Below are 57,671 nucleotides of genomic sequence, written 5' to 3'. Positions count from 1 at the left end.
CTCGCCCGAGGAAGTCACGGTCGTGGTGCCGCATTGCAACGACGCCGCCGGACTGCAGCGGCTGCTGTCGACCCTGCGCGGGCACAGTGTGGTGGTCGTGGACGACGGTTCCGACCGGCCGGTCCGGATTCCGCGCACCGGGGGACGTTGCCGTGTCACCGTGTTGCGCCACGATTCGCGGCAGGGCGTGGTCGCCGCGCGCAACGCCGGACTGCGGGCGGCGACAACGGAATTCGTCGCATTCCTGGATTCCGATGTGGTCCCGCGCGCGGGCTGGCTGGAGGTCATGCTCGGCCATTTCAGCGATCCCGAGGTCGCCTTGGTCGCTCCGCGCATCGTGGTGCGTGAGCCCGATGCCAGTGTGCTTGGCCGCTACGAGAGCGCGCGGTCGTCACTGGATTTCGGCCGCCGGGAAACCGCGGTCAGCTCGCGCGGCTCGGTGTCGTACGCGCCGGGCGCGGCGCTGCTGGTGCGGCGCCACGCTCTGCTGGCCGAGGGGGGATTCGACGAGCAGATGCGCTCGGCCGCCGATGTCGATCTGTGCTGGCGGCTCGAGCGCGCCGGCTGGCGGTTGCGGTACGAGCCGGCCGCGCACGTCGCCTGCGATCAACCGGCCTCGTTCGGTAAGTGGTTCGGCCGCAAGGTCTCTCACGGCGCCGGGGCGGCGCCGCTGGCCCGCCGCCATGCCGGGATGGTCGCTCCGCTGTCGGTGCCGTTCTGGACGATCGCCGCGACCGCGCTGCTGGCCACCGCGTCGCGCGCCGGAATCCTGGGCGGGCTCGCCACGCTGCTCGCCGCGCTGATCCGGCTGCGGCGGGTGTTCGCCGAACTCGACAATCCGACGCGGGTGGCGGCCATCCATCTGGCCCGGGGTTTCTCCGCCGGGGTGTGGCGGATCGTCTCGGCGCTGTGCCGGCACTACTGGCCGGTGACAGTACTGGCGATGATCGCCTCCCGGCGCATCCGCCGGCTGGCGGTGGCGCTGGCGGTCGCCGACGGACTGGCCGACTGGTTCACCCATCGCGATGCCGGCGGCCTGGATCCGGTGCGATATCTGATGTGCAAGCGGCTCGACGACCTCGCCTACGGCACCGGCCTCTGGTCGGGTGCGCTGCGTGCGCGCAATGTGGCCGCGCTGCGCCCGGCCGTTCCGCGGCATTGATGGCGGGGGTCACATGTGGCCCCGATATGCCGTCTACCTCACATTTCGCCGTGATCCGGTGCCGATGTGACCTGTCGGACAAACCGTATGCTTCGCCCATGCCCTTCCTGACCCGCCGGTACAGTGTGGGACGGGAAAGAAAGGCAAATGGTCAGCAATCTCACAGGCGATAACCGTCCCGAGGGCAGGGTCGAGCCCGGGACGCAGCTCGGTGCGCTGGAAGCCTATGCCGCTCAGGCCCACGGTTACCTCAGTGTCGGGGGTGATCAGCTCAATCAGCTGCCCGGATTGCTGCGGCCGCTGGTTCTGGAGTCCTGGCTGCGCAGTGTGCGCGGCGGGGTCGATCCCATGGACGTACTCGACGGCCGCGGTCTGCGCGGCGCCGATCTGCAGCGCTACCGCGACAACCATCCGATTGCCGCGGTGATGCCACTGGTCGACAAGTTGCTGCTGCAGGACGCCACCGGCATCGGGCTGATCGTGGTCGTCGCCGACCAGTTCGGCCGGGTGCTCTCGGTACACGGCAACCCCGACCGGGTCGAGGCCGCCGCCGAGGTCGGCCTGCGCGAGGGCGACGATCTGTCCGAACGCCGCATCGGGACGAATGCGGTCGGACTGGTGGTCCGAACCGGCCGCGCCACCTGGATCCACGGCCCGGAACATTTCCTGCACCGGATGCATCAGCTCACGGGAGCGGCCGCGCCCGTGCACGATCCGGACGGCCGGTTGGTCGGCGTGCTGATGATCGCCGGCGGCGTGCGCGTCGCCCGCCCGGAGATTCTGGCGCTGGTGAAGGCGGCCGCGACCGCGGCGGAGATGGACCTGGTGCTGGCGGCCGTGCGCACCGAACAGCGCGGCGCGGATCGTCGTGCGCCCGTGGATCATTCGTCGCCGCCGCGGACCGCCGGCCGGTTGGCGCTGGAGGTGCTGGGTCTGGGTCAGCCGCAGCTGTCGGTCGACGGGGAGCGCATCGCGTTGTCGCAGCGGCATGCCGAGATCCTGCTGTTGCTGGCCGAACACGGAGAGGGGCTGTCCGCCGATCATCTGGCGCTGCTGCTCGACGACACCGACCTCGACAACGCCACCATCCGGGCCGCCATGTCGCGGCTGCGCTCGGTGGTCGGCCCCGACGTCTTCGGCTCGCGGCCCTATCGGCTGCGGGTGCCGGTGTCCACGGATGTGGAGGCGCTGCGCGCGGCGCTGGATTCGGGGGACGTGCACAGTGCGGTCCGCCATTACACCGGACCGGTGCTGCCCCGTTCGACCGCTCCCGGAGTTATAGACATCCGCGATGAATTGCGGGTGCGGCTGCGGACCGCGGTGTTACGTTCCGGTGACGCCGCCGTGCTGAGCCGGTGGACCTCGGGCGCCGAGGGCCGTGACGATGCCGCCGCGTGGGTGGCCTATCGAGCCACGGCGGATCGCGATTCTGCCCTGTATGCCCAGATCGAGGCCAAAATTCGGGTGCTCGACCGGCGGATGGGCGCCGATGCAACGCAGATGCAACGTTTCGGCTCGTAGGCTCCGCGTCTGAAAGTGTCCTGACTCACACAAACAGGTCACAGTGTGGTTTCGGGCACATCTCTGCTCGGATATCGACCGAATTGGACGCTAGTCCGAGTTTTTTTGAAGGATCTCATTCCTTTTTATTAGTCTTCGGCCTAGTGTTCGCTGCATCGGTGGCGCGAGTCGCCACCGGCCGATGCAGGAGATGAGGCCGCGGGAGCTCGGGGCCGCGATGTTGGAGGAAGTCGAGTTCGAGGATGAGTTGGTGACCGCACCGGTTCACCGAAATTACTGAGACACAAACCATTTCGCTCTTTCACACCTTCGCGATCGCGTGAGGTGTATTCGCCGAACCAACCGTGGCAAAGCCAGGTCCGCGTCGTCGCGCGGTGCCCGGGGCTTATTTCGTGCTGCCCGAAAAGCGTTCGGACGCTGGGTATTTCGTCAATCGAGGAGGCTCTGGTGCAGGGTTCGGAGTTGAGCGGATTCGGTCCGGGGGACAGTCACGGTGCCGAGACCACGTCGGATCCGTCGCCGTTCCCGTTGACACCGGCGCAGCTCGGAGTCTGGTACGCCCAGCTGCTCGACCCCGGGACTCCCATCAATATCGCCCAGTACGTCGACGTGCACGGCGACCTCGATGTCGAAGTCCTGCAAAAGGTCTCGGTCGACGCGGCGCGGGAGTTCGGGTCCACGGTGGTGCGGCTCGGCGAAACCGACGGCGAGCCGTATCAGTGCGTGGACCCGCGGCTTCCCGTCGACATCGTGCCGGTCGATCTGCGCGATGCCTCCGATCCGGTCGCCGCCGCCCGCGACTGGATGCGCGCGGACTACACGCGGCCGGTGGATCTGCTGACGGACCGGCTGTTCGCCGGGGCCGTGCTGCGGGTCGGCGAGCGGCGATGGTTCTGGTATCTGCGCGCCCACCACATCGTTCTCGACGGATTCGGCGCCCTGACCAACACCATGCGCGTCGCCGAGCGCTACACCGCCGAGTTGGGCGGCGTCGAACCCGAACCGGCCAAGGCGGGCAGCCTCGAATCGCTGGTGGAGGGCGAACGCGGCTACCGCGACAGCACCCGATTCGGCTCGGACCGGCAGTACTGGGGTGAGCGGGTCCGCGACCTGGACGGCGCGACCACACTCAACGGCCGCACCGCACCCCGTGCGGCCGGGAATCTGGTGCACGGCCGCCGCCTGCCGGACAAGGTCGTCACCCGGATGAACGACCTTGCGGCAGCGCATGATTCGAGTGCCGCGGTGGTGCTGCTCGCTGCCTTCGCGGCCTATCTGGCCCGGCTGACCGGACGCGACGAGGCGGTGCTGAGCCTGCCGGTCACCGCTCGCACGACCGCCGTGATGCGGCGCTCGGCCGGCATGCTCTCCAATATCGTCCCGCTGCGACTGCAGGTCGGTGACGCCACCTGGGCGCAGTTGCTGCAGCAGACCCGGATCGAGGTCGCCGGGGCCTTGCGGCATCAGCGCTATCGGCACGAGGACATCCGCCGCGACGCCGGAATGGAAGGTCCGGCCACCCGGCGCTCGCTGTTCGGGCCGCTGGCCAACATCATGCTGTTCCGCAGCGATCTGACCCTGGGCGATACCGTCGGCCGCTATCACGTGCTCTCCACCGGGCCGGTCGAGGATATGAGCCTCAATGTCTACTACGGCGACAGTGACCGGGTGCATGTGGACTTCGAGGCCAACCCGAATCTGTACGGTGCCGACGACATCGCCCGCCATCACGCGCGCTTCGTCCGGTTCCTCGAGCGGCTGGTCGACCTCGATCCCGAGCGGCCGCTGTCGTCGGTGGCGGTCACCACCGATCTGGAGCGCGAGGTCAGCCTCCGGATCTGGAATGCCACCGAGGTGGATATCGCCGAGCTGGCGGGGGCCGACGCGACCCTGGTGTCGATGTTCGAGCGACAGGTCGCGCGGACCCCGGACGCCGTCGCGCTGCGCGGCGCGCGGACCCTCGGCTACGCCGGATTCGCGGCCGAGGTCAACCGGCTCGCGCGCCACCTGATCGCGCGCGGCGCCGGGCCGGAAACCACGGTGGCACTGCATATTCGGCGTTCACCGGAGCTCGTGGTCGCGATGTACGCGGTGCTGGCGGCCGGTGCGGCGTATGTGCCGCTGGACCCCGATCATCCCGCCGAACGCATCGGGTACGTGCTCGAGACCGCGAAGCCGGTCTGTGTGCTGACCACCGTCGCCGATCACGGTGACGGCGACACCCGATGGATCGATATCGACGAACTGGATCTGTCTTCGCTGTCCGATCGGCCGGTCACCGATGCCGAGCGCGTCTCGCCGCTGCGGCCGCGGCATCCCGCGTACGTCATCTTCACCTCGGGCTCCACCGGACGGCCGAAGGGCGTCGCGGTCACCCATGCCGCGATCGTCAACCGGCTGGTCTGGATGCAGAGCGCCTACCGGCTCACCGCCGCCGACGTCGTGTTGCAGAAGACCCCCGCCACCTTCGACGTGTCGGTGTGGGAGTTCTTCTGGCCGTTGCAGGCCGGCGCGAGCCTGGTGCTGGCCACGCCCGACGGGCATCGGGACCCGGCCTATCTGCGTGCGGTGATCGCCGAATTCGGTGTCACCATCGCGCATTTCGTGCCCTCGATGCTGGCTGCGTTCCTCGGCGGCGTGGTCGACAGCTCCGCGCTGGGTTCGCTGCGGGCGGTGTTCGCATCGGGTGAGGCGTTGCCCGGGCCGCTGGCACAGCGACTACTGGCGGTCGCGCCGCGGGCGCGGCTGCACAATCTGTACGGTCCCACCGAGGCGGCGGTCGATGTCACCGCCCATCAGGTAGGTCCGCTCGATACCACCGGTGTGCCGATCGGCGCACCGGTCTTCAACACCCGGCTGTACGTGCTCGACGCACGGTTGCGGCCGGTGCCCGTCGGTGTTCCGGGTGAGCTGTATCTGTCGGGGGTTCAGCTCGCCCGGGGCTACGTCGGGAGGCCGGAGCTGACCGCCGAACGGTTCGTCGCCGATCCGTTCGCGGACAGTGAGACGGAGGCCGGCCCCGGGGCGCGGATGTATCGCACCGGGGATCTGGTCCGCTGGACGGCCGACGGTGAGCTCGAGTATCTGGGCCGCACCGATTTCCAGGTCAAGCTGCGGGGACTGCGGATCGAACTCGGCGAGATCGAAGCGGTGCTCGGCGCGGTGCCCGGGGTCGCGCGCGCGGTGGTCGTGGTGCGCGACGATGCCGGGACCGGTGCGCAACTGGTCGCCTATCTGGTCGAAACCACCGCCGGCGCGGTCGACGTGGCGCGGGTGCGCAGCGCGGCCGCGCGGGAATTGCCCGGTTATATGGCGCCGGCGGCCTACGTGATGCTGGCGTCGCTGCCGGTCAACGCCTCCGGCAAACTCGATCGGGCCGCGCTGCCCGCGCCCGAGCGGACCGCCGGACGCTACCGCCGGCCGCAGTCGGTCTCGGAGCGTGCTGTCGCCGAGGTGTTCGGTGAGGTGCTCGGCCGTGAGCGCATCGGACTCGATGACGACTTCTTCGCCCTGGGTGGTAACTCGCTGGTCGCGACGCAGGTCGCGGCGCGACTGAACGCCGATCTCGGCTGCGCGCTGACCGTGCGGGAACTGTTCGAGGCCACCACGGTCGAGGCGCTGGCCGAGTTGATCGACCGCGCCTTCGAAACCGAGGACATGCACGAGAGCGCCGGTCCGGTCGCGGGGCCGCGTCCACTGGTGCTGCCGCTTTCGCCCGCGCAGCAGCGCATCTGGTTCCTCAACCGGTTCGAGCAGGACAGCGCCGGCTACAACATGCCGTTCGTGGTCCGGATGACCGGTGCGGTCCATATCGATGCCCTGCGCTCGGCCCTCGCCGATGTGGTGGCCCGGCACGAGGTGCTGCGCACGGTCTTTCCCGCGGACGACGACCTCGTGGCGCGGCAGCATATTCTTCCCGCCGAGCAGGTAGGTCCGGAAACCTTCGCGGTGGAAACCGTTGCCGCGGAGGGCCTCGACGCCGAGCTGGCCCGGCTGGCCGCGCGTGGCTTCGATCTGACCGCCGAAATCCCTGTGCGCGCGGTGATTTTCGAGCAGTCCGCAGACGATGTCGCGTTGGCGATCGTGCTGCACCACATCGCCGCGGACGGACTGTCGCTGCCGGTGCTGGCGCGGGATGTGGCCGCGGCCTACACTCTGCGCCGGTCGGGAGTCGACGCCGTCGAGGCGCCGCCTACGGTGCAGTACGCCGATTACGCGCTGTGGCAACGGGATCGGCTCGGTGATTCCGAAGATCCCGATTCTCTGGCCGCCCAGCAGCTCGGCTACTGGTCGCACACGCTGGCGGGAATTCCCGACCAGCTGGACCTGCCCGCCGATCGGCCACGGCCGGCGGTGGCCGGCGGCCGGGGCGCCACCTACCGCTTGGAACTTCCCGCGCACCTGCACACCGCGATCGCCGAACTAGCACGCGCCCAGGGGGTTTCGACCTTCATGGTGCTGCACGGCGCGCTGGCCGCGCTGCTCGCGCGCGTCTCGGGTGGGGAGGACATCGTGATCGGCACGCCGGTCGCCGGTCGCGGCCACCGCGAACTCGACGATCTGATCGGCATGTTCGTCAACACGCTGGTGCTGCGCACCCGAGTGGCGGCCGCCGAACCGTTCACCGCTCTGCTGCAACGGGTCCGGGCGGTGGACCTGGGCGCCTTCGCCCAGGCCGATCTGCCCTTCGAACAGTTGGTGGAGGCGCTCAACCCGGTCCGATCGCAGGCCCGGCACCCGTTGTTCCAGGTGATGCTGGGTGTGACCGACACTCAGGACATCGCCGTCGAGTTACCCGGATTGTCCGTGCGGACGAGTACCCTGGACACGGCGGTGACCAAGTTCGACCTTCAACTGACGGTCACCGAAAGCTTCGCCGGTGCCGGTCCCGGGGAAGGTCCGGCACCGGCGGGGATCACGGCGGAGTTCACCTACGCCACAGATCTTTTCGAGCCGGACACCATCGCGGGGTATGCGCGGTGGTGGCGGCAACTGCTCGCCCATGTGGTCGCCGAGCCCACCCGCGCGGTGGGGCAGCTGCCACTGCTCGATGCGGCCGAGCTGCGGCGTGCGATCGAATCCGGCCGTCGCGGCGCCGAGGGATCCGCCCCCGACGTGCTCACCGCATTCGAGCGGCAGGTGCTCCTGCGGCCCGGCGCGCTCGCCGTGGTCGACGGCGAGCGGCACTACACCTATGCCGAGCTGTCGGCCCGGATCAACCGCCTGGCGCGGCATCTCGTCGGCGCGGGCGTCGGCCCGGAATCGCTGGTCGTCCTGGGTATGCGCCGGTCCGCCGAGCTGGTGATCGGCGCCTACGCCGTACTCGCCGCCGGCGGTGCCTACGTGCCGGTCGACCCGGATCAGCCGACCGCCCGACTGCGGCAGATGGCTGAGATCGCCGCGCCGGTGTGCATGCTGACCGCCGGGGACGCGCCCGATCTCGACGTCCGGCAGATCGCGATCGATGCGCTCGAACCGGACGACCTGTCCGAACGCCCGCTCACCGACGCCGACCGGCTCGCGCCCGTGCGCTCGGCCGGCACCGCGTACGTCATATTCACCTCCGGGTCCACTGGAACGCCGAAAGGCGTTGCCGTCCAGCGTGGTTCGCTCGACAACCAGATCGCGTGGATCACCGGCGAGTACGGGATCGACGAGCGGGACGTGGTGCTGTTCAAGACCCCGGCCACCTTCGACGTCTCGGTATGGGAGCTGTTCGCGCCGTTGACCAGCGGAGCGCGGCTCGTGGTGGCCGCCCCGGACGGGCACCGCGACACCGCTTATCTGGCGGACACCATCGCCCGGCACGCCGTGACCATGACCTCGTTCGTGCCGTCGATGCTGGCGACCTTCGCGAGCACCGTGGCGCCGGCCGATATCCGCACGCTGCGTTGTGTTCTCGTCGCCGGGGAGGCGCTCAACGGTGCGGCGGTGCGCGCGTTCGCCGCGGTGAGCGATGCCGCGGTGCACAATCTGTACGGGCCCACGGAATTCACCGTGCACGCCACCCACGCGCCGATCGCGCCCGACCACGCCGGCCCGGCGCCGATCGGTACACCGGTGCGCGACAGCCGTGTTCTGGTGCTCGACCGGCATTTGCGGCCGGTCCCCGATCTGGTGATCGGCGAGCTGTACCTGTCCGGTGCGCAGATCGCCCGCGGTTACCAGGGGCGGACCGGCGCGACCGCCCAGCGATTCGTGGCCGATCCGTTCGGACCCGCCGGCGCGCGCATGTACCGCACCGGTGATCTCGTACGCCGCCTCCGCACCGGGGAGCTGGAATATCTGGGGCGCGGCGACTTCCAGGTGAAGGTGCGGGGCCAGCGCATCGAACTCGGTGAGATCGAGGCGGCCCTGCTGGCGACGCCGGGCATCGACGCCGCCGCGGTGCGGGTGTACCGGCATCGGGCCGGGGATCTGCTGGTGGCGTATGTCGTATGTGACGGCGATCCGCAGACCCTCGCCGAGAGCCGTCTGCGGGATCGGCTGCCCTCCTATATGGTGCCGAACGCGTATGTCGCGCTGGCGGCCATGCCGCTCACGGCCTCCGGCAAACTCGATCGCGCGGCCCTGCCCGATCCCGTGCTTGCCGCACAACGGTTCCGGACGCCGGAGAGCGCCGAGGAGAAGGCGGTCGCGGCGGTCTTCGCCGGCGTCCTGGGTGTCGAACAGGTCGGACTCGACGACGACTTCTTCGCCCTCGGCGGCAATTCGCTGGTGGCGACCCAGGTTTCGGCACGGCTGGCCGAGGCGCTGGACCGCGAGGTTCCGGTGCGCCTGCTGTTCGAGACCCCCGGCGTCGCGAATCTCGCTCGGCGACTGCGAGACTCGGCTCCGCGCCGCCACCGCGCCCTGATCGCCGGTCCGCGGCCGCGATCGCTGCCGCTGTCCTACGCGCAGCAGCGGATGTGGTTCCGCAACCAGTTCGACACCGCATCCGCGGTCGACAATCTGACCACCGCCATCCGGCTGCACGGGGCGCTGGACATCACCGCCCTCGCCGCGGCGGTGCGCGATGTGCTGGCCCGGCACGAGGCCCTGCGAACCCGCTATCCCGCCGTCGACGGGGTGCCCTTCCAGGACGTGCTCGATCCGGCGGACGTGGTGGTCGACCTGACGCCGCAGCCGGTGCACGAGGACGAATTGCCGCGGCGTCTGCGGGCCGAGGCGGCCGTCGCCTTCACAGTGCGCGACCAGGCGCCGATCCGGACAGCACTGCTGCGCTGCGCCGCCGACGTGCACGTACTCGTCGTCTCGATTCACCATATCGCGGCGGACGGCTGGTCGATCGCGCCGTTGACGCGGGATCTGATGCAGGCCTATGCCGCGCGCACGTCCGGTCGCGCACCGCAGTGGCTGCCGCTGCCGGTGCAGTACGCCGACTACGCGCTGTGGCAGCGGGCCGTGCTGGGCTCCGAAGACGATCCGAATTCGCCCATCGCCGAGCAGATCCGGTTCTGGGCAGGCGAACTGGCCGGCCTGCCCGACGTGCTGGCCCTGCCGGGCGATCGGCCGCGGCCGGCGACGGCGACGGGTCGCGGCGCCCGGTATCGCTTCACGCTGCCCACCGAGACCGTCTCCGCGCTGCGCACCCACGCCGAGCGGACCGGCGCCACCTTCTTCATGGCGCTGCACGCCGCCTTCGCGGTGGTACTGGCGAAACTGTCCGGGCAGCGCGATATCGCGATCGGTACGCCGATAGCCGGCCGGGGTGAGGCAGCGCTCGACGATCTGGTCGGCATGTTCGTCAATACGCTGGTGTTGCGCGCCGACGTCGCGCCCGAGTCCTCGTTCAGCGCACTGCTCGACACCGTGCGCGACGGCGACCTGCGTGCCTTCGCGCACCGTGACGTCCCCTTCGAGCGTCTGGTCGAGGTGCTGAATCCGATGCGCTCGGCGGCCCGGCATCCGCTGTTCCAGGTGATGCTGGATCTGCGCCAGGCCGCCGCCGCGCCACGGCTGCCCGGCCTGCGCGCGACGATGCTCGAACTCGATTCCGGCACAGCCAAATTCGACCTGCACCTGACGGCCGAGGAACGGGCCGACGGCAGTGTGGCCGCGGTCTTCGAATATGCGACGGACCTGTTCGACGAGCCCACGATCGCGGGATTCGCGCGCCGGTTCCGCCTGGTACTCGAAGCCCTGGTCGCGCAGCCGGAACGGCCGGTCGGCGATATCGAACCGATGTCGGCCGCCGAACGCGAACAGACCCTGGTGACGTGGAACGACACCGCGCACGAGGTGCCGGCGACCACGCTGGCCGACCTGTTCGCCGACCAGGCGCGGCGCAGCCCGAATGCCGTCGCCGTGCGCTTCGAGGACGCCGAATGGACCTATGCCGCTTTCTCCGCGCGCGTGAATCGGCTGGCGCGGCTGCTGGTGTCGATCGGCGTCGGCCCCGGGCGCACCGTGGCACTGGGTATCCGCCGCAGCGACGACCTGGTCGTCGCCCTGTACGCGGTGGTCGCCGCGGGCGCGGCCTACGTACCGCTCGATCCCGACCATCCGGCCCACCGCACCGGTGACGTGCTGCGCACCGCGCGGCCGGTGTGCGTCCTGACCCGCTCCACCGACGGACTCGACCTCGATACGAGCGGTCTGGTCAGTCATTGCGCCGTCCTCGATATCGACCTGTTCGACACCGGTGACTACTCGTCGGCGCCGCTCACCGACGCCGACCGGCTGCGACCGCTGCTGCCGGGCCATCCCGCCTATGTCCTGTTCACCTCCGGGTCGACGGGCCGGCCCAAGGGTGTGGCGGTGAGCCACCGGGCGATCGTGAACCGGCTGGTGTGGATGCAGTCGGAATACGAACTGGGCGCCGGCGATGTCGTCCTGCAGAAGACTCCGGCGACCTTCGACGTGTCGGTGTGGGAGTTCTTCTGGCCGTTGCAGGTCGGCGCCCGGCTCGTGGTCGCCCGGCCCGACGGCCATCGCGACCCCGCCTACCTCGCCGGCGTGATTCGCGCCGAACACGTTTCGGTGGCGCATTTCGTGCCCTCGATGCTCGCGGTGTTCCTCGCGCACGCGCGGCCGGGTTCGCTGCGCACGGTGTTCGCCTCCGGGGAGGCGCTGCCGGCGGAGGTCGCGCGGTGCGTGCGGGCGGCCACCGGTGCGCGACTGCACAACCTCTACGGGCCGACCGAGGCCGCGGTCGACGTCACTCACCACGAGGTCGTCGACGGCGACACCGCGACCGTGCCGATCGGCCGTCCGGTGTTCAACACGAGGCTGTACGTGCTGGACGGGCGGTTGCGTCCGGTGCCGGTCGGCGTCGCCGGTGAGCTGTACCTGGCCGGCGCGCAGCTGGCCGAAGGGTACGTCGGCCGCCCCGACATCACCGCCGAACGTTTCGTGGCCGATCCGTTCGGCACGGGGGAGCGGCTCTACCGCACCGGCGACCTGGTCGCGTGGAATCCTCGCGGTGAACTGGAGTACCTGGGCCGCACGGACTTTCAGGTCAAGGTGCGCGGTCTGCGCATCGAACTGGGTGAGATCGAAGCGGCGCTCACCGCCGTGCCCGAGATCGCTCAGGCCGTGGTCGTCGTCCGGCACGACCCGCAGACCGGCGACCGGCTGGTCGCCTACCTGCTGCCCGCCGAGGGCGCCGGCATCGATGTCGACGCGGTGAAAGCCGCACTGGCGCGCCGGCTTCCGGCCTATATGCTGCCGGCGGCGTACGTCGTCCTCGACGCGTTCCCGCTCAACGGCTCCGGCAAGCTGGACCGTGGCGCCCTGCCCGATCCGGTCTGGCAGGTGCGCGAATACCACGCGCCGGCGACGGCGGCCGAAGCCGTGGTCGCCGAGGTGTTCGCGGAGGTGCTCGGCGCCGAGCGCGTGGGCCGTGACGACGACTTCTTCGACCTCGGCGGCAATTCGCTGCTCGCCACCCAGGTGCTGGCCCGCATCGGCGCCGCCCTGGACACCCAACTGCCGGTTCGCCTGTTGTTCGAGGCCACCACGGTGGCCGGCCTGGCGGCGCGCGCCGAGCTGCGCGCCGGCACCGGGGCACGCGCCCCGCTGACCGCGCGCACCCTGCCGGAGCAGGTGCCGCTCTCGGCGGCGCAGCGGCGGATCTGGTTCCTCAACCGCTACCGCGCCGACGAACGGGCGGCGGCCGCGGTCGACGTCATCCCGCTGGCGCTGCGGTTGCGCGGAGATCTGGATGTCGACGCCCTGCACGCGGCCCTGGCCGATGTCGTCGAGCGGCACGAGACGCTGCGCACCCGCTACCCCGATACCGCGGACGGACCGGTGCAGGTCGTCGAGCCCGCCGCGGCGCAGATCCCGGCGTTGCGCGTGGCCGCGGTGAGCGAGCAGGCGCTGGCCGAGCGCATCGCCGGGATCTGCGCCACCGAATTCGACCTCACCGCCGAAACCGGCCTGCGCGCAGAGCTTTTCGCGCTGTCCGGCGATCATCACGTACTGCTGCTGGTCCTGCACCACATCTGCGCCGACGGCGTGTCACTGGCCCCGCTGGCCGCCGATGTGACGACCGCTTACGCCGCGCGCCGCTCCGGGCACGCACCCGGCTGGCAGGCGCTGCCGGTGCGGTACCGCGATTACACGCTGTGGCAGGCGGAGGTCCTCGGTGATCCGGCCGATCCGGAATCCGAACTGTCCCGCCAGCGTGAATTCTGGCGCACCCGCTTGGCCGGGCTGCCGGAACAGCTGGACCTGCCCACCGACCGTCCGCGTCCGGCGACGCCGTCGTATCGCGGCGGCAGCCACCGCTTCCAGATCGACTCCGACCTGCACAGCGAACTGGGCGAACTCGCCCGCAAACACGAGACCACCCTGTTCAGCACGGTCCATGCCGCGCTGGCGGTACTGCTGTCGCGCATGTCGGGCACCTCCGATATCGCGATCGGCACCCCCGTGGCGGGACGCGGCGAGGCCGCGCTGGACCCGATGGTCGGCATGTTCGTCAACACCATCGTGTTGCGCAGCGAGATCGACAGTCGCGACCACTTCCACACGGTGCTCGATACCACTCGCGCACAGGATATTTCGGCCCTGTCCCAGGTCGACGTGCCGTTCGAGCAGGTGGTGGAGATGCTGGCGCCGGCTCGCACCGCGAGCCGCCATCCGCTGTTCCAGGTGGCGCTGACCTTCCAGAACTTCACCCTGCCCGAGGTCGAGCTGCCGGGACTGCATGTCACGCCGGAGGCGGTCGACGCGGCAGCGGTCGCGTTCGACCTGCAGTTCACACTGGTCGAGTCCATCGACGAGGACGGCCGCGCGGGCGGGATGTCGGTCGAGATCACCTATGCCGCCGATCTTTTCGACGCGTCGACGATCGCGGAGCTGGCCCGCCGCTTCGAGCAGGTGCTGGCCGCGGTCAGCCACGATCACACCGTCGTGGTCGGCGACATCCAGTTGCTCAGTGCCGAGGAACAGCATCGCGCGCTGTACGAATGGTCCGTCAGCGGCGCCGACCGTGCCGAAACGACCACCATCGCCGCGCGTTTCGCGGCGGCCGCGCGCGCGGACCGCACGGCGGTCGCGGTGCGCGCCGGCGATGCCACCCTCACCTACGGCGAACTCGAGGATCGTGCCCACGGCCTCGCCCGGCGTCTGATCGCGGCTGGTGCGGGTCCGGAAACGCTGGTGGCCGTCGCGCTTCCGCGTTCGGCGGAGCTGATCGTCGCATTGCTCGCGGTCGTCGAATCCGGCGCCGGTTATCTGCCGATCGATCCGGATTACCCCGCCGACCGGATCGAGTACATCCTCGCCGACGCCCGGCCGGTGTGCGCGATCACCGATGCGGACGGTGCGGCCCGGCGCTGGTTCGACGGCCCGGTGATCGACCTGGACACCGTGTCCTGGCAGGAGCTGGACACCGCGCCGGTCACGGATGCCGACCGCCGCTCGCCGCTGCGCCCGGACAACACCGCCTACGTCATCTACACCTCCGGTTCCACCGGCCGTCCCAAGGGCGTGCAGGTGCCGCACGCCAATGTGATTCGGCTGCTGGACAATACCCGTAACCGATTCGACTTCGACCGCTCCGACGTGTGGACGCTGTTCCACTCCTACGCCTTCGACTTCTCGGTGTGGGAGCTGTGGGGCGCGCTGCTGCACGGCGGGCGGATCGTCGTCGTCGATTACTTCACCTCCCGGTCGCCGCAGCAGTTCCGGGATCTGCTGATCGACGAGGGCGTGACGGTCCTCAACCAGACCCCTTCGGCGTTCTACCAGCTGATGAGCGCGGATCTGGCCGAAGCTCCGGCCGACTATCGGCTGCGCTTCGTGATCTTCGGCGGCGAAGCGCTGGAGCCGGCGCGGCTGCGGGACTGGCTCGCGCGTTATCCGCGCACACCGCGGTTGATCAACATGTACGGCATCACCGAGACGACGGTGCACGTGTCGTTCCGGCCGATCGAGGCGCGCACCGGCACGGCCGGCGTGATCGGTGGCGCCCTGGCGGGTTTGACCGTGCGACTGCTCGATTCGCGGCTGCGGCCGGTCCCGGTGGGCGTGCCGGGCGAGATCTACGTCTCCGGCGGACAGCTCGCCCGCGGATATCTGCGGCGGCCCGGACTGACCGCCGGGCGATTCGTGGCCGACCCCTACGGGACGGCGGGCTCGCTCGCCTACCGCTCCGGCGACCTGGCGCGGTGGACCGCGACCGGTGACCTCGAATATCTGGGTCGCGCCGACCATCAGGTGAACCTGCGCGGCTTCCGGGTGGAACTCGGCGAGATCGAGGCCGCCCTGCTGGCGGTGGATTCGGTCGCCCAGGCCGCGGTCGTGGTGCGCGCGGACGACGGAGCCGAAACCCGGATCGTCGGGTATGTGGTCGGCGCCGGCCTCGACGTGCTGTCGGTGCGCCGCACGGTGGCCGAGCGGCTGCCCGAGCACATGGTTCCCGCCGCCGTGGTCGCGGTCGATCGGATTCCGTTGACCGTCAACGGAAAACTCGATGTGCGTGCCCTGCCGGCGCCGGTGTTCGAGACGGTGGGGTACCGCCGGCCGGCGAGCGCCGCCGAGCAGATCGTGGCCGATGTGTTCACCGAGGTGCTCGGCGATATCGATACCGAGCGCGCGGTGGGTGCCGACGACGACTTCTTCGCTCTCGGCGGTAGCTCGCTCTCGGCGGCCAAGGCCGTCGCCCGCATCGGCGCGGCGCTCGGTGTGAGCGTCCCGGTGCGCATGCTGTTCGAGAGTCCGCGGGTCGCCGACCTCGCGGTGGCGGCGCTGTCCGGCGGCGCGCGGCCCGCCCTGGTCGCCGGTGAGCGTCCGGCCCGGCTGCCGCTCTCGCCCGCCCAGCAGCGGATGTGGTTCCTCAACCGGTTCGACCGGACCTCGGCCGCCTACAACATTCCGCTGGCGCTGCGCCTGTCCGGCGACCTGGACCGGCAGGCGCTCGGCGCGGCGCTGCACGATGTGGTGGCACGGCACGAGTCGCTGCGTACGGTCTACCCCGAGATCGGTGGGCAACCGGCCCAGGTGATCCTGCCGGCCGACCGGGTCCACATCGACGCGACGGCCGAGACGGTCACCGAAGGCGCCCTGCCGCAACGCGTCCGGGAGTTGGTCGGCACCGGATTCGACGTCACCGCCGCCGTGCCCGTGCGGGTGCGGGTATTCGAACTCGCCCCGGACGAGCATGTGCTGGCGGCGGTGCTGCATCACATCTGCGCCGACGGATCCTCGATCGTGCCGTTCGTCGCCGATCTGATGCGCGCCTACGAGGCCCGGGTCCGCTCCGCCCGGCCCGACTGGTCGCCGCTGCCGGTGCAGTACGCCGACTACGCCCTGTGGCAGAAGCGCCTGCTGGGCGCCGAGGACGATGCCGAATCGGTGGCCGCCCGGCAGATCGCGTTCTGGCGCGAAACATTGGCCGGCCTGCCCGATCAGCTCGATCTGCCGACCGACCGCCCCCGTCCGGCCCGCCAGAGCCTGCGCGGCCGCCGCGTCGCCTTCACCGTCGACGCCGAATTGCACCGGCGGCTGGCCGGATTGGGCCGTGGCGCCGGCGCGACGGTGTTCATGGTCGTGCACGCGGCCTTCGCCGCGGTGCTGGCCCGGCTGTGCGACACCGGTGACATCGCGGTGGGCACGCCCGTCGCGGGACGCAACGACGCCGCGCTGGACGAGGTCATCGGCATGTTCGTCAATACCGTCGTGTTGCGGACCGCGGTCGATGTGGACGCCTCCTTCGACACACTGCTCGACGCCGTGCGGGCGGCCGATATCGCCGCCCTCTCGCATACCGATGTGCCGTTCGAACGCCTCGTCGAGGTGTTGAATCCGCGTCGCTCGACCGCCCGGCATCCGCTGGTGCAGGTGGGCCTGTCGTTCCAGAACCACGATCGCGCCACCCTGCGACTACCGGGCCTGACCGTTACCGAGGTCGAGTCTGACAGCGACACAGCGCAATTCGATCTGCACCTGTTCGCCGTCGACCACCACACCGAGACCGGCGCACCGGCGGGTATCGAGCTGGCACTCGGCTACGCGACCGATCTGTTCACCGCCGAGACCGCCGAGCGGATCGCCGCTCAGGTGAGCCGTGTCCTGCACACGGTGGCCGCCGCCCCCGCGACCCGGATCCGCGATCTGGATCTGCTCGGCGAACAGCAGTACCGGTTCGTCATCGAGGACTGCAACCGGACGGCGCGGGAAATTCCCGAGGCGACGCTGGTGGATCTGATCGACGCCCGGGTCGCCGCGAATCCCGCGGCGGTGGCGCTGATCGACGAGAGCGGCAGCGAACTGACCTATCGCGAATTCGACATCCGGGTCAACCGGCTGGCGCGCCACCTCATCGGCCTCGGTGTGCGTCCGGAGACGAATGTGGTGCTGGCACTGCGTCGTTCGGCCGAGCTGGTGATCGCCATGTTCGCGGTCGCCAAGGCCGGCGGCGCCTATGTGCCGATCGATCCCGACCATCCGGCCGACCGGATCGCGCATATCGTCGAGACCGCGCGGCCGGTGTGCGTGCTGGGCAGCGGTGCGGTGCCAGGGGTAGGCGACGACATCGCGGTGGTGGATCCCGGTACGGATCTGCCGGACCGTGCGGGAACGCCGATCACCGCTGCCGATCGGGTCGCGCCGCTGCGGCCGTCGAACACCGCGTATGTCGTGTTCACCTCCGGCTCCACCGGACGCCCCAAGGGCGTGGCGGTCTCACACGGCGCCATCGTCAACCAATTGCTCTGGCTGCGTGCCGAATTCGGTATCGACGGCGCCGATCGCACGCTGCTCAAGACGCCCGCGACCTTCGACCTCTCGGTGTGGGAGTTCTGGTCCGCGCTGGTCAGCGGCGGCGCCCTGGTGATCAGCGAACCGGGCAGCGAACGCGATCCCGACCACCTGGGCGAACTCATGCGGCGGCACCGGGTCAGCGTGCTGTTCACCGTGCCCTCGCTGCTGGGCATGCTGCTGGCCGACGAGACCGCCCTGCCGCAGACATTGCGAGCCGTCCTCGCGATCGGTGAGGCGCTGCCGCGGTCGACGGCGCGGCAGTTCGCAAGCCGCAGCGGTGCGACGCTGTTCAATCTGTACGGCCCCACCGAAACCGCCGTGTCGATCACCTCGCACCGGGTCGGCGCCGATCCGGAGCCGGTGGTGCCGATCGGCGCACCGGCGTGGAACAGCCGGGCCCATGTGCTCGATCGGCGGCTGCGGCCGGTGCCGCCGGGTGTGCCCGGCGAGCTGTATCTGGCCGGTGACCAGCTGGCCCGCGGCTATCAGGAACAACCGGCGCTCACCGCGGCGCGTTTCGTCGCCGACCCCTTCCACGGCGGCCGCATGTACCGCACGGGCGATATCGTGCGCCGCCGGACCGACGGGCTGCTCGAATATCTGGAGCGGGCCGACTTCCAGGTCAAGATCGGCGGCTTCCGGATCGAACTCGGCGACGTGGAGGCCGCTCTGCTGCGCCGGCCCGGCGTCGAGGCCGCGGTCGCGGTGGCCCGCACCGACGGCAATGCGGGACCCCGCCTGATCGCCTACGCCGCGGTGCCGGGTGCGGAGGTCGACGCGTGCACGTTGCGCGAGGCGCTCGGCAGCGAGCTGCCGAAGTACATGGTGCCGGCGGCCGTGGTGGTGCTGGACGCGCTGCCGCTCACGGCCAACGGCAAGGTCGACCGCGATCGGCTCCCCGCTCCGGTGCTGTCCGAGGGTGAATTCCGGGCACCGGGCACCGAGACCGAACGCCTGGTGGCGGCGGAATTCGCCGACATCGTCGGACTGCCCGCCGACGGTGAGTCGCCGATCGGCGCCGGCACCGACTTCTTCGAACTCGGCGGCAATTCGCTCGCGGCCGCCCGCCTGGCCGCCCGGCTGGGTGCGGCCTCGGGCGTGCGGGTGCCGGTGGCCGCGGTCTTCACCGCGCCGACCGTCGCGGCGCTGGCCGCCTGGATCGACGCGGCCGAGCGCGACGTCCGTCCGCCGCTGCGACCGCGGCCCGCCGGCGCAGCGGTGCCGCTGTCGCTCGCCCAGCAGCGGATGTGGGTGCTGAACCGGCTCGCCCCGGATTCGGCGGCGTATCACGTGCCGGTCGCGTTGCGCCTCACCGGTGCGCTGGACCTCGACGCCCTGCGGGCCGCGCTCGCGGATCTGGTGCGGCGGCACGAGATCCTGCGCACCCGGTATCCGGAAGTCCGCACCACCTCCACCGAACCGGAACCGGTGCAGGAGGTGCTGCCGGCCGCGGCGATCGACCTCGATCCGATTCCGGTGCGGCGCAGCGAGATCGACGAGCGGATCGCCGAGATCGTCGCCGTCGGCTTCGACGTCACGGCCGCCCCGCCGGTGCGGGTGCGTCTGCTGCGGGTGGCCGACGACGAGCACATCCTGGTCGTGGTGGTCCACCACATCGGTGCCGACGGCTACTCCATGGCGCCGCTGACCCGCGACCTGATCGCGGCCTACACCAGCCGCCTGACCGGAGCCGCGCCCCAGTGGAGTCCGCTGCCCGTCCAGTACGCCGACTACAGCGAATGGATGCGGACCGTGCTCGGCGCCGACACCGACCCGGGCAGTGTGCTGTCCGACCAGCTCGGTTACTGGCGCGACCGGCTGGCCGGTGCCCCCGAACAGCTCGCACTGCCGACCGACCGCCCGCGTCCCGCCCGACGTGAGATGGGCGGCGCGACAGTCGATTTCGCTTTCGAGCAGCCGTTGGTCACGCAGCTGTCCGGCGTCGCGCGAGCACACGGAACCACACTGTTCTCCACGCTGCACGCCGCGTTCGCGGTGCTGCTGGCGAAGCTGTCCGGACAGTCCGACATCGTCGTCGGCGCACCGGTGGCCGGACGCGGGGAACGCGAACTCGACGATCTGGTCGGGATGTTCGTCAACACCGTGGCGCTGCGCACCGAGATCGACGCCCGGACGAGTTTCGCCGAACTGCTGCGGACTGTGCGCGACGGCGACCTGGCGGCGCTCGGCCGCACCGAGGTGCCGTTCGAACGGGTGGTGGAGGCGCTGGGTCGCACCCGCACCAGCGCGTACACGCCGATCTTCCAGGTGCTGTTCACCTTCCAGAACCTGCCGGCCACGGCGGTCACGCTGCCCGGTCTGCGGGTCGAGACCCTCGAACCGGCATTGCCGGAGGCGAAATTCGATCTCCAGCTGACCGCACTGGAGGAATTCGGCGCGGACGGTGAACTGCAGCGGCTGCGGATGCAGTTCTGCTATCCCACCGACATCTTCGACGAGCGCACGGTGCGATTGTTCGCCGAACGACTACAGCTGATCGTGCGGGCGGTGACGGCGGACCCGTCGATCACCGTGCGCGCGATCGACATTCGCACCGCCGAAGAACGCGACCGCCGCACCGGTCGCGCGGCGTCCACCCGGCTGCCCGGCGATCTGGTCGATCTCATCGCCGCCGCGGCTGGAACCGCACCCGATTCGCTGGCCGTCGAATTCGGCGGCCGCGGCATCGGATTCGCGGAACTGCACCACAAGGTGGTCACCGTCGGACGGGCGATGGGCGCGAGCGCCACGCCCGACGCGCTGATCAATGTCGCGCTGGCCGGATTGCTGCCCGGCGTTCTCGCCGCCGGCGCCGGCGGACTCACCACGATGCTCGAGGCCCTGCATCTGCGCGCACAGGGCGTGATCACCACGGAAGGAACCCACTGATGACGCATGCAGAGTCGGTTACACCCGTCCGGTCCACCGAGCACCCCGCGCTGCGCGGCGCCTACGGCATCGCGGATCTGCCGTATCTGATCGAGGTCGTCGCCGACCTGGAACCGCGGCGCGTCGCGGTCCGCCATGAGGACACCGTGCTCACCTACGCCGAGCTGGGCGCGGAGTTGGCCACGCTGACCGCGGCGATGGGTGACGCGCTGACCCCCGATGCGCTCGTGCAGGTGGTCGTCTCGGGCCGGCTGCCGGCGCTGCTGGAAGCGGGGGAGGGCGCGCTGGCCGCCGCCGTCTCCGACCTGCTCGACGACGCGCTCACCGCGGCCGCGGATGTACTCGAACCCGGCCTGGCTCCCGCCGATACGCTCGCCACGCTGTTCGCCGAGCAGGTGGCGCGCACGCCCGGTCTGGTCGCGGTGGAATTCGACGGCCGGACGCTGACCTACGCCGAACTCGACGCCCGAGCGAACGCGCTGGCGTGGCAGCTCGTCCGGCTGGGAGTGGGCCCGGACGCGCGGGTGGGCCTGTCGATGCACCGGTCGCTGGAACTGGTGATCGGCATGTACGCCATCCACAAGGCCGGCGGCGCCTACGTGCCGATCGACCCGGAGCATCCGGCCGATCGCATCGCGTACGTGCTGGAGATCGCCGCGCCCGTCGTCGTTCTCACCCATGCCGGGAGTCCGGCGTTCGACAGTGTGCCCGTTGTCCGGGTGGACGAATTCGATTGGGAGGCAGGCGATCGGTCTTCCGTGCTGGAGTCCGAGGCGGTGGTGCCCGCTCGCCCGGACAACACCGCCTACGTCATCTTCACCTCCGGCTCGACCGGGCGGCCCAAGGGGGTCGCGGTCTCGCACCGCGCCATCGTGGCGAATCTGCGCTGGCGTCAGCGCCGCTACCGCATGCACGCCGCGGATGTGGTGCTGCAGAAGACGCCGTTCACCTTCGACGTGTCGGTGTGGGAGTTCTTCTGGCCCTTGCAGATCGGCGCCCGGCTCGTGCTCGCCGCACCGGACGGCCACCGCGATCCGGCATATCTGATCCGGACCGTCGCCGCCAAGCATGTCACCATCGCGCATTTCGTGCCGTCCATGCTGGCGGTGTTCGCCGCCGCGGTCGCGGATGCGCGGGCGATGACCGATATCGACTCCCTGCGCGCGGTATTCGCCTCCGGTGAGGCGCTGCCCGCCGCGACCGGCGCCGCCTTCCGCGATGTGAGCGGTGCGAGCCTGCACAATCTCTACGGCCCGACCGAGGCCGCGGTCGACGTGACCGCGCACGAGGTGACCGCGGCCGATACGGTTTCGGTCCCGATCGGCGCGGCGGCCGACGACACCGACCTGCACGTCCTGGACGACAACCTGCAACCCGTCCCGGACGGCGTGGTGGGTGAGCTGTATCTGTCCGGTGTGCAGCTGGCCCGCGGCTACCTCGGTCGCGCGGCGCTGACCGGCGAGAGGTTCGTCGCCAACCCGCACGGCGCCCCGGGCGACCGCATGTACCGCACCGGCGACCTGGTGCGCTGGAACAGCGGGATCGACGGCGGCCCGCGTGAACTGGAGTATCTGGGCCGCAGCGACTTCCAGGTGAAGCTGCGCGGTCTGCGGATCGAACTGGGTGAGGTCGAGGCGGCACTGCTGGCGCACGAATCGGTCGCCCAGGCCGCGGTGGTGCTGTACCGGCACAGCGCGGGCGACCACCTGATCGGCTACGTCGTGACGGCCGGCGGGTGCGAGCTCGATTCCGGCGCGATTCTCCGCGACGCCGCGCGGCGGCTGCCGGAATACATGGTGCCGACCCTGCTCGTCGGCATGGAGCGGATGCCGGTCAACGCCAACGGCAAGTTGGACCGCAAGGCCCTGCCCGAGCCCGAGTTCGCCGGCGCCGCAAGTGAATTCCGCACTCCGGAAACGCCGGGCGAGCGAGCGGTGGCGGAGATCTTCGCCGACCTGCTCGGCATCGACGCCGTGGGCGCCGAGGACGACTTCTTCGCCCGTGGTGGCAATTCGCTACTGGCCACCCGCGCGATCGCACGCATCAGCGCTGCCCTGGACATCGCGGTCGACGTGCGGGACTTCTTCGACCGCCCCACTCCGGCCGGCCTCGCCGCCCTGGCCGCCACCACCGCCCGCGTGCGGCCGCCGCTGGTCGCCGGCCCGCGCCCGGAGGCGGTCCCGCTGTCGGCGGCACAGCGCCGCATGTGGTTCCTGAATCGCCTGGCCAACAGCGACGCCACCGGGAATTCCGCGGCGGCGGTGGACAACATTCCCGTCGCGCTGCGCCTGCGAGACCGGCTCGACACCGCGGCATTGCGCGCGGCCGTCGCCGATGTGACCGCGCGCCACGAGGTGCTGCGCACGGTGTACCCGCAGACCGCCGCGGGCGCCGTGCAGGTCGTCCGGCCCGTCGCCGAGCCGGACCTGGCGCCGGTCGAGGTCGCCGAGACCGATCTGGTCGCCGCGGTGCGCGAGGTCGCCGCCACCGGTTTCGACGTCGCCGCCGAGATTCCGGTACGGGTCCGGTTGCTGCGTACCGGCGCCGACGATCACACCCTGGTGCTGGTGGTCCATCACATCGCCGCCGACGGGGTGTCGATGGGACCGCTGCTGCGCGACCTGATCCAGGCCTACACCGCCCGCAGCCGCGGCACCGCCCCGGACTGGACGCCGCTGCCGCTGCACTATGCCGACTACACGCTGTGGCAACAGCGAGTGCTCGGCGACGACACCGATCCGGACTCCGAGGCGGCCCGCCAGCTCACCTTCTGGCAGCGCGAATTGGCCGAGCTCCCGGCGCAATTGGATCTGCCCGCCGACCGGCCGCGCCCGGCCGCGGCCTCGTACCGGGGCGCGACCGTCGAATTCACCATCGACGCCGGCCTGCGCGCGGCGATCGACGAGCTGGCCGACCAACTGCGGGCCACGCCGTTCATGGTGCTGCACGCGGCGCTGTCGCTGCTGCTCGCCCGGTTGTCCGGAACGAGCGATATCGCGATCGGCACGCCCGTCGCCGGCCGCGGTGAGCGCGCACTCGACGATCTGGTCGGCATGTTCGTCAACACCCTGGTCCTTCGGACCCGGGTGGCCGCCGACGCCGATTTCGCCGACCTGGTCCGCCGCACCCGCGCCGTCGACCTCGATGCCTTCGCCCATGCCGAGATTCCGTTCGAACGCCTGGTGGAGGTGCTGAATCCGGCGCGTTCGCAGGCGCGCCATCCGCTGTTCCAGGTCGGCCTGTTCATGCAGAACATCGGGGTCGGGGCGCCGGAACTTCCGGGTCTCGACAGCGAGCTCGTGGATTTCGATCCCGGCTTCGCGAAATTCGATCTCCAGCTCACCATTTCCACCCCGCCCGCCGACGCGGGATACCGCGCTGAATTCACCTACGCCACCGACCTTTTCGATGAACCCACGGTCGAGGAATTCGCCGCCAAATTCCTGCGCCTGCTCGGCGGTGCCATCGCCGACCCGCAGCTGCCGGTCGGCGATCTGGAACTGCTCGACGCCGGCGAACTCGACTATGTGACCTCCAGCTGGAATGCCAGCGGCCACAAGGTGTTCGACCACTTCCTGCACGAGGGTTTCGATCGGCAGTCGCGCCGCACGCCGAACCACCGCGCACTCGTCTTCGAAGGCACCGAGCTCACCTACGGCGAGATGTCCGAGCGGGTGAACCGGCTGGCGCGCAAGCTGATCGAATCCGGTGTCGGGCCGGAGACGCTGGTCGTCCTGGCCATGCCGCGATCGATCGAACTGGTGCTCGGCATGTACGCGGTGCTGTACGCGGGCGGTGCCTACGTTCCGGTCGACCCGTCCCATCCGGCCGAGCGCATCGGCCACATCATCGCCACCGCGCGGCCGCATACCGTGCTGACCACGCGGGCCGCCGGCTTCGCCCTACCTCCGGCGACCGCCGATACGGTCGCCGTGCACCACCTCGACGAGCTGGACCTCGGCGAGTACTCCGCTGCCAAGATCGGCGACCGGGAACGCAACGGCACGCTGCATCCGGACCATCCGGCCTATGTGCTGTTCACCTCCGGCTCGACCGGGCGGCCCAAAGGGGTCGCGGTCAGTCACGGCGCCATCGCCAATCAGCTCGAATGGATGCACGCCGAGTACGGGGTGCGCGCCGGCGACATCTACCTGCAGAAGACCGCGACCACCTTCGACGTCTCGCTGTGGGGCTATTTCCTTCCGCTACGCGCGGGCGCCACCTTGATCGTGGCCACTCCCGACGGCCACCGCGACGCCCGCTATCTCGCCGAAACCATTGCCGCGCAGCGGGTTACGCTGACAGATTTCGTCCCCTCGATGCTCACCGTCTTCCTCAACCACGCCGAGGCGGACGAACTGACCACCCTGCGGGCCGCCTTCGTGGTGGGTGAGGCGCTGCCCGCGGAAACCGCGGCCCTGTTCGCCGAGAAGTGCGACGGCGCCCTGCACAATATGTACGGCCCGACCGAGGCGGCGGTGTCGATCACCTGCCACGAGGTCACCGCCGACGATGTGCGCAGTGTGCCGATCGGCGAGCCGGAATGGAATTCGCAGGTCTTCGTGCTGGACTCCCGGCTGCATCCGGTGCCGATCGGCGTGCCGGGCGAGCTGTACCTGGCCGGAACGCAGCTCGCGCGCGGGTACTGCGGCCGTGCCGATCTGACCGCGGACCGCTTCGTCGCGAATCCCTTCGCTGTGTCCACAAGGGGCGAACGGATGTATCGCACCGGCGACCTGGTGCGCTGGACGCCCGAGGGCGAGCTCGACTATCTGGGCCGCATCGACTTCCAGGTGAAGTTCCGCGGCCAGCGCATCGAATTGCCGGAGATCGAGACCGCGCTGCTGGCCGCGCCGGGCGTGGGCCAGGCCGCGGTGCGCCTGATCACCGGCGAGAGCGGCGACTACCTCGCCGGATACGTGATCCGCACGCCGGGAGCCGAACTCGATGTGCGGGCCGTGCGGGAGGGGCTCGGCGCGGTGCTGCCCGCGTACATGATCCCCACTGCGGTCGTCGAACTGGCGGAATTCCCGCTCAACAGCAGCGGCAAATTGGATCGCGCGGCATTACCGCTGCCCGTGCTGGCAGCCGCGGAATTCCACGCTCCGCGCACTCCGCTGGAGGAGCGGGTGGCCGAGGTGTTCGCCGACGTGCTCGGGCTGGAGCGGGTCGGCCGCGACGACGACTTCTTCGCCCTCGGCGGCAGCTCCCTCGACGCCACCCAGGTCAGTGCCCGCGTCGGCCGGATCGTGGATGCCCGGGTGCCGGTGCGCACCCTGTTCGAGGCCTCGACCGTGGCCGCGTTCGCGGCCGCCGCCGGCGGCGACGTGGCCGAGCGGCCGCGTCCGGCGCTGGTGAAACAAGAACGGCCGCAGCGTATTCCGCTCTCGCCCGCGCAGCAGCGGATGTGGTTTCTCAACCGGTTCGATCCGGAATCGGGCGTCCACAACATTCCGGTCGCGGTCCGGCTGAGCGGGGAACTGGACGTCGCGGCGCTGGCCGCCGCCGTCGCGGATGTGGTGGAACGCCACGAAACCCTGCGCACGCGCTATCCCGAATACGAGGACGGTCCCGCCCAGGAGGTGCTGCCCGCCGCCGACGTGCGCGTGGACCTGACACCGGTCGGCGTCCCGGCGGCGGAGATCGCGGGCCGGATCGCCGAGCTCACGGCGCGAGGCTTCGATGTAACCGCCGCACCGCCACTGCGAATCGCATTACTGCGCAGAGATTTCGACGACAGCAGCGGTGCCGGCTTCGAGGGCGTCGAGCCGGAGCACATCCTCGTCTTCGTGGCGCACCACATCGCGGCCGACGGCTGGTCGATCGCCCCGCTGACCCGCGACCTCATGACCGCCTACGCCCACCGCGCGGCCGGAACCGCACCGCAGTGGGAACCGCTGCCCGTGCAGTACGCCGACTTCAGCATCTGGCAGCACGCGGTGCTGGGCTCGGAATCCGATCCGGACAGCGTCCTCAGCGCCCAGGCCGCCTACTGGCGCGCGACCCTCGCCGGCCTGGCCGACGAGTTGAACCTGCCCACCGATCGGCCGCGCCCGATGCGTCCCTCCTACGCCGGTGGCCGGGTGCGATTCGCTGTCGGCGGCGATATCCGCGACGGGCTGCGCGAGCTCGCGCAGCGGCGACAGGCCACCACCTTCATGGCCGTGCACACCGCGCTGGCGGTCTTCGTGGCCCGCATGGCCGGCACCGACGATGTGGCGATCGGCTCGCCGATCGCCGGGCGCGGCGAGCGCGAACTCGACGGTCTGATCGGCATGTTCGTCAACACCGTGGTGTTGCGGACCGCGGTGCCGGGCGGCGCGAGCTTCACCGAACTCCTGGACCGCACCCGCGACGCCGACCTGCGTGCCTTCGCGCACGCCGACCTGCCGTTCGAGCGCCTGGTGGAACTGCTCGATCCGGAACGGTCGACCGCGCGGCATCCGCTATTCCAGGTGGCGCTGGCCTTCGAGAACCTGCCCACCGGTGAGCTGGAGCTACCGGGATTGCGGGCCGCAACGGTCGAGCAGGCCGCCGAGACCGCGAAATTCGATCTGGCCCTGAACATCCGGGAGGCGCCCGAGGGCATGGCCGCGGAGTTCGCCTATGCCCGCGACCTTTTCGATCACGCCACGATCGAGGGTTTCGCGAGCCGTTTCCTCGGCCTGCTGCGGCAACTGGTCGCCGATCCCGAGGCCGCGGTCGGTGATATGTCGCTGCTCAGCGCCGACGAATACGTCCGGCTGACCCGGGTACGGCCCGACGAGGCGATGGCGACCGCGCTGCTGCCGGAACTGCTCACCGCCGGGTCGAGTCTGGGCCGCGACCGGGTCGCGGTGCGCTACGAGGGGCGGTCGATCACCTACGGCGACCTCGACGACTACTCCTCCCGGCTGGCGCGCCGGCTGATCGCGGCCGGCGTCGGCCCGGAACAGCTGGTGGCCGTGGCACTTCCGCGGTCGTTCGAGATGGTCGCCGCGGCCGTCGCGGTGGCCAAGGCCGGCGGCGCCCACGTCCCCGTCGACCCCACCTATCCCGCGGAACGGGTGCGGTACATGGTCACCGACTCGGCGGCCCGGATCGGCATCACGGTCGCCGCCTACGCCGATGCCCTCCCCGAGGATGTGCGCTGGCTGGTCCTCGACGCGCCCGCGACCGAGACCGAACTCGCCGCACTGCCCGCCGATCCGATCGGCGACGCCGACCGCCTCGCCACGCTGCGGATGTCACATCCGGCGTACGTGATCTACACGTCGGGCTCGACGGGCAGGCCCAAGGGCGTCACCGTGACGCACGCCGGTCTGGGCGGGCTGGCCCAGTATGCGATCGAACGGTACGGGGTGCGGCCCGACCACCACATGCTGCACATCTGCTCGCCGAGCTTCGACCCGTCGGTCCTGGAATGGATCTGCGCCTTCGCGACCGGCGCGACGCTGGTGGTCGTGCCGGCGCGCATCATCGGCGGCCCCGAACTGGGCGCGCTGCTGCGCGCGGAAGCGGTGACGCACGCGATCATCACCCCCGCCGTGCTGGGCACCCTGGACCCGGCGGAACAGCCACAGCTGCAAGTACTTTCGGTCGGCGGCGATGTGACCACCGACGAACTGCTCTCGGCCTGGGAGCCCGGCCGCCGCTATGTCAACGGCTACGGTCCGACCGAAACCACCATCATCTCCTCGTACGCGCGGCTGAGCGCCGGACAACCGGTCACCATCGGCACTCCGGTACACGGCATGTCGGCGCTGGTGCTGGACCGGCGGCTGCGGCCCGTGGCGCCCGGTGTGGCCGGTGAGCTGTATCTGTCGGGCGGCGGCCTGGCCCGGGGCTACCGCAACCGGTCGGGAGCGACCGCCGAACGCTTCGTGCCGAACCCGTGGGGCAGGCCGGGCAGCCGGATGTATCGCACCGGCGATGTCGTGCGCTGGCGGGCCGTCGCGCCGACGGTGCGCCAGGCACAGCCGGATTGGGAACTGGAGTACGTCGGGCGCTCGGATTTCCAGGTGAAGATCCGCGGCTTCCGCGTCGAACTCGGCGAGATCGACGCGGTGCTCGGCGCCCATCCCGACGTCGACTACGCGACCACCCTGGGACGCGACCACGACACTCGCGGCACCATGCTGGTGTCCTACGTCCTGCCGAAGCCGGGACGCGCGGTCGACCCCGGCGAGCTCACCGATTTCGCGGCCCGCCGGTTGCCCTCGCATATGGTGCCCGCCGCGCTGGTCGTGCTCGACAAGATTCCGCTGACCCCGGTCGGCAAGCTGGACCGCAAGGCGCTGCCCGCACCGGTGCTGGCGCCGGCCCGGTACCGCGCACCGGTCGGCGCGGCCGAGGTGCTGGTCGCCGGCACCTTCGCCGCCCTGCTCGGCGTCGAACAGGTGGGTGCGGACGACGACTTCTTCGCCCTGGGCGGCAACTCGCTCATCGCCACCCAGCTCGCCGCCCGCCTGAACAAGGCCACCGCGGACACCGTCCCGGTCCGCGCGGTCTTCGACGCGCCGACCGTGCGGGCGCTGGCTACCCGGATCACGCTGTCGGACAAGGGTTACCGGGACAACGGGCCGATCGCCGTCGATCCACGCCCGGACATCGTCCCGCTGTCGATCGCCCAGCAGCGCATGTGGATGCTCAACCGCCTGGACACCGGCGGCGGCAGCTACAACATCGCCTTCGCGCTGCGGCTCACCGGCAATCTGCACATCGCCGCGTTGCGCGCCGCGATCGCCGATGTGCTCGACCGGCACGAAACCCTGCGCACTCGCTATCCCGAGCGGGACGGGGTGGCGACCCAATGCGTCGTACCCGCCGCCGTACCGGATCTCGCGGTGACCGATGTCGATGCCGCCGAGGTCGCCGCCATAGCGGAAAGCCTGGCGCACAGTCGTTTCGACGTCGTGGACGAGGTTCCGGTGCGCATCCGGTTGTTGCGGGTGCGCCGCGCGCCCGACGCCGATCGCACCGAACAGGCCCATGTCCTGCTGTTCGTCGTCCATCACATCGCGGCCGACGGCTGGTCCTTCGCCCCACTGACCCGGGACCTCGCCGTCGCCTATCAGGCCCGCACCGCGGGTGCCGCGCCGCAGTGGTCGCCGCTGCCGATCCAGTACGCCGATTACGCCCTGTGGCAGCAGCGCACCCTCGGTTCGGTCGCCGATCCCGGATCGGAATCCGCTCGGCAGCTGGAATTCTGGCGTGCGCAACTGTCCGGCGCGCCGGAGCTGTCCGCGCTGCCGACCGACCGACCGCGCCCGGCGATCGCCTCCCAGCGCGGCGGCGCCCGCACCGCACGGCTGAATTCCGCACTGCATCAGCGCATCCACGACCTGGCGGCCGCGCATCGGGTGACACCGTTCATGGTGCTGCACGCCGCCCTGTCGGTACTGCTGGCCCGCTTCGGCGGCAGCGACGACATCGTGATCGGCGCCCCGGTCGCCGGCCGCGGTGATCAGACGCTCGACGATCTGGTCGGCATGTTCGTCAACACGCTGGTGCTGCGCACCCCGGTGCACGGCGGGGACAGCCTCGTCGAACATCTGGACCATGTGCGGGCCGTCGACCTCGCCGCCTTCGATCATGCCGCGGTGCCGTTCGAACAGCTCGTCGAAGCCCTCAATCCGACTCGCTCCCGCGCACATTCGCCGCTGTACCAGGTGTCGTTGACACTGCAGAACCAGACCCGCGCGCAACTGCGGCTCGAGGGGCTGGAGATCGCCGCGGTCGAGCCGGCGGCGGCGCCGATCCAGGTCGACCAGCACTGGACCGCGAACGAGACCTACGCCGCGGACGGTACGGCCGCGGGTATCGACCTGCACGTGCACTATGCCGCCGACCTCTTCGACCCGGAGACCGTCGCGGCGCTGCTCGACGGATTCGAACGCATCGTGGCGGCGATGACGGCCGACGGCTCCACCCGGGTCGCCGACGTCGAGCTGATGTCGCGGGCCGAACGCGACCTGCTGATCGGCGGGCACAACGCCACCGGTTACCCGGTCGGACCGCGCACCCTGCCCGAACTTCTCACCGCCCGGCCGCAGCGACCGGCAGCGCAGGCGGTGACCTTCGAGGGCACCAGTCTGTCCTATCGGGAATTCGACCGGCGCGTGCACCGGCTGGCGCGCTACCTCATCGCCCGCGGCATCGGACCGGAAACCACTGTCGCCGTGCGCATTCCGCGGTCGTTGGAATTGGTTGTCGCGATTCACGCGATCGTCGCGGCGGGGGCCGCATACGTGCCACTGGATCCCGATCATCCCGCCGACCGCGTGCGCTACGTCCTCGACACCGCGCGTCCCGCCTGTGTGCTGACCACGACCGACGATTCCGCCCTCCCGGCCGGTGTGGAACTGGTGCGGCTGGACCGGCTGGACCTGTCCGGCTGTGCCGACGACGCGGTGACCGATGCCGACCGGGTGTCGCCGCTGCGTCCGGAGCATGTGGCGTATGTGATTTTCACGTCGGGTTCGACGGGTCGTCCCAAGGGTGTGGCGGTGAGTCACGGGGCGATTGTGAATCGTCTGGTGTGGATGCAGTCCGAGTACGGGTTGGGCTCGGATGATGTGGTGTTGCAGAAGACTCCGGCGACGTTCGATGTGTCGGTGTGGGAGTTCTTCTGGCCGTTGCAGGTGGGTGCGCGGTTGGCGGTGGCGCGTCCGGACGGGCACCGTGACCCGGCCTACCTCGCGCGGTTGATGGACGAGGAGGCCGTGACGACGGCGCATTTCGTTCCGTCGATGCTGGCCGTATTCGTCGGCTCGGTGCCGACGGCACCGGCCTCGTTGCGCCGCGTGTTCACGTCGGGTGAGGCGTTGGCGGTGGATACGGCCGCGCGTTGGCGTGAGCTGGGCGGTGCGCCGTTGCACAACTTGTACGGTCCGACCGAGGCCGCGGTGGATGTCACCTTCCATGCGGTGACCGATGTCGACACCGTGACGGTGCCGATCGGTCGTCCGGTGGCCAATACCCGTGTCTACGTGCTCGATTCGACATTGCGTCCGGTACCCGTCGGCGTCACCGGCGAGCTCTACCTGGCGGGCGATCAGCTCGCGCGCGGTTATGTCGGCCGTTCCGACCTGACCGCGGACCGCTTCGTTGCCGACCCGTTCGCTGTGTCCACAAGGGGCACTCCCGAGGGCCCTGCGGGGTCACGCTCCGCTACCGCCTCCGGGCCCGCCGGTCGTGCCCCGGCCGGAGCCCGGATGTACCGCACCGGCGACCTGGTGCGCTGGAACCGCACCGGGGAACTGGAATATCTGGGCCGCAACGACTTCCAGGTGAAGTTGCGCGGGCTGCGCATCGAACTCGGGGAGATCGAGGCGGCGCTGACCGCGCAGACCGGCATCGCCCAGGCGGCCGTGGTGGTCGCGGGAGTTGGGGAGCGGGCGCGGCTGCACGCCTATGTGGTGCCCGCCGCGGGCGCTGCCGTCGATTCCGCCGCCGTGCTGGCCGCCGCGGGCGCAGCCCTGCCCGCATACATGGTCCCGGCCGGAGTCACGGTCCTGCCGCACCTGCCGGTCAATTCCTCCGGCAAACTCGACCGCGCCGCCTTGCCGGCTGTGGATCACGCGGAGAAGTCCGGCTATCGCGCCCCGGCCGAAGGGGCCGAGGCCGTGGTCGCCGCCGTGATGGCCGAACTACTGGGCCTCGATTCGCCGGGTGTCTTCGGCGCCGACGACGATTTCTTCGCCGCCGGTGGTAACTCCCTGCTCGCCATGCGTGTGGTCGCGCGCGTCAACGCCGCCCTGGGATGCGATCTCAACGTCGCGGAAATCTTCGGCGCACCCACCGCCGCCCTGCTGGCCCGCCTCGTCGAGGACGCACCCGACGTGGCCGTGCCGGCCCTGACGGCGGGGCCACGCCCGGATCGAATTCCGTTGTCGCTCGCGCAAACTCGTATCTGGCTGTTGAACCGCATCGAACCGGATTCGGCGATGTACAACATTCCGTTCGCGCTGCGCCTGCGCGGCGATCTGGACGAATTCGCCCTCTCCGAGGCGGTCGCCGATGTGCTGACACGGCACGAGTCGCTGCGCACGATCTTCCCCGAGGACGCCGAGGGCCCGCGCCAGCACATTCGCGCCGTCGAGGACTGCGCCGCGACCGCGCTCACGCTGCACGCCGCGAATGCCGGCGAGGTGGACGGCGAACTCGCCGCCGCGGCGGCACGCGGCTTCGACCTGCGCCACGACCTTCCGTTGCGCATCAGCGCTTTCCGGGTCGCGCCGGATGAACACATCCTGCTCGTGGTCGTGCACCACATCGCGGCCGACGGCATATCCACCGCGCCGCTGGCCCGCGACCTGGTCACCGCCTACGCCGCGCGCCGTGCGGCGGCGGTCCCCGACTGGCAGCCACTGCCGGTGCAGTACGCCGACTTCGCGCTGTGGCAGCACACGGTCCTGGGGCGCGCCGACGATCCCGAATCCCGCCTGTCCCGCCAGATCGACTTCTGGCGCGCCGAGCTGGCCGATCTGCCCGCCGTCGTCGACCTGCCCGGCGACCGGCCGCGGCCGGCGGTGGCGTCGGGCGCGGGTGCGGCGATCGAATTCCGCATTCCGGCCGAGCTGACCGCCGCTGTCGAGACCATGGCCCGCCGCGCGGGCGTATCGACCTTCATGGTGCTGCACGCGGCCTACGCCACCCTGCTCGCCACCCTGTCCGGCACCGACGACCTGGCGATCGGCACCCCGGTCGCGGGCCGCTCGGTGCAGGCACTCGACGATCTGGTCGGCATGTTCGTCAACACGCTGGTCCTGCGCACCCGGATCAGCGCCCACGAGCGGTTCGCCGAGCTGCTCACCCGGGTCCGAGACGCCGACGTGCGGGCCTTCGCGCACGCCGACCTGCCGTTCGACCGGCTGGTCGAGGAGATGAATCCCGAACGCTCCCAGGCATATGCGCCGATCGTGCAGGTACTGCTGTCGTTCGAACAGCGCTCCGGCACCGACCTGCGGCTGCCCGGCCTGGAGGTGACCGATTACCCGCTCGCCAACCCGGTGGCGCAATTCGATCTCGCGCTGTCGCTGGCCGAGATCGACGGTGCGCAGGGGCGCGAACTGCAGGCGGTGCTGCGGTACGCCACCGATCTGTTCGACGCGTCGACGGCGTCGGCCCTCGGGCGCCGGCTGCTGCGCGTGCTCACCGCGGTGACCGCCGACCCCGACGTCCGCATCCGGGACATCGACCTGCTGGAACTGTCCGAACGGTTGCAGGTCCTCGACATCTGGAATGCGACAACGGTCGAAATCGACCGCACCGCAACTCTTCCCGTGCTGTTCGACGTCCAGGTCGCGCGCACGCCGAAGGCCCCCGCGATCACCTTCGCGGAGACGACGCTGACCTATGCCGAATTCGGCGCCCGCGTGAACCGGCTCGCCCGCCATCTGATCGCCGAGGGGGTGGGCCCCGGATCGCTGGTGGCGCTGCATATGCGCCGTTCGCTGGAACTCGTGGTCGGTATGTACGCGACCGTCGCCGCGGGCGCCGGATATGTGCCGCTGGACCCCGACCATCCCGCCGAACGCATCCGCTACGTCCTCGACACCGCGCGACCGGCCTGTGTGCTCGCCACCACCGATGCGCCGGTGCGCGCGGAGTCGGCGCCGCCGGTGCTCGACCTCGATCGGCTGGACGTGTCCGGCTATGCCGACGGTCCGCTGACGACTGTGGATCGGCTGGGCAAGCTGCGTCCGGAGCATGTGGCGTATGTGATTTTCACGTCGGGTTCGACGGGTCGTCCCAAGGGTGTGGCGGTGAGTCACGGGGCGATTGTGAATCGTCTGGTGTGGATGCAGTCCGAGTACGGGTTGGGCTCGGATGATGTGGTGTTGCAGAAGACTCCGGCGACGTTCGATGTGTCGGTGTGGGAGTTCTTCTGGCCGTTGCAGGTGGGTGCGCGGTTGATGGTGGCGCGTCCGGACGGGCACCGCGACCCGGCCTACCTCGCGCACCTGATGAGTGCGGAAACGATCACGACCGCGCACTTCGTGCCCTCGATGCTGGACGTCTTCGTCGACGCACTGGCCGATACCTCCGCGATGGCTCCCGCGAGCCTGCGCCGTGTGTTCACTTCGGGTGAGGCGTTGGCGGTGGATACCGCCGGGCGCTGGCGTGAACTCGGTGGTGCGCCGCTGCACAACTTGTATGGTCCGACCGAGGCCGCGGTCGATGTGACCTTCCACGCGGTGACCGATGTCGACACCGTGACGGTGCCGATCGGCCGTCCGGTGGCCAATACCCGTGTCTATGTGCTCGATTCGGCGCTGCGGCCGGTACCGGTCGGCGTGGCGGGTGAGTTGTACCTCGCCGGAACTCAATTGGCCGAGGGATATATCGCCCGCCCGGACCTGACCGCGGACCGCTTCGTCGCCGACCCGTTCCGCGCCGGCGAACGCATGTATCGCACCGGCGATATCGCGCGCTGGCAGGCCGGCGGCGAACTGGAATACGTGGGCCGCGCCGATTTCCAGGTGAAGGTGCGCGGCCTGCGCATCGAACTCGGCGAAATCGAGAGCGCCCTGCGCGAATCCGAGGGCGTAGCCCAGGCCGTGGCCGTGGTGCGCGACGACCGCGACACCGGCGATCGGATCGTCGCCTACGTGGTCGCCGCATCCGGCCGTGACCTCGACGCCGGCCGGCTGCGCGCCGACTGTGGCCGACGGCTGCCCGAATACATGGTCCCGGCGGTGATCATGACCATGAAGGCGTTGCCACTCAACCCGTCGGGCAAACTGGACCGGAAAGCTTTGCCGGAGCCCGCTTTCCGGGCACCCGCCTTCCGCGCTCCCGGTACGCGGGCCGAACTCGCCGTCGCCGCCGTCTACGCGGAGCTGCTCGGGCTCGACCGCGTCGGACTCGACGACGACTTCTTCGCCCTCGGCGGCAATTCGCTGACCGCCACCCGTGTCGCCGCCCGGCTGGGCGCCGAACTCGATGCCGAGCTGCCGGTGCGCCTGATCTTCGACGCTCCGACGGTCGGTGAATTAGCCGCTCGCGCCGCGGAATTCGCGGGTCGCGGCACCGCTGTGCCGCTGATCGCGCGCCCGCGCCCGGATCTGGTGCCGCTCTCGCCGGCGCAGCAGCGTCTGTGGTTCCTCAACCGGTTCGACCCCGGGCAGAGCGTGCACAACATCCCCGTCGCGCTGCGCCTCACCGGTGCGCTGGATACGGCGGCCCTGGAATCCGCGCTCGCCGATATCGTCGCGCGGCACGAAACGCTGCGCACGGTGTATCCGGATATCGGCGGCATCGGCTATCAGCAGATCCGGCCCGCCGACCACGTACCGGTGCTCTCGCGGCTGCGCGGGGACGACATCGCCGCGGCCCTCGGCGCGTTCATCGCCGAACCGTTCGATGTGACCACCGAGGTTCCGCTGCGCGTGGCCCTGCTGGCCGTGCGATCGGAAAGCGGTGCGCCCGAACATATTCTGGTTCTCGTCGTCCACCACATCGCCGCGGACGGCTTCTCGATGGGACCGCTGGCCCGCGATATCGCCACGGCGTACGCGGCCCGCAGCGCCGGAACCGCCCCGCAGTGGCACGAGCTGGCGATCCAGTACGCCGACTACGCGCTGTGGCAGCGCGAGGTCCTCGGCGCGGAATCCGATCCCGGCTCCTCGGCCGCGCGTCAACTGGAGTTCTGGCGCGATCGGTTGCGCGGACTGCCGACCCGGCTGGACCTGCCCACCGACCGGCCGCGCCCGGCGGTTGCCGGTCACACCGCGGCCACGGTCACCGTCGGCTTCGACGCGCGGCTGCGAACCGGCGTGGACGAACTGGCCGGACGCTACGGGAGCACGCCGTTCATGGTGGTGCACGCCGCGCTGGCGGTCCTGCTCGCCCGGATGTCGGGCACCGCCGATATCGCCATCGGCGCACCGGTCGCCGGGCGCGGTGCGGCGGTCCTCGACGATCTGGTCGGCATGTTCGTCAACACCCTGGTGCTGCGCGCCGAGATCCGGCCGGCGCAACCGTTCTCGGCCGTGCTGCGGCAGGTGCGTGAGGGTGATCTCGCCGCCTTCGCCCACGCCGACATCCCGTTCGAGCGCCTCGTCGAGGTGCTCGACCCGCCGCGTTCACAAGCCCACCATCCGCTGTTCCAGGTGGCGTTGTTCTTCCAGAACCTGAACCCGGTGACGATCGAGCTGGGTGAGCTGAGCGTCGGTGAGGTGCGCCTCGACACCGCGGTGAATCCGTTCGACCTGCAGGTCACGGTCACCGAACATGAGATCGGGTTCACCTATGCGACAGAGCTTTTCGACGCCACGACGATCGAGAGTCTGGCCGCCCGGTTCCTGCGGGTGATCGAGTCGGTCATCGACGATCCGCGACGCGTCGTCGGCGATATCGACCTGTTCGCCGCCGGTGAGCGCGAGCGCGTCCTCACCGAGTGGAACGACTCGGCGCATATCGGTTTCGGGGCGGAACTGCTGCTCGACGAGTTCGAAGCGCAGGCCGCGACCGCGCCGCAGCTGCCCGCCGTGCGCTACGTCCCGGACGACGGTTCGGCGCCGGCCGTCCTCACCTACGGTGAACTCGACAGCCGCAGCAACCGCCTCGCGCGCCACCTCATCGACGCCGGGGTGGGCCCGGAATCGCTGGTCGCCCTCTCGATCCGGCGCTCCCCGGCGTTGGTGGTGGCGATGTACGCCGTGCTCAAGGCCGGCGGTGCGTACGTCCCGATCGATCCCGACCATCCGGCCCAGCGCATCGCCCACATCCTGGATACCGCCCGGCCCGCGGTGCTGCTCACCACCACCGGCGCCGAGGTGGACTTCGCAGGCCCGACCGTCATGGTCGACACCGTCGCGCTCGACGCCTACCGCGACGATCCGATCGCGGTGAACGAACGCCACAGCCCGATGTACGCGAACCATCCGGCCTATGTGCTCTTCACCTCCGGTTCCACCGGAAAGCCCAAGGGCGTCACCATTACCCACGCGGCGATCGTCAATCAGATGACGTGGATGCAGGCCGAATACCGGCTCACCGCCGCGGACGTGTACCTGCAGAAGACCGCGACCACCTTCGACGTCTCGCTGTGGGGCTACTTCCTGCCGTTGCGGATCGGCGCCACCCTGGTTCTGGCCGCCCCGGACGGCCACCGCGATCCGGCCTATCTCGCCGACACCATCGCCGAATACGGCGTCACCGTCACCGATTTCGTGCCCTCGATGCTCAGCGTCTTCGCCGCCCAGGTCGCCCCGGCGCAGGTGCGGTCGCTGCGGCAGGTGTTCGTCATCGGTGAGGCATTGCCCGCCGAGACGGTGCGGGCGTTCGGCGCGATCAGCCCGGCGCGGCTGCACAACCTGTACGGGCCCACCGAGGCGGCCGTCTCCATCACCTACCGCGATGTCACCGGGGTGACCGACCGCCCGGCCCTGCCGATCGGCCGGCCAGAATGGAACAGCCGCGTCTACGTGCTGGATTCGCGGCTGCGGCCGACCCCGCCCGGCGTCGCGGGCGAGTTGTACCTGGCCGGCACCCAGCTGGCGCGCGGCTACTACGGCCGCGCCGACCTCACCGCCGACCGGTTCGTGGCCGATCCCTTCGGTGAGCCCGGTTCTCGCATGTACCGCACCGGCGATCTGGTGCGCTGGGACGTCAGTGGTGACACACCCGAGCTGATCTACCTCGGCCGCACCGACTTCCAGGTGAAATTCCGCGGCCAGCGCATCGAACTCGGTGAGATCGAGGCCGTGCTCGCGGCGGTGCCCAGTGTCGCCGCGGCGGCCGTGCGGATCGTGGCGGCTCCGGGTGGCGACCACCTCATCGGGTTCGTCACCTCGTCCGGCGCCGGATCCGCCGCCGCCCTCGGTGACCGGGCGCGCGACGCGGCCGTCGCCCAACTGCCCGGATATATGGTCCCCTCGGCCGTGGTCGCCCTGGACGCCTTCCCGCTCAACGCCTCCGACAAGCTCGATCGCGGCGCACTGCCCGATGCCGGAGACCCGCGGGTCGCGGCGGTCTTCGGCGGTGACGAATACCGCGAGCCGAGCACACCGGCCGAGCAGTTGGTCGCCGAGACCTTCGAACAGGTACTCGGCATCGAACGGGTCGGCGCCGACGACGACTTCTTCGCCCTCGGCGGCAATTCGCTCGTCGCGACCCGGGTCCTGGCCCGGCTGGGCGAGCGCCACGGCCGCCGCGTTCCGGTCCGCCTGCTGTTCGAACATCCGACCGTCGCCGGTCTGGCCGCCGCCATGATCGCCGGCACCGACGGCGTCGCGACCGAACTGGTCGGCCCGGTCGCCGCCGAACGCCCCGACGTCGTTCCGCTGGCGCCGGTGCAACAGGGCATGTGGTTCCTCAACCGCCTGGCCCCGGAGTCGGCGGCCGACAACATCGCGGTCGCGGTCCGCATCCTCGGCGATCTGGACGAGGCGACCATGCACGCCGCCTTCACCGATGTGGTCGCCCGCCACGAGGCGCTGCGCACCTACTACCCGCTCGATGCCGACGGCGCGGGCTGCCAGGTGGTCCTGTCGCCCGACCGGGCGCTTGTCGAATTCGAGACCCGGACCGGCGCCGCGGCGGAGCCGATCGCCGACTTCGCCGGACGCGGTTTCGACGTGACCTCCGCACCGCCGGTGCGGGCCCTGCTCCTGCGGGAATCCGAGACCAGCCACGTCTTCGTGGTGGTCGTCCATCACATCGCCGCCGACGGCTATTCGCTGAATCCGCTGTTGCGGGATCTGATCGCCGCCTATCTGGCCCGCCGCACCCGGACCGCGCCGAACTGGCCCGAACTGCCCGTGCAGTATGCGGATTACGCACTGTGGCAACAGGAGTCGCTGAACACCGCCGAGGCCGAACACCTCGACTTCTGGACCCGCACGCTGGCGGATCTGCCGGACGAACTCGCCCTGCCCGCCGATCGGCCGCGCCCGTCCGTGGCCTCGCGCCGGGGTGCGGTCGTGCGCGGTCGCATCGACGGCGCCGTCGCCGGTGCGGTCCACCGCCTCGCCAAGGCGCACGGCGCGACCCCGTTCATGGTCTGGCACGCCGCCCTGACCGTGCTGCTGGGCCGGCTGTCCGGCGGTGACGACATCACCGTCGGCACACCCGTCGCCGGACGCGGCGCCAGCGCACTGGACGAGCTGGTCGGCATGTTCGTCAACACCCTGACGCTGCGGACGAGGCCCCGGACCACCGACAGCTTCGATGCGGTACTCGACCACACGCGGGCCGTCGATCTGGCCGCATTCGCCCATGCGGCGCTGCCCTTCGACCGCGTGGTCGACGCCCTGGGCGTGACGCGCACGGCCGACCGCAACCCCCTGTTCACGGTGTCGCTGAGCTATCTCAACCTCGGCTCGCAGACCCACGCCGTGCCCGGACTGATCCTGGAACCGGTCGAATTCGACCGCCCGGTGGCCAAATTCGACCTCCAGTTCACCGTGTCGGACGAACTCGACGCCGACGGGCATCTGCCGCTCGAACTCGCCTACGCCACCGACCTGTACGACCCGGCCACCGCGGCCGGACTGCTGCGACGGCTGGGCCGGGTGATCGGTGCGGCCGTCGCCGAACCGCAGCGCGCCGTCGGCGATATCGACCTGCTGTCCCCGGCCGAACACGCCGCCCTGCTCGACGCCCGCCCCACCCCGTTCGTCGCCGCCCGCACCCTGGCGGAATTCCTGGCCGAGGCGGCCCGGCGCAACCCCACCGGTACCGCGCTGTGCGGCGACGGCCGGGACGTGAGCTACGCGGAACTGGATGCCGAGTCCAGCCGGTTGGCCCGGGTTCTGATCGAATCCGGTGTCGGCGCAGAGGATTTCGTCGCCATCGCGATCACCCGCTCGGTGCGGTGGGTGGTGGCCTGGTGGGCGGTGGCGAAGGCGGGAGCCGCCTTCCTGCCGGTCGATCCGGACTATCCGGCGGAACGGATCGCGCATATGCTCGCCGATTCCGGTGCGGCCGTGGGCATCACGACCGTCGCCGACGCCGCGGCCCTGCCCGGCACGGTGCGCGCGATCACCGTCGACGCGCCGGATATCGCCGCACGCCTGCGCACTACCTCTTCGGAGCCGATCGCGGCGCACGAACTGCTGCGCCCGGTCCGGTTGCAGAATCCGGCGTGGATGATCTACACCTCCGGCACGACCGGGAAGCCGAAGGGCGTCGTGGTGACGCACGGCGGTATCGGGGCGATCGTGGCCGCGCATCGCCGGCACTACCGGATCGACTCGGGCGCGCGGGTCCTGCACGCCTCCTCGCCGAGCTTCGACGCCTCGATGCTGGAACTGCTGATGGCCTTCGCGGGCTCGGCGACCGCCGTCATCGCGCCGGTCGGCGTCTACGGCGGCGACGAATTGACGGAATGGATGGCCGCCCAGCGTGTTTCACACGCCTTCATCACTCCCGCCGTACTGCGGACCCTCGACCCCGCCGCCCTGCCGCGGCTGCGGCGGCTGACGGTCGGTGGCGAGGCCTACGGTCCGGACCTGATGGCCCGCTGGGCCGCGGACCGCGAATTCCACAACACCTACGGCCCGACCGAAACCACCGTCTTCGCGACCGTGAGCGCCGTGAAGCGGCCGGGCGACCCGCTGGATATGGGCGCTGCGATCGCCGGGATGTCGGCGGTGGTGCTCGACGGGCGGCTGCGCCCGGTACCGGTCGGCGTCACCGGTGAGCTGTATCTGCGCGGACCGGGACTGGCGCGCGGCTACCACGCGCGGGCGGCGCTGACGGCCGAACGTTTCGTCGCCGATCCGCACGGCGCTGCGGGCGAGCGGCTCTACCGCACCGGTGATCTGGTGCGCTGGGTCGCGCGCGGCGAGGAATACGTCGTCGAATACGTGGGCCGCTCGGACCATCAGGTGAAGGTGCGCGGTCTGCGCATCGAACTGGGCGAGATCGACGCGGTGCTCGGCGCCCACGAGTCGGTCGAATTCGCCGCCACCCTGGGCCATCTCGATGGCACGGGGGAGACATCGCTGGTCGCCTACGTGGTCCCCGCGCCCGGGCACACCGTCGACGTGGACGACGTGGTGGCCCATGCCTCCCGCAGCCTCACCGCGTACATGGTGCCGGCCGCGATCATGGTCATCGACCGAATTCCGCTGACGCCGACCGGCAAACTGGACAGGAAGGCATTGCCGGAGCCGGTTTTCCGAGTCGCCGAATTCCGTGCCCCGCGCACCGCCGCCGAATCCACGGTCGCCGAGATCGTGGCCGGGGTGCTCGGTCTCGGCGAATCGCGACGCCTCGGCCTCGACGACGACTTCTTCGCGCTCGGTGGAAACTCGCTCACCGCAACCCGATTGGCGGCGCGGCTCGGCACGGCGTTCGACACGACGGTGCCCGTGCGCGCCGTCTTCGAACACCCCACGGTGGCCGCCCTGGCGTCGGTCGCCGCGGCGCCGGAGGGCGGGCCGGCCCGGGTGGCCCTGGCCCCGCGCGCTGTCGACGGGCCGGTACCGCTGTCGCTCGCACAGCAGCGCATGTGGCTGCTCAACCGGATGGACGAACATTCCGCCGCGTACACGATCCCGCTGGCCATGCGATTGAGCGGCGATCTCGACGTGGCCGCGCTGAACGCCGCGTTCGCCGATGTGGTGGCCCGGCACGAGGTGCTGCGCACGGTCTATCCGCAGACCGAGGCCGGGCCGGTGCAGGTGATCCTGCCCGTCGCCGACGCCCCCGCGCCGCGGTTGGCGCCGATGCCGCTGCCCGGTGCCGACATGCTCGATGCGGTATCGCAGTTCGTCACCGAGCCGTTCGACGTGACGGCCGCGGTGCCGCTGCGGGCCCGGCTGCTCGTCGTCACCGACGCACCGGGCAGCGAGTACATCCTCGTCGTGGCCGTCCATCACATCGCCGCCGACGGTTCCTCGCTGGTCCCCCTGGCCCGGGACGTGATGACGGCCTACGCCGCCCGTCGCACCGGGACCGCGCCCGGCTGGACGCCGCTGCCCGTCCAGTACGCCGACTTCGCGCTCTGGCAGCGGGAGGTGCTCGGCTCCGAGGACGATCCGGATTCGCCGGCCACCCGGCAGATCGGCTACTGGACGCACGCGCTGGCGGGACTGCCCGACCAGCTGGCGCTGCCCACCGATCGGCCGCGCCCGGCGACGGTCTCCACCGCCGGCGACACCGTGGACTTCACCGTGGACGAGGCGACACACACCCGCCTGATCGAGATCGGCCGCACCCACGGCGCGACGCTGTTCATGGTGATGCACGCCGCCTTCGCGACCCTGCTGTCGCGGCTGGCCGCCTCGACGGATATCGCGATCGGCACGCCCGTCGCGGGCCGCGGCGACCGCGCTCTCGACGAGTTGGTCGGCATGTTCGTCAACACCCTGGTACTGCGCACCGAGGTCGATCCGGGCGCCGGCTTCGCCACACTGCTCGCCGGCGTGCGCGACGGCGATCTGGCCGCCTTCTCCCATGCCGACATCCCGTTCGAGCGGTTGGTCGAGGTGCTCAACCCGGTCCGGTCGACCGCCCGGCATCCGCTGTTCCAGGTCGGCTTCTCCTTCCACAACCAGGCCGCCGCGGAGTTCGCGCTGGACGGATTGACGGTGAGCGCGGCGGATTTCGACACCGCCGTCTCGCAGTTCGATCTGCATCTGGTGATCACCGACCGCTACGACGCGTCCGGTGCGCCGCTCGGCATGGCCGCCTCCCTGACCTACGCCACCGCGCTCTTCGACGCGCCCACCGTGGCCGGCTTCGGTGAGCGGCTGCTGCGGCTGCTGGACGCCGTCTGTGCCGATCCGGCCCGGGCCGTCGGCTCGGTGGATCTGCTCGCACCGCAGGAGCGGATGCGGATTCTGCGCACCTGGAACGACACCGCCGAACCCGGTTGCGCGACAACGCTTCCCGCGCTGTGGAACGCGACGGTCGCGGCCGCCGGTACCGCGCCGGCGCTGATCATCGATCGCGACGGCGCCGGTGAACCGGTGACCTATGCCGAACTCTCGGCGCAGGTCAATCGGCTCGCCCGGCATCTCATCGCGCTGGGCGTCGGCCCGGAGACCCGGGTCGCGCTGGCCCTGCGCCGATCCCGCGAGCTGATCGCCGCCATGTACGCGGTGGGTGTCGCCGGTGGTGCGTATGTGCCGGTCGATCCGGACCAGCCGGCCGAACGCGTCGGCTACATCCTCTCTACCGCCGCTCCGCTGTGTGTGCTGACCACCTCGGATATCGCACCGACGCTGCACGACGACACGGTGCGAGTGGTGGACGTCGACGCCGTACCGGATCTGCCCACCGCCCCGGTGACCGATCGGGACCGCCGTGCTCCGCTGCTGCCGCAGCACCCGGCCTATATCGTCTTCACCTCCGGATCGACGGGCCGGCCGAAGGGCGTCACCGTCTCCCATGAGGCGATCGTCAATCAGTTGCGCTGGAAGACAGCAGAATTCGGACTGGGCGCCGACGATGCGGTGTTGCTGAAGACCGCCGCCACCTTCGACCTCTCGGTGTGGGAGTTCTGGTCCGCCGCCGTCTCCGGCGGCCGGCTCGTGGTCGCCGCACCGGACGGCCACCGAGATCCCGCCTACCTCGACGAGCTGATGCGGCGCGAGCAGGTGACCACGCTGCATGTCGTCCCGTCGATGCTCGACGCGCTGCTCACCGCCTCCGGCGGCAGCCTGCCGGCCTCGCTGCGCCGCGTCCTCGCCATCGGTGAGGCCCTGCCCGCCACCACGGCGCAGCGCGTGCGTCGCGACAGTTCCGCCCGGCTGTACAACCTCTACGGCCCGACTGAGGCCGCGGTCTCGATCACCGTCCACGCCGTCGACGACACCGATACGGTGACCGTCCCGATCGGCCGCCCGGAGGCCAACAGCCGGGTGTACGTGCTGGATTCGCGGCTGTTGCCGGTGCCGGTGGGCGTGCCCGGTGAGCTGTATCTCGCCGGTGCGCAGCTGGCTCGCGGCTATCACGGCCGTGCCGATCTGACCGCGGAACGGTTCGTGGCCGATCCGTTCGAACCCGGAACGCGCATGTATCGCACCGGCGACGTGGTGGCGTGGAACGCGGCCGGCGAACTCGAATACCGGGGCCGCACCGATTTCCAGGTGAAGGTGCGGGGCTTCCGCATCGAACTCGGCGAAATCGAGGCGGCGCTGCTCGCGCTGCCGGCGCTCGCGCAGGTCGCCGTGCTGGCGGTATCCGATCCGCGCACCGCCGACCGGCTGGTCGCCTACCTCGTCCCGTCCGCCGGGGATATCGACGTCGCCGACGTGAAAAAGGCGCTGGCACAGACACTTCCGTCGTACATGGTGCCCGAGGCGTTCGTCGTCCTGGACGCGCTGCCGCTCACGGTGAACGGCAAGCTGGACCGGGCCGCGCTGCCCCGCCCCGCCTTCGAGGCGACGGCCTACCGCGCCCCCGCCACCCCGGTGGAACAGACGATCGCCGACATCTACGCCGAGGTGCTGGGGCTGCCCCGGGTCGGTGCCGACGACGATTTCTTCGCCCTCGGCGGCAACTCGCTGCTGGCCACCCAGGTATCGGCCCGCCTCGGCGCGGCCCTGGACGCCCGGATTCCGGTCCGGCTGCTGTTCGAGGCATCGACGGTGGCCGCGCTCGCGGTGCGGGTGGACGGCCACATCGGCTCCGGCGGCCGCACGGCGCTGACCGCCGGACCGCGGCCCGAGGCGCTGCCGCTGTCGCTGGCGCAGCAGCGGATGTGGTTCCTCAACCAGTTCGAACCGGAATCCGCGGCCTACAACGTGCCCGCCGCCGTGCGGTTGCGCGGACAGCTGCAGGTCGACGCACTGCAGCAGGCCGTGCTCGACGTGCTGAGCCGGCACGAGGTGTTGCGTACCGTCTACCCGCAGACGGCCGAGGGCGTCGTGCAGCACATCCTGCCGGCCTCGCAGGTGGGTGCGGATCTCACGCCGCGGCCGGTCGGCGCGCAGGAGGTCGCGGCGCGCATCACCGAGCTGGCCGCGGCCGGGTTCGACGTGAGCTCCGAGGTGCCGATCCGCGTTGCGCTGCTGCGGCTTTCGTCCGACGAGCACGTGCTGGTGTTCGTGGTGCATCACATCGCCGCCGACGGCTGGTCCATGCGGCCGCTGACCCGCGATGTGATGCTCGCCTATACCGCCCGCCGCGTGGGCGAGGCTCCGCAGTGGTCCCCGCTGCCGGTGCAGTACGCGGATTACGCGTTGTGGCAGCGGCAGGTGCTCGGTTCGGAAGACGATGCGCGAAGCCTGATCTCGACGCAGGCCCGCTACTGGCGCGAGCAGCTGGCCGGTCTGCCGGACGAGGTGAATCTGCCCGCCGATCGCCCACGTCCGGCGGTGCAGTCCGCGCGCGGCGGACGAGTGGTGTTCCCCCTCTCGGGGCAGCTGCGCACGGATCTGGCCGAGCTGGGCCGCGCCCACAACGCGACACTGTTCATGGTCGTGCACGCCGCGTGGGCGCTGTTCGTGGCGCGGATGGCCGGTGCCGACGACGTCGCCGTCGGTACCCCGATCGCGGGCCGCGGCGAGGCCGAACTCGACGATGTGGTCGGCATGTTCGTCAACACCCTCGTGCTGCGCACCCGGGTGCCGGGCGAGGTGAGCTTCGCCGAATTGCTCCGCACCGCACGCGATACCGACCTGCAGGCGTTCGGACACGCCGATCTGCCGTTCGAGCGGTTGGTGGAGCTGGTGAATCCGGAGCGCTCCACGGCACGCCATCCGCTGTTCCAGGTGATGCTGACCTTCCAGAACCTGCCGCAGCGCGATGTGGCACTGCCCGGCCTGCGGGTCGAGGCCGTCGATTTCGACTTCGACGCCGAACAGTTCGATCTCTCGCTGACCGTGCAGGAGACCGGGGAGGGACTGCTCGCCGACCTCTCGTACGCGCGTGATCTGTTCGACCACACCACCGTCGAGTCGTTCGCCCGGCGCTTCACCGGACTGCTCGCGGCCGTGGCCGCGACCCCGGAGCAGCCCGTCGGCAGCCTGCCGCTGCTGTCCGAGGCGGAGTACGAGCAGTTCACCCGGATGGACGGCGGACCGGTCCTCGCCGACGGGCTGCTGCCGGAGATCTTCACGCGCGGCCTGCGTTACGGTGCCGACCGGGTCGCGGTGCGCATCGACGGCCGATCGGTGACCTACGGGGAGCTGGACCGGCAGTCCTCACAGCTGGCCCGGATGCTCATCGACGCGGGTGTCGGGCCGGAGCGGTCGGTGGCGATCGCGCTGCCGCGCTCCTACGAGATGATCGCCGCGGTCTGGGCGGTCGCGAAGGCCGGCGGCGCGTACGTGCCGGTCGATCCGAGCTACCCACCCGATCGGGTGCGACACATGGTGGTTGACTCCGCCGCCGTAATCGGTATCACCACAGGTGAATTCGCCGCCGATCTGCCTGCGGCGGCCATCACCTGGTTGGCACTGGACGACGACGCCACCGCCGCCGCCTGCGCGCGCCGATCGGCCGATCCGATCACCGACGCCGACCGCCTTCGTCCGCTGCGCCCGGACAACGCCGCCTACACCATCTACACCTCGGGTTCGACCGGTCTGCCGAAGGGTGTGACGGTCACGCACCGGCGGGTCGCCAATCTGGCCGCCCATGCCACCCGGCTGTGCCGGGTGCAACCGCGGCACCGCTTCCTGCACGTCTGCTCGCCGAGTTTCGACCAGTCGCTGGAGGAGTGGCTGCTGACCTTCGGCAGCGGAGCCACCCTGGTCATCGCGCCGCCGTCGGTGCTGGGCGGACAGGAACTCGCCGATCTGCTGCGCGACGAGCGGGTCACCCACACCATGATCACTCCGGCCATGCTGGCCACCGTGGATCCGTCCGGACTGCCCGACCTCGAGGTCGTCGGCGCCGGCGGCGACGCGACCACGCCGGAACTGCTGGCCAAATGGCAGCCCGGCCGCCGCTTCGTCAACAGTTACGGCCCGACCGAGGCCACCATCTCCTCCGCGTACGCGGTCCTGGTCGCGGGCGTGCCGATCACCATCGGCACCCCGGTGCCGGGCACGACCACGCTTGTGCTCGACGCGCGGATGCAGCCGGTGCCGCCCGGTGTCGCGGGTGAGCTGTACGTCGTGGGTGCGGCCCTGGCCCGCGGTTACCACGCCCGGGCGGGACTGAGCGCCGGCCGTTTCGTCGCCTGCCCGTGGGGTGCGCCCGGCACCCGGATGTATCGCACCGGCGACCTGGTCCGCTGGATCGTGGGCGGCACGGGCGAGTGGGAGCTGGAATATCTGGGCCGCACCGACTTCCAGGTCAAGGTGCGCGGCTTCCGCATCGAACTCGGCGAGATCGACGCGGTGCTCACCGGCCACGACGACATCGATTTCGCGGTCACCCTGGGCCGCGAGACACCGGCCGGGGCCACGGCACTGGTGTCGTATGTGCGTGCGGCGCCGGGACGTTCGATCGATCCGCAGCAGGTGACCGCCTACGCCGCGCGCAGTCTGCCGTCGCATATGGTCCCGGCCGCGGTCGTCGTCCTCGACCGCGTGCCGCTCACCCCGGTGGGCAAATTGGATCGAAAGGCGTTGCCGGAACCACAGTTCCAGGCGCGGCCGTATCGCGAACCGGCCACGCCGCAGCAGCGTCTGGTCGCCGCGGTGCTCGCCGAGGCGCTCGGCGTGCCACGGGTCGGCGCCGACGACGATTTCTTCGAACTCGGCGGCAACTCACTCATCGCCACCCAGGTCGTCGCGCGCCTGGGCGCCCGGACGGCGACCCGGATCCCGGTGCGCACGGTGTTCGAGGCGCCGACGGTGCGTGCGCTGGCCGAACGGCTCGCCGCCCACGCCGGTACGGCGAGGGTCGCGCTCACCGCCCGGCCCCGGCCGCAACGGATCCCGTTGTCACCGGCGCAGCAGCGGATGTGGCTGCTCAACCGCTTGGATCCCGCCTCCGCGGCCTACACCGTGCCGTTCGCGGTGCGCCTGACCGGTGCGGTGGACGCCGCGGCGCTCGAGCTCGCCGTCGCCGATGTGGTCGAGCGGCACGAGGTGTTGCGGACCGTCTACCCGCAGGCCGACGACGGACCGTTCCAGCACATCCTGGCCTGCGCCGACGCCGAGTTCACGGTCGGATCGGTAACCGCCGACGAGGCGGAAAGCGCAGTCGCGCAATTGCTTTCGCGCCCCTTCGACGTCACGTGTGACATTCCGGTGCGAGCGGCGCTGCTGCGGGTCACGGACTCCTGCGAGCACATCCTGGTGCTGTCGATGCACCACATCTGCGCCGACGGCGCCTCCGCCGTGCCGCTGACCCGGGATCTGCTGACCGCCTACGCGGCGCGCACGGCCGGTGCGGCGCCGCGATGGTCCCCGCTGCCGCTGCAGTACGCCGATTACGCACTGTGGCAGCGCGAACTGCTCGGTGCGGAGGACGATCCGCGGTCGCTGGTCGCGGGTCAGCTCGCACACTGGCGATCCGCCCTCGCGGATCTGCCCGAACAGTTGCCACTGCCCACGGACCGGCCGCGCCCGAAGATGCAGTCGCTACGAGGCCGGGCGCTGACGTTCGAGATCGGCGCCGAGCGGCATGCCGCCCTGCACCGGTTGGCGCGTACCCGGCACGCCTCCCTGTTCATGGTGGTCCGCGCCGCGCTGTCGATCCTGCTGGCCCGGCTCGCCGCCACCGAGGATGTCGCGGTCGGTGCGCCCATCGCGGGCCGGGGCGAGGCGGAACTCGACGACCTGATCGGCATGTTCGTCAACACCCTCGTCCTCCGGGCAAGGGTCGCGCCGCAGGCATCGTTCGCCGAGCTGCTCGACCAGGTGCGCGAGACGGATCTGGCGGCCTTCGCCAACAGCGATGTGCCGTTCGAGCGGCTGGTGGAACTGCTCGGTCCGGTCCGGTCGACGGCACGGCATCCGCTGTTCCAGGTGGGTCTGTCGTTCCAGAACCTGAATCGGACCGACGTGCGGCTGCCCGGCGTGACGGTCGGCGAACTCGAGGTCGACACGCGCACATCGCAATTCGATCTGCACTGGTATCTGACGGACACCTACGACGAGCAGGGCGCCCCGGCGGGCATCTCCGCCGCCGTCACCTATGCCACCGACCTGTTCGACCCGGCCACGGTGCAGAACTTCGTGCAGCGCTTCCTGCGGGTGATCGACCGGGTCGCCGCCGACGCGGAGGTCGCGATCGGCGATATCGACCTGCTGGACGACGCCGAACGTACCCGCATTCTGGTCGACTACAACGACACCGCGCGGGAGCTGTCACCCGTCTCGGGCGGCGACCATCCGGACACGCTGACCGCCCGGTTCGCGGCCGCGGTGGCCGCATATCCGGAGGCGGTGGCACTCGCCGAGGACCGTGCGGGAAGCACTGTGGCACAACGGGTTCTGACCTACACCGAATTCGATGCCCGGAGCAACCGGCTGGCGCGGTATCTGATCGGCCGGGGGATCGGCCCGGAGCAGCGGGTGGCGGTGGCGCTGCCGCGCTCGGTCGAGCTGCTGACCGCCGTCTACGCGGTACTCAAGGCCGGCGCCGCCTACGTCCCGATCGATCCGGATCAGCCGGACGAGCGCATTCGTCACATCCTCGATACCGCGACACCGGATTGTGTGCTGGCGCTCGCGGATTCGACCATCGACGGCGCGCTCGCCCTGGATCGGCTGGACCTCACAAACTACAGCGACGCCGCCGTCACCGATGCGGACCGGGTACGCCCGTTGTGTCCCGACGCCGTCGCCTACGTGATCTTCACCTCCGGGTCGACGGGCCGCCCGAAGGGTGTGGCGGTCAGCCACCGGGCGATCGTGAACCGGTTGGTGTGGATGCAGTCGGAATACCGGCTCGACACCGACGATGTGGTGCTGCAGAAGACGCCCGTCACTTTCGACGTGTCGGTGTGGGAGTTGTTCTGGCCGTTGCAGATCGGCGCGAGGCTGGTGCTGGCCACACCGCAGGGACACCGCGATCCCGCATACCTGGCCCGCCTGATCGCGGCCGAATCGGTCACCACCGTGCATTTCGTACCGTCGATGCTGGCGGTGTTCGTCGCCGAGTCGGCGGCCGGGGCCGGGAGCTCGCTGCGGCGGGTATTCGCTTCCGGCGAGGCGCTACCGCCGGCGGTGGCGCAGCGGTTGCGGACGCTGACCGGCGCCCGGTTGCACAACCTCTACGGGCCGACCGAGGCCGCGGTGGACGTGACATACCACGAGGTCACCGATGCCGACACCGCTGTGGTGCCGATCGGACGGCCGGTCTTCAACACCCGTGTCTACGTGCTGGATTCGCGACTGCGCCCGGTACCGGCGGGTGTCACCGGCGAGCTGTACCTCGCCGGGACCCAGCTGGCGCGCGGATATCTCGCGCGCGCCGATCTGACCGCGGACCGGTTCGTGGCCGACCCCTTCGTGGGTGAGTCCGGGGGCATGGGCGGGGCTTTCGGGGAACGCATGTACCGCACCGGCGATCTGGTGGTGTGGAACGCCGACGGTGAGCTGGAGTACCGCGGCCGCTCGGACTTCCAGGTGAAGCTGCGCGGGCTGCGGATCGAGCCCGGGGAGATCGAGGCGGCGCTGGTCGCGCAGCCCGAGGTCGCTCAGGCCGTCGCACTGGTGCGCGGTGACGACGGTGCGGACCAGCAGGTGGTGGCCTATGTGGTCGCCGAGGCCGGTCATGCCGTCGACGCCGATCGGCTGCGGACCGAACTCGCGCGGCGTCTGCCCGGCTACATGGTTCCGGCGGCCGTGGTCGTCCTCGACGAACTTCCGGTGAACGCGTCCGGCAAGCTCGACCGCCGCGCCCTACCGGCGCCGGCGCGCGCGGTGCGCGAATTCCGCGCGCCGCGGACCCCGGCCGAGGCGCTGGTCTGCACCACCTTCGCGCAGGTGCTGGGTGTGGAGCGGATCGGCCTGGAGGACAACTTCTTCGAATTGGGCGGCACCTCGCTCTCGGCGACCACGCTCGCGGCGCGGCTGAGTGCGGCCCTGGAGCGGCAGGTGCCGGTGCTGACGCTGTTCGCCGCGCCGACGCCCGCGGCAGTGCTGGCCGACCTGGACCGGGCGACGGGCGAGATCGATCCCGGCGCCGCCTTCGACGTGCTGCTTCCGTTGCGGCGCAACGGTATCGGCGAGCCGCTGTTCTGTGTGCATCCGGTCGGCGGTGTGTCCTGGTCGTTCGCCGGACTGGCCGCCTCGGTGCAGCGGCCGCTCTACGGTCTGCAATCGCCGGCGCTGAGCGGGGAGGAGTTGCCCGGCACCGTCGAACAGTGGGCGCGGCGTTATGTCGAGGCGATCCGCTCGGTGCAGCCGGAAGGGCCCTATCACCTGCTGGGCTGGTCGCTCGGCGGTGTGCTCGCCCATGCCGTCGCGGTGCAATTGCAGGAGGAGGGTGAGCGGGTCGGCCTGCTGGCCGTGATGGACAGCCGATTCGGCGAACCGGATGCCGACGAGTCCGAGCCGGTCGCGACGGCAGAACTGCTGGGCGGCTTGCTGGGGGAGCGCTTCGAGGAGTTCGGCGCCGCCATGCCGGACGATCCCGCCGCGATCCTGAACGCGCTGCCCGAACCGTTGGCGTCGCTGGGCCGGGAGCGGATCACCGCCGTCCTCGAGGCGGCGCTGGGATCGGTCGATCTGGCCGCCGCCTATCGGCCCCGGATCTACCGCGGCGATCTGACGTACTTCGTCGCCGCCCACGACGCCTCGAGCGAGCCGGCCGCCGAACGGTGGATACCGGCGGTCACTGGCACGGTGCGGCGCCACCACCTGCCCACCACCCACTGGCGCATGACTTCCGCGGAATCGTTGCGACGCATCGGCGCGGTAGTCGGCGAACACCCGGACGACGGCGAAACGGTCTGACCGCATCGCTTGTCGCCTCATCAGCCCGGAGCCGATCAGGTTCCGTGCGGCCCTCGGGCGCCGGTCCGGCGTCCGCGGTTCGCGACCGTGAAAGGAAGAAGGAAGAAAGTATGGACGGCACTGTCGACTACGCCGCGATCATCACTCAGGTGCTGAGCTTCCTCAGCTCCGGTTCCAGCATCGCCTACACCCCGAAGTAAACCCGCACCAGCAAAGGATTTTCGACTGATGGATACCGGAAGCTCCGGCCTCGGCAGCATCTTCACCGCCCTCGCGAACCTGCTCTCCACCGGATCGGCGGTGTCGGTGACACCGGGCGCTTGATCGCGGTGCGGGCTCGAACACCGCGGGCCCGCACCACCCCCGGCGCGGTGGCGGCGCCGCCGCACCGGAAACAGTTCCGCACGAAAGGTATTCGAATGAGCAACCCATTCGACGATGACGACGCCGAGTTCTACGTCCTGACCAACGATGAAGGCGAGCACTCGTTGTGGCCGGTGTTCGCGGCCGTGCCGAGCGGATGGACGATCGCTCACGGTCCTTGTCTGCGTCGGCTCTGCCTCGACTATGTCGAATCGCACTGGACCGATATGCGCCCGAAATCGCTGATCGAGGCCATGCGTCTGCAAGCCAACTGAATGCGTCGCGCCGCGGCGTGCCCTCCGAACCCCCCTGCACCCGGTACGTCGCGGCGTTCACGTCCTCCTCACAGGGGCGGTGGATATCTGCTAATATAAGTTCCAACTTATAGAAGGAGGTATGCCATGCCCTTGCTTTCCGACCCCGCCGCCCTCGCCGGCCTCGTCACCCGCGAGGTCCGCACCGGTTCCCGCGACGGCGCGACCACCAGGATCGCCGTCGCCCGCCGCAGCTACCCCACCGATCAGGCCGATCTGTGGGACGCGCTGACCAACCCCGAGCGCATTCCGCGCTGGTTCCTGCCGATCAGCGGCTCACTGGAGGTCGGCGGCCGATACCAGCTCGAGGGCAACGCCAACGGCGTGGTCGAACACTGTGACGCGCCGAAACACTTCGCCGTCACCTGGGAGATGGGCCCGCAGATCTCCTGGCTGGAAGTCACTCTCGGCCCGGCCGGCGACGGTACCGAACTGAAGCTCGAGCACGAGGCGCCGATCGATCCGGCCATGTGGACGCAATTCGGTCCCGGTGCGGTCGGTGTCGGCTGGGACCTCGCCCTCCTCGGCCTGGGAATGCATCTGGACAGCGGCGAGCCGGTGGATCCGACCGTCGCGCTCACGCTGCACACCACGCCGGAGGGCCGTACATTCATCCGCACGGCCGCCACGGCGTGGGGTGAGGCCGCGATCGCCGACGGTGACGACCCCGCCGCGGCCCGCGCCGCCGCCGAGCAAACCTTCGCCTTCTACACCACCGAACCAGAGGACACCCCGGAACCTCGATGACCGCCCCACCCGCCCGCATCTTCGATGCACTGGGCGACCCCGTTCGCCGCCACATCCTCGAACTCCTGGCCGCCGGCGAACACTCCGCCGGCGCCCTGGTCGAGTCGATCCGCGCCACCACCCCGATCTCCCAGCCCGCGGTCTCGCAACACCTGAAAACCTTGCGCGACACCGGTTTGGTCACCGTCCGCGCCGAAGGCACCCGCCGGTACTACCGCCTCGACCCCGACGGCGTGGAGATCGCCCGAACCTGGCTCACCGCCCTGCTCGACCCCCTGCACCACCTGGCGAACCCTCTCGACGCTCTCGCCACCGAAATCGCCCGTGGCAAACGGACGCGGGATTCCGAATCCCGAGCCCGAGGTGCCGACGGCGGGCAGAAGCGGGCGACCGGTTGAGCGCGTACGGCTGATCCGAGATCCGCTCTGCGCCTGGGTCCTACCCTCGCCGAGTGCTGAAGCTGATCTACTTCGCGCCGGTCGTGTGCTGGTATCCGGCCGACCGTGAACGTCTGTGTGCTGCTGCTCAGAACGCCGGGAAATCCCTCGCGGTCGCACCGGCGGCATCGATGTTCATCAGCTGAGTTGATCTGAGCTGCTTGCGGATTCGCTCGCGGAGCCGGGTGGCGGCGGCGCGGTGCTTGGCGGCGGTGACGCCGTCTCCGCACGCTGCCGCCAGGTCGGCGAGGATCTCGTCCACCGGATCCAGTGGGGTGAAACCGGTTTCGAGGCCGGCGACGGTGCCGGCGGCGGGGAGGAGGCGGCGATACAGTTCGGCGCAATCGGCGGTCGAGCCGAGCGCGATGGCCGCGCGGGCGCGGTGGGCTCGCATCAGGACGGGGTAGAAATGCTCGTCGACCTCGGAGCCGTGGTGGAACAGGGCGGTGGCTTCGGCGCGTTCGCCGGCGTCGAGGAGGGCGACGATGTAGATCTGGGTGAGCATGCCGGGCAGGGCGGCTTCGATATCGGCGAGGGCGTCCGCGGCGAGGGAGAGATCCCGGCGCGCCCAGCCGAGCGGTAGCAGCGCGATCAGGGCGGCCTCGTCGCCGTGTGGGAAGCCGGAATCTCTTGCCGCCGAGATGCTTTCGTCGAAGTAGTGCGCCGCCCGGGAGATGTCGCCGCGCAGGATCTCGGTGGCCGCGCGGAAGTAGCCGAAGATCGTCGCCAGCGGGCGCACCTGCGCGGTCGCCGCGAACTCCAGGGCCAGCGCCGCCTGCCGTCCGGCCTCGATCAGGTCGACGTTGCGGCAGGCGGTGCGGAAGTGCAAATAGTGTGCGAGAGCACGATATTGGGGTAGATCGGCGGCGGTCGCGATGCGCTCCAGCTCGGCGGTCCAATACCCCAGGCCGTCGCCGGAGTGTCCGTCCAAGACGAGATGGGTCAGCGCGTTCAACGCCATGCACTGCAATTCGGCGTCGCCGGTGCTGCGTGCCAATTTCACCGCGGCGAGGGCGCGGGTGTGGGCGAGCCGGTGCGCGGCGGGGCTGGCTTCGAAGACCGCCGTGATCAGCAGGCGTGCCTGGGTCGCCACCGGCTGGTCGCGCGCCGACGCCACCGCGAGGGCCCGCCGCAGCCGCGGATTCGTCCATCTCCAGTCCCGCATCGCCCAGACCACCGGGGCCCGCCAACTGGTCAGCGCGCGCACCACCAACTCCCCGTCGCCCAGTGCGGTGGCCAGTCGCAGCGCCTGTTCTCGGGCGTCGCGGGCCGCGACGATTCGTCCCGCGTACGCGGAGGCGGTGACCAGTTCACAGTAGGCGTCCACACAGGCGATCCGGTCCGCGGCCGGGGCGTCCTCGTCCTCGTGCCCGGCCAGGCGCCGCAATTCGATCACCGTGCGCCACAGCGGCGCCGCGTCCGCGCGCATCCCGCGATCGACACAGTGCCGCGCCGCGGTCGTGATGTAGTCGACCGCGGAATCGGCGGTACTCGCCGTGGCCGCGCGCACGGCGTGGTGGGCCAGCACCTCCACGGCCCGGGTGTCGTCGGGCCGGCACCCGCTCAACAGCGCCAGCACCTCCTGATGCATCCGGGTCCGCCGCAGTTGCGCGATCCCCGCGTAGGCGGTGTCACGTATCAGCGGGTGCGCGAACATGATCCGGCCCGCGGGATCGATGATCACCAGCCGTGCCACCTCGGCGGTGCCGACCAGGTCGACGATCTCGTGCTCGGATCGTCCGGTCAACGCCACCAGCGTCGCCGGTTCCACCCGCTCACCGCAGACGGCCGCGTACTCCAGGACCTCGCGGACCGGATCCGGCATCCGCGCCAGTTGTTGTTCGATCACACCTCGGGTGCTCGGCGGCAGCGCGTGGACGTCGCCGCCCACCGCCATCGCGGCGGTGAGTTCGCGCAGGAACAGCGGATTACCGCCGGTGCGTTCGTGCAGCAGCGCCAGCAGATCGGTATCGAGCCCGGACAATCCGGCGGCGCGCGCGATGGCGCAGGTCCCGTCCAGATCGACGCCGGTGAGCTCGATGTGGGCGGCGGTCGGGTCGGCCAGGGCGGCCACGGCCGCGCGCACCGGCGGCGGCGCCTCCGCCTCGCGCAGGGTGGCGATGACCAGCAGCGGCTGATCGTGCAGCCATGCCATGGCTTGGCGCAGGATCTGCAGCGTGGCCTCGTCGGCCCGGTGCAGATCCTCCAGAATCAACGCGACCGGACCGTCGGCGACCGCTTTCCGGCACCGGTCGGCGATCACCCGCGAGATCTCGAATGCCCCACCGAGCACCGGCCGCGAGGTCAGATCGGCGCCGAATCGCGCGGCGACCTCCGCCCACACCCATGCCTGTGGCGCTCCGTCGACCTCCGGGCAGCGTCCGGTCGCGACCACCCAGTCGCGGCGGCGCAATTCGGCGGCGACGGCCTCGGTGAGGGTGGACTTGCCGAAACCCGCGCCGCCGCAGACCCACACCACCCGGGCGCCGTGTTCGGCGGCCTCGCAGGCGGCTTCGAGGACGATCTTGCGCTGCACCGGATATCCGGGTGCCGTCGTGGTTGCGGCTCGCTCGCCAGGCTCGGTCGGTGAGCGCGTGATGTCACGCACGAGGTCGGCGCGCACGGCGATGGGCGCGGTCGGCACGGTGGAGTCGAGCACCGGGACCGCCTGGTTGAGGATCGCGGTCTCCAACTCCTGAATGCGTTGTCCCGGATCCAGCCCCATTTCCCGGGTGAGGAATTCCGCCGTGCGCCGCAGCGTGGCCAGCGCTTCCGTCTGCTGCCCCAGTCGATATTGCGCGAGGGCGAGCAGCCGCACACTCTCCTCGCGGTCGGGCCGGTCCTCGACGGTGCGCCGCAGGCCGCTGATCACCTCGGTGGTGCGGCCGAGTTCCAGCGCGGCCTGGGCGCGCAATTCACCGGCGGTCAGATACAGATCCGTCAGCCGGGCCGCCTCGGCCGCCGCCCAGCCGCAATCGGCGAAACTCTCCAGCGCGCGTCCGTTCCAGCAGGCCAGTGCGATATCCAGCATGCGGGTGCGGGTGGCCGCCTCGGGGGCATGGGCACCGCTGCTGACCTGCAGGTATTCGTGCAGCAGCGATTCGAACTGCCAGGCGTCGACTTCGGTGTCGCGCAACCGCAGCGCGTAACCGAGGCCCTCCGATACCACCACCGTCGCCGGCGCGCGGGCGGGACGTTCGGGTTCGAACACCCGCCGCAGGTTGTGGACGTGCACCTGCAGTACCGACGTCGCCTTCGGCGGGGGTTCCCCGTCCCACAA

Annotated in this window: 8 protein-coding genes (1 of these 8 running past the window's edge); 7 read left to right on the top strand and 1 reads right to left on the bottom strand. The window is 70.5% G+C overall.

Annotation, left to right across the window (positions count from 1 at the left end):
- From mftF to IRT45_RS25365, 7 genes are all read left to right on the top strand, one after another.
- Positions 1–1,162 carry the 3' portion of a mycofactocin biosynthesis glycosyltransferase MftF gene (gene mftF, locus IRT45_RS25395; RefSeq protein ID WP_194808388.1) on the top strand. Its footprint begins 236 nt before the window's first position, so the window shows 1,162 of its 1,398 coding nt (coding positions 237–1,398); the start codon falls outside the window, past its left edge; the stop codon is at positions 1,160–1,162.
- A gap of 147 nt (positions 1,163–1,309) precedes the next feature.
- Positions 1,310–2,683 (top strand): GAF domain-containing protein, encoded by a 1,374-nt coding sequence (locus IRT45_RS25390; RefSeq protein WP_194808387.1) that lies wholly within the window; start codon positions 1,310–1,312, stop codon positions 2,681–2,683.
- A 447-nt stretch (positions 2,684–3,130) separates the two neighbouring features.
- Positions 3,131–20,785, top strand: coding sequence for a non-ribosomal peptide synthase/polyketide synthase (locus IRT45_RS25385; protein WP_309241151.1), 17,655 nt, complete (start codon positions 3,131–3,133; stop codon positions 20,783–20,785).
- Positions 20,785–52,530: a non-ribosomal peptide synthase/polyketide synthase gene (locus IRT45_RS25380; protein WP_194808386.1), complete on the top strand. Its 31,746-nt coding sequence runs from the start codon at positions 20,785–20,787 to the stop codon at positions 52,528–52,530. Before IRT45_RS25385 ends, IRT45_RS25380 begins: the two co-directional genes overlap by 1 nt.
- A 419-nt stretch (positions 52,531–52,949) precedes the next feature.
- Positions 52,950–53,168: an MbtH family protein gene (locus IRT45_RS25375; RefSeq protein ID WP_194808385.1), complete on the top strand. Its 219-nt coding sequence runs from the start codon at positions 52,950–52,952 to the stop codon at positions 53,166–53,168.
- Between the two features lie 126 nt (positions 53,169–53,294).
- On the top strand, positions 53,295–53,954 hold the full coding sequence (locus IRT45_RS25370) for an SRPBCC family protein (protein WP_194808384.1): 660 nt from the start codon (positions 53,295–53,297) through the stop codon (positions 53,952–53,954).
- Positions 53,951–54,352 carry a helix-turn-helix transcriptional regulator gene (locus IRT45_RS25365; protein ID WP_194808383.1) on the top strand — a complete coding sequence of 134 codons (402 nt, stop codon included), beginning with the start codon at positions 53,951–53,953 and terminating at the stop codon, positions 54,350–54,352. Before IRT45_RS25370 ends, IRT45_RS25365 begins: the two co-directional genes overlap by 4 nt.
- A gap of 127 nt (positions 54,353–54,479) precedes the next feature.
- On the opposite strand, the gene IRT45_RS25360 is transcribed toward IRT45_RS25365, so the two are convergent.
- Positions 54,480–57,671 (bottom strand): BTAD domain-containing putative transcriptional regulator (locus tag IRT45_RS25360; protein ID WP_194808382.1); only part of this gene is annotated, 3,192 nt, incomplete at its 5' end.

The organism is Nocardia sp. BSTN01, assembly GCF_015354405.1.
Classification (GTDB): Bacteria; Actinomycetota; Actinomycetes; order Mycobacteriales; family Mycobacteriaceae; genus Nocardia.
Note: the sequence above shows the minus strand (reverse complement) of the source record. Positions and strands in the feature narration are given on the sequence as shown.

Bases quoted from the DNA above. Each gene is read 5' to 3' on its own strand.
- IRT45_RS25390 (WP_194808387.1), top strand. From the start codon at position 1,310: ATGGTCAGCAATCTCACAGGCGATAACCGTCCCGAGGGCAGGGTCGAG.
- IRT45_RS25380 (WP_194808386.1), top strand. From the start codon at position 20,785: ATGACGCATGCAGAGTCGGTTACACCCGTCCGGTCCACCGAGCACCCC.
- IRT45_RS25375 (WP_194808385.1), top strand. From the start codon at position 52,950: ATGAGCAACCCATTCGACGATGACGACGCCGAGTTCTACGTCCTGACC.
- IRT45_RS25370 (WP_194808384.1), top strand. From the start codon at position 53,295: ATGCCCTTGCTTTCCGACCCCGCCGCCCTCGCCGGCCTCGTCACCCGC.
- IRT45_RS25365 (WP_194808383.1), top strand. From the start codon at position 53,951: ATGACCGCCCCACCCGCCCGCATCTTCGATGCACTGGGCGACCCCGTT.